Here is a 57,671-nt window from a genome sequence, read left to right as displayed (position 1 = left end):
CCCTGAATCTCGCTTTATTGGCTGGAATAATTTGTACCAGTCACCTGATCTATATTTGCCTAATCCTCCGCCTCTCTCATCCCCGCTATAAGGTGGGGTAGCCAAAAAGATTGCCCACCGCTAATGGTTTAATTTAGTGGGGCATTTTTATGTCAAAAGAAATACGTAATTTAGTACAAAAGCCTGTATTTGGTTTTAGGCCGTCTTTGCTCAGTGCACTGATGTTGAGTGTGATCTCATCTCTTAGTTGGGCAGACAACACATCTCAAGCATTAACCTTACAACAGGCAATTGCAAAAACTGAGCAATATCAGCAAACGCAGAATGTCTGGCAAACGCAGCAGCAAATTGCAACAGCGAACATTAAACAAGCAAAACTGTGGACAAATCCAGAGTTATCCGTATCGCAAACGGGTTTTGGTTCTAATCAAGATCAAGAGCTTTCAATTGGTGTTTCTCAACGATTGGATATTTTTGGTGAACGTAAGTCAGCACAGAGGTTGGCACAACTCTCAAAAGATCAAAGTGACTTAAATCAGCGAATTTATCAGGCTCAACTTGAATTGGCTGTGAAATACCAATGGTCACAGCTGGCGATTTTTGAGTTAGAACGCAACGTGGTCCAAGAACAGCTCAACGTCAGTGAAGAAAATCTGAATGCGATTCAGAAGCGCTATCAAGCGGGGAGTGTCGCTCAGGTTGATGTAGATCGTGCCAGACTGAGTCATGCAGAAAATGCTCGCTTATATCGTCAAGCCGATTTGCAGGTGCAAGTTGCCAAGCAGCAATTGTCCAACCTTTGGGGGGATGCTGATAAATCGATTCGTATCGGTTTAAATCCTCAATCTTTATGGCCGTCTTCGACACACCAACAGGTACAAGAATATCTCGCGGACAATCTTTTTGAAAAATCCCGTCAGTTACAGGTGTTGCAAGCAAAAGCGACAGTGGCGCAATTAAAAGCTTCGGCACGGCCTAATCCAACTGTGAATTTAGGCGTGAATCGTACTCGATCACCTGAAACCTCGACTGACAATGCTTTAGTTGTGGGGGTTTCTATCCCATTAAATATTTTCAACCGCCAGCAGTATGGTGTGCAAATTGCGCAGGCAAAGCAGGATTTACTTAGCAGACAACAGGAGTTTTATCTCCGTCAAAATGCTTTGCAGGTGGGAACTTTGTTGACTGAATTACAAGGACTGGAAGTGCAGTTTAAAGCAGTCGATGAGTCTCAGATTCCGCTTGCAGCTCAGGTTCAACGTAAAACTTTGCTGGGTTTTACTGTGGGTAAATTTGCCGTTACCGATGTGCAACAAGCAACTTTACAGTTGCAAGATGTGCGTTTGAGAAAAGTGCAATTATTAAAAGATGGTTGGCAACGTGCCATTGAAGCGGAAAGTCTGAGTCTCGGTATTGAACCAAGTCAAATCATGGCAAAAGACGCTTTAGCACAGATCAATCAAAGTTTATGGCAGGACACACAAGCTTTACCAATCGTGGGTGGGGGGAAATAATATGCTGAATCAATTTAAATCTTTTAAACTTCAGAAAGGCAAAATTTCTCAACGCCTACTGATCATCATTACGCTTGTGATGACTGCCCTGATTGCGATGGGTTTGTTCTTTTCAACCAAAAAAGGGAGTGGTAAAGAAGGCGGAGAAAAAGAAGCAGAACATGCTGAAGAAGGACATTCGCATGATGAAAATGCTAAGGGAACTACCAAAGACGGTGCGGAAGAAGCGAAGCACAGTGAAGAAGAGGGTGGCGAGAAAGAGAATGATGAAGCCATTAGTCTAACCGCTCAACAAATCACTGAACAAGGAATCAAACTTGCTAAAGTAGAGATGGGCACCGTTATAAAATCGGCTTCTTATCCTGCAAAAGTCATGGTCAATACCGATCGTCAAGCACATGTATCACCTGCATTTAGTGGACAGGTGGTTGCCGTCAATGTTGAGTTGGGACAGCGTGTGCAAAAAGGGCAGGCCTTGGCGACCTTGGTGGTGCCTGATCTGGTGGATCAGCAGGCAAATTTACAGGTTGCACAAACAAGCTTAGAGCTGGCACGTCAGGACTATGAACGAGAGCGCCAGTTATGGTCACAAGGTATTTCTGCCAAGCAGGATTATCAACGAACTTACAATGCCTACAAACAAGCACAGATTCAGGTGCAGGCGACCAGATCACGTTTATCTGCTTTTGGTGCCTCATCAAGCAGTAATGGCCGTTATGTTCTCACAGCACCAATTGCAGGCATCATCAGTAAAAAAGACTTGGTCATGGGTGAAAATGTTCAGCTTGCCAGCCAGTTATTTATTATTGATCAACTGGATCAGTTATGGCTTGAATTTATTGTACCAAGTTCTGAGTTTTCAGCGATTGCACCAAATCAACAGGTTGAATTTAAGTCACTGCAAACGGGGAATACCTTTAAAGCACAGATTCAAAGTTTAAATAGTGAAGCTGATGTACAGACAGGACGTTTACAAGTTCGTGCCAAAGTGTTGTCGAATGCAGCTGAATTACGTCCGAATTTGATGGCCAATGTTCAGCTACAACAGCAAGGTACTGCTCAAGCATTGCGTGTACTCAAAAGTGCCATACAGAAAGTTGAAGGAAAAGACGTTGTTTTCGTTTCCAGTGAACATGATAAGAAAATCGAGTTTACTGCGCAGCCTGTTGTGTTGGGTCAGGTGTCAGGAGATGGTCAGTGGGTTGAAGTGAAATCTGGTCTGACCCAAGGGCAACAATATGCAGGTCAGGGCAGCTTCTTGCTAAAATCTGAATTGGAAAAAGGAGAGGCAAGCCATGGGCATTAATGATTCTTCTGATTCTAAGTTAGATATAGATGCGGATTCAGCATTACCTCAACCTGAAGGACTATTTGATCGACTGATTCAATTTTCGATTAAAAATGCTATTTGGGTCATGCTGTTTATTGTGGCATGGATTGGCGTGGGGATTTATGGATATCAAAAATTACCGATTGATGCTGTACCCGATATTACCAATACCCAAGTGCAAGTGAATACACAAGCGGCTGGTTTTACTGCATTAGAAGTTGAACAAAGGATCACCTATCCCATCGAAACTGCGATGGCAGGTTTACCCAAGCTAGAGTTGACCCGTTCTATTTCCCGTTATGGTTTGTCGCAAGTGACCATTATTTTTAAAGATGGAACGGATATTTATTGGGCACGACAACAGATTAATCAGCGCTTACAAGAAGCCCAAACTGAACTGCCAGATGATATTGCACCAACAATGTCCCCTGTATCCACAGGGTTGGGTGAGATTTATCAGTGGGTGATCAAGGCTGAGCCGAATGCGAAAAAACCTGATGGTACGCCCTATACCGCGATGGATTTACGTGAAATTCAGGACTGGATTGTACGACCACAGTTACAACGTGTTCCGGGTGTTGCAGAGGTCAACTCGATTGGTGGGTTTAATAAAACCTATGTGGTCACGCCTGATTTAAATCGTTTGCAACAATTACAAATCCCTGTCAGTGACCTACAAAACGCTTTAACTGGAAACAATGAAAACCGTGGTGCTGGTTTTATCGAAACCAACGGGCAGCAATTGACAGTACGTGTTCCGGGAACCTTGAACAATATTGAAGATATTCAAAATGTGAGCATTGGCAATAAAAATGGTTTTCCGATCAGAGTTGCAGATGTCGCGACTGTTTCGATTGGGCATGATCTACGTACAGGTGGTGCGACTTACAATGGCGAGGAAACTGTACTCGGTATCGCCATGATGATGATGGGTGAAAATAGCCGTACTGTGGCGAAATCAGTGGATGCCAAAATCAAGGAAGTTCAGCAGTCTTTACCGAAAGGTATTGTGATTCAAACCGTATATGACCGGACAGCTTTGGTCGAACGTGCGATTAGTACAGTGCAGAAGAACCTTGTAGAAGGCGCGATTCTGGTTATTGTTATTCTGTTCCTATTTCTTGGTAATTTCCGTGCAGCGTTGATTACTGCATGTGTGATTCCATTATCGATGCTGTTTACTTTGGCGGGTATGGCTGAGCAAAAAATTAGTGCCAATCTGATGAGCTTAGGCGCACTGGATTTCGGGATTATTGTGGATGGTGCAGTCGTTATTGTTGAAAACTGTATTCGGCGACTGGCAGAGGCACAGCATGCAAAAGGCAGATTACTTTCACGAGCAGAACGCTTTAAAGAAGTTTTTCTTGCGGCTAAACAGGCACGTCGCCCTTTAATCTTTGGTCAATTAATTATTCTGGTGGTGTACTTACCTATTTTCGCCCTGTCTGGTGTTGAAGCCAAGCTCTTTCACCCGATGGCTATGACGGTAGTATTGGCACTGGTGGGTGCAATCATTCTCTCTGTTACTTTTGTCCCTGCTGCAGTGGCCTTATTTGTTAATGGTGAAGTTAAAGAAACAGAAAGTCGCTGGATGCTGTGGTTAAAGCAAAAATATGAAAAACTACTCAATTTAGCTTATAACTTCAGGATGTTAGTGATTACGCTTGCGGCGAGTATTCTGTTTTTAACGGGTGTGCTTGCCACTCAAATTGGTAGTGAATTTGCACCCACCTTGAGTGAGGGCGATTTTGCAGTACAACAAATGCGTTCGCCAAGTACCGGCCTAGAGCAGTCTTTACGTATGCAGGAGAATACTGAAAAGTTATTGCTCAAAGCGTTTCCAGAAATCAAAGCCATATTTGCCCGTACAGGTACGGCAGAAGTGGCAACAGATGTTATGCCGCCTAATATTTCGGATGCTGTGGTGCTGTTAAAGCCACGTGATGAATGGAAGAATCCAAAGCAAACCATTGATGAACTACGCCAACGTATGATTGCATTTCTTGGTACTTTACCCGGAAACAATAGTGAGTTTTCTCAGCCGATTGAGCTTCGTTTCAACGAATTGATTTCTGGTGTACGGAGTGATGTAGGGATCAAGATTTTTGGCGATGATATGGAGGTGTTGAATCAACAAGCCGCTAAGATTGCACAACAAATCAAAGGGATTACTGGTGCAACCGCCGTCAATGTGGAACAAACTTCTGGCCTACCACTTTTAAATGTTGAAGTGAACAAAGCTGCGGCAGCGCAATATGGTTTATCGGTCAGAGCGATTCAAGACTTGGTGGCGACTAGCGTTGGTGGTCAGAATGTTGGGCAAATTTTACAAGGTGACCGTCGTTTCGACTTTGTGATTCGTTTAGATGATGCTCAACGTACACCTGAACATTTGGCTGTTTTACCTATTCAAACACCAAACGGAGGTCTAATCCAACTTCAGGATGTGGCTAAAGTTGAAAATATTCTGGGTATTAATCAGGTCAGTCGTGAAAATGGTAAACGTCGTGTGGTTGTGACCGCCAATGTTGAAGGGCGTGATTTGGGGTCGTTTGTCACTGAATTACAATCGACTTTGGCGAAACTGGAAATGCCTGCAGGTTATTGGTTGAGTTATGGTGGGCAGTTTGAAAACCTAACCTCTGCGAAGGCGCGTATGCAACTGGTCGTTCCACTGGCACTGATAACTATTTTTGTGCTGTTGATGGCCGTTTTCCATAACTTTAAAGAGAGTTTACTGGTGTTTACCGGTGTGCCATTTGCGCTGTGTGGTGGTTTGATTGCACTGTGGCTTCGCGGTATACCGTTGTCGATGTCTGCTGGTGTGGGCTTTATCGCGCTCTCGGGTGTGGCGGTATTAAATGGTTTGGTGATGTTGACCTTCATTAAGGAATTACGTCAACAACTCGATGTTTATCAAGCCACATGGCAAGGTGCAATTTTACGTTTAAGACCCGTATTGATGACGGCTTGTGTGGCATCGTTAGGTTTTGTGCCGATGGCGTTGGCTACAGGGACAGGTGCGGAAGTTCAGCGTCCACTGGCAACCGTGGTGATTGGCGGCATCATGTCATCCACCTTACTGACTTTGGTGATTTTACCAGTGATTTATCGTTGGATGAATGAACGTAAAGTTAAAGCACAAACAGATGGTTGATCGTTAATTTAAAAATAACCTCACCGTTCTTAGCCAAGAAGGGTGAGGCATTGAAATTGTATAGACAGTTTATTATTGACTGACAGGCAATACACCTAAACTAATGATGGTGTAATTTTGATTTACAGGTTGAGTGGTTTTGTTAAATGCTTCACTGACTTCAAGCAAATATTGCCCTGAATAAGGAAAAGTGACTGTCGCTGAACCATCTTGAGCAACTGGAACTTTTTGTGCTTGTTTATCGGTTTGCCCTTGAGCACGGATGAGCAGTTCAGCATTTTTGAGTGCTTGTCCTGATTTTTTAATCAAGATTTGCACAGGTTGCTGCGCAGTAATGCTGTTGGGATGGGTTTTAAATTCGACTTGTATTGCAGCATCAGTGTTGTTTTGAATAGGTGACGTTTTTTCTTTAGAAATATAGCTTTGGATTGACCATTCTCGGTTAATGGTGATCGGTACAGGCGGTTTCTTAAAGTCAGCAGGGATCACATATTCGCGCTCAGCGATCTTACCTGCTTTCTCAGCAGGGACATCAAAAAGCATTTTCCATTCTTTATTATGTTGGACATATTTGAGTGGGAAAGACGCTTTACTGAACAGGTGATAGGTGCCTGCTTGTGGTAAGGCTAAGTCAAACACCGTAGCCGATTTTAAAGTGCTTGCAGCTTCAACTTGTAACTTGCTTTGATCAGGTTGAATCACATTGAGCGCGGTTTGTTTCATGGCATGTTCTGCATTCAGTGCTTCTTCAGCATAGGATGCAATCACTGGGATTTGTGTATTTGTGGTGTTATAGCCCAGAGGTGCAACATAGGGTTCATGTGCATAACTATAAGAGCAAAGAAGTACAGAAAGGTAGAGGTATTTTTTCATTGTCGATATTCCATTAACAGGGGTATTTTAACTGTGGAAAATATAGTCGCCATTATATAGAAGAAACCTTATTATTGATAATAATAATTATTATCAATAATAAATAGAAAAAATATTCAATATTTTGATAAAACAAAATCAGAGGTATCAACATGAGCGAGCAACAAGGGCATGACCATAGTCATGCTGTCGTCACAGTAGGAAATGTAAAAAAACTAACCTTTGCATTGGCATTAACCAGTACCTTTCTAATTGTTGAAGTGATTGCGGGTTTTATGACGCAAAGCTTGGCTTTATTGTCCGATGCCGCACATATGTTTACTGATGCCGCAGCATTGGCAATTGCATTGGTTGCGATCAAAATTGGTAAATTACCCGCAGATGATAAACGGACCTTTGGTTATCAGCGTTTTGAAATTTTAGCAGCGTTGTTTAATGCCATGATGTTGTTTGTGGTTGCAATTTATATTCTTTATGAGGCGTATCAGCGCTTTAGCCAACCTCCTGAAATTCAGAGTGTCGGTATGATGGTTGTGGCGGTTATTGGGTTGGTGATTAACCTTATTTCAATGAAGATTTTATTCTCCAGTTCAAAGGAAAGTCTCAATATAAAAGGTGCTTATCTGGAAGTATTGAGTGATGCACTCGGTTCAGTGGGTGTGGTTATTGGGGGGGCAATTATTTATTTCACTGGCTGGATGTGGGTGGATACGATTATTGCTGTACTCATCGGCTTCTGGGTTTTACCACGAACATGGGTTTTGCTAAAACAAAGTATCAATATCTTACTGGAAGGTGTGCCTGAGGAAATTGATATTGAAAAATTGCGTAATGATCTTTTATCCGTCAAAGGCGTAGAAAGTATTCATCAACTTAAGGTTTGGGCCATTACATCTAAAAATGTCCATCTGACAGTACATTTATTTGCACCAGCAGCGGATCGGAATCAATTGTACCAACAGGTCATGGAAATGCTCAGTCATCAACATGGGATTACTGAGATGACGCTACAAATTGAAGACAATGCGTGTGTGGTGCATTCGCATGAGTCAGATGGGCATGATCACAGTAATGCTGATGATGACACACATACAGATGAAGCAAAAAACCATTCACATTAAGGTGAATGGTTTGATTTGAACATCAGGCAAAGCTGAAGGATTAGATTTGCCACTCATGATTGCAGTCACGGCACTTCCAGCTTTTATTGGCTTGCATAAATGACTGCATTGAGATTTTAAAATCAGGCAGATCACGCCAAAACATTACCCCTGCAATCACAGCTGCAATGAAGACCACGACGGTTGCAATTTGCAATGTTTGACCTGCGCCGTTGCTGAAAATCCACATCACAATACTAATGACGACCAATAACAATAAAATAAACAGTAATGGAATCAAAAATACCAAGCTTTTTGGAACAACAGGACGTACAGCAGGTGTATTCCCATGGGTAACAGGCAAGATTTTTCGACTTTGGCACTTTGGACATTGGTATTGCATGGTGGCTCCACATTTATAATCTAAGCATATTCTAATCGTTCTATTTTAGAATGCAAAAAAGACTGAATAGCAGCTTAAAAGCAAAATTTAGGCAATAAAAAACCCAAGTCACTATGCTTGGGTTTTTTACAAAGATGTCGCCATCTTGAATATGGCGTCCCTACGGGGATTCGAACCCCGGTTACCGCCGTGAAAGGGCGATGTCCTAGGCCTCTAGACGATAGGGACAAGTGAGGCAACACAGGTAAAACTTTTGGTGGAGTCAAGGAGGATCGAACTCCTGACCTCTACAATGCCATTGTAGCGCTCTACCAACTGAGCTATAACCCCCAGTCTGTGTGAGCGCAATATTAGGGATATTGCGCTCACACGTCAACAGAAAATTTAATTAAGCTTCATCAACTGCATCATTTTTCGGCAATTTGATGCTTTCGTTCAGTTTTTCCCAAACTTTTGCTTCTTTTTTGCTCGGGCCACCCACAATTTCAAGTGCATGACGTAAACGGGCAAAGGTTAAATCAGGGCCAATGGTGACCATCGATTGCATCACAGGAGTAGATGATGTTGAACCAGCAATTGCGATAAAGAATGCTGGCATGAAATCACGGAGTTTGATTTCCATTTGATTCGCCAAATCCATCAAGGTTTGGCTTACAGTATCGTTGTTCCAAGTAAACAAGCTTTCTAAACGCCAAATTGCAAATTGCAAGCTTTGACGAACTTGCTCTTCAGTCAACTTTTTGCTGACAAATTGCTCTTTGGTCAATGTTGGGAATTGATTGAAGTAAAAACCAGCCCAATTTACCGCTTCAGACAGTAAGTTAATACGTGGTTGAATGGCCGCAGCAATATCTTCTAGAGTTTGGCGATCAGATTTCCAAGCCAAAAGTGTATTTAACAGTTCAGCAGGGGTAAGGGCTTTAATCCATTGTCCATTGAGCCAGTTTAGTTTTTCAACATCAAAAATTGGACCACCCAAAGACACACGCTGAATATCAAAGTGTTCAATCATTTCAGTCAAAGAGAATTTTTCTCTTTCATCTGGCATTGACCAACCCATACGGCCTAAATAGTTCAGTAAGGCTTCAGGTAACACACCGATGTCTTTGTAGTAGTTGATTGAGGTTGGATTTTTACGTTTAGACAATTTTGACTTGTCTGGGTTACGCAGCAATGGCATATGGCACAATGTTGGCATGTCCCAACCAAAATATTGGTAGAGCAACTGGTGTTTTGGCGCAGATGGAATCCATTCTTCACCACGAATCACATGGGTGATTTCCATTAAATGGTCATCGACCACATTGGCTAAATGATAAGTTGGCAAACCATCTGTTTTGAGTAGGATTTGCATGTCGACTTGTGCCCAAGGGATCTCCACTTCGCCACGAAGTAAGTCATTGAATTGGCAAACGCCTTCTTCAGGGACTTTCATACGGATCACATGGGCTTCACCCGCAGCCAAACGCTGTTGTACCTCTTCTGGGGAAAGTTTTAAGCCACGACCGTCATAACCAGGGGTTTCACCACGAGCTTGTTGTTCAGCACGCATTTGATCAAGCTCTTCCGCCGTTGCGAAACAGTAAAAGGCATGACCTTTTTCAACGAGTTCTAAAGCATATTGTTTATAGATTCCCATTCGCTCAGATTGGCGATAAGGAGCATGAGGTCCGCCGATATCAGGCCCTTCTGACCAATTTAAACCTAACCAACGCAGTGAATCTAAAATCATTTTTTCAGATTCAGGTGTTGAACGGAGTTGGTCGGTATCTTCAATACGAAGAATAAATTCGCCACCATGTTGTTGTGCAAAGCATAAATTAAACAAGGCGATATAGGCAGTGCCTACATGCGGAAAACCAGTTGGAGAGGGTGCAATACGAGTACGGACTTTCATAACTAAATATTATTCAGAATGTAAATTGAAACTATTATAACGAAAAAGCCCAACTGCTTAAGGGTTAATTCACCAATAAACGATTGGGCTTCTAAATTCTTTTGAGGAGCGTAGAATTTATTTTTCTAAATCAAATTTTTACAAAGTATGTGGTTGGAATAAAGCTTGTACAAAACAAGAAAATTTCTGATGTTGTTCAGCTAAAAAGTTTTGTGAGGCTGTGGTTTTAATCGACGTTAAAACTTTAAGCTGATCTTTGTCTGAGATCAGTTTATTTTCGCCACGCTTTTGTTGATTGAGCGCTTTTTCAATCGGTGATTGTTTATCTACCACAACAATTAACGATTGTATTGGTTTGGTCGTATCTTTAATTGCAGCAGTATGGCCTGTCTGTGCCATCACTGCGAGTCCTAGACTTAAGCCCAAGATCTTTAAATAAGAATCATTCATTCCATCGGCTCCCCTTGATGGTCAAATTTTTGTTCTTGAACATGGTTATTGTAGCAAAACAACTTACAAAAAGCATAACTACGTCACATTTTTTAATAATACTACACAAAAAATGTTTAAAAAACAATCATTGAAACGAAATGTAATATTTTAATTGATAACACATAAATGTGGATGAATCGTGAAGAATTCAAGTTTAGGTTAAATTGTGTAAAAAATATACCAAATAATTTACATGAGTAATACACATTTTTAGATATCTTAAATTATGAATAAGATAGTTTAAATATTTATAAGTAATTGATTGTTAAATTAAAATAATAAAAATATAGTGCTTCTAAATCATTAAAAACCGAGAAAGAAATGAAAAAACTACTGCTTTTAAGTGCGATCAGTTTAATCGTCACGGGAAATGCTTATGCAGCGAAAGAATTTTTAAATGTATCTTACGATCCTACCCGTGAATTTTATCAAGAATATAACAAGAGTTTTGGTCAATTTTGGAAATCAAAAACAGGCCAAGATATTGAATTTAAGCAGTCTCATGGTGGTTCTGGTAAGCAAGCACGTTCAGTGGTAGATGGTTTACAAGCAGATGTGGTGACACTGGCTTTGGCCAATGATATTGATGAAATTGTCAATGCGGGTTTGATTGAAAAAGGCTGGCAAAAAGAATTTCCAAATAATTCTGCACCCTACACATCTACCGTTGTTTTTTTAGTGCGTAAGGGCAATCCTAAAGCAATTAAAGATTGGAATGATTTGGTAAAACCTGGGGTTGAAATTATTACACCAAATCCGAAAACAGGCGGTGCACCGCGCTGGATTTATTTATCAGCGTGGGGCTATGCATTAAAACAACCGGGTGGCAACGATGCAAAAGCGCGTGAATTAGTCAAACAAATATATAAAAATGTCAAAGTATTAGATTCAGGCGCACGTGGCTCGCTTACAACATTTGCGGATCGTGGTATTGGCGATGTTTTGTTGTCTTGGGAAAATGAAGCGATTTTGGCGACGTCTGGTCCAGATAAAGATAAATATCAAATTATTTATCCATCTATTTCAATCCTAGCTGAGCCTTCAGTCGCAATTGTCGATAAAGTGGTTGATAAAGATGGTAATCGTAATTTAGCAAAAGGCTATTTAAATTATCTTTATTCACCTGTAGGGCAGGATCTGGCAGCAAAATACAATTTCCGTCCGCGTAATGCTAAAGCTGCAGCCAAATATGCGACAAAATTTCCAAAAATTAAACTCTTTACCATAGATCAAGTTTTTGGCGGCTGGGCAAAAGCGCAAAAGACCCATTTTGCCAATGGGGGAATTTACGATCAATTTACAGCTGAAAAGTAATTTGAATCAAATACAAACAAGTCCTCTTTGATCAAAGGGGGCTTTTTTAGCTTGATACATTTGTGATAAAAAAAATAAACCAGACAAAATATACGCCACAGCGATGTTGAGCGCTTTCATCAATTAAAACAATAGATTGTTTTTTAATCTGATCTATGTTTGTTGGTATTTCGCTTTTTGATTGAAGTTTATTCGCTTATTTCATATATTTAGAATAATTTTAGCGATGTTAGCACTCATAATATGAAAACTAATTTTAAAGCACTGATGAGTGCTGTGGTTATTGCGACGGGATTAAGCGTTGCAACGACAGCAAGTTATGCTGCTGACCGTGAATTTTTAAATGTGTCTTATGATGCAACGCGTGAGTTTTATGATGAGTTTAATAAATCATTTGGTGCTTACTGGAAATCTCGTACAGGCAAGACTGTTGATTTTAAACAATCGCATGGCGGTTCGGGAAAACAAGCGCGAGCAGTGGTTGATGGCTTAAAAGGTGATGTGGTGACCTTAGCTTTGGCCAATGATATCAATGAAATTGTGAAATCAGGTCAAATTAATGCGGGTTGGGAAAAAGAATTTCCAAATAACTCAGCACCTTATACGTCTACCGTTGTGTTTTTGGTACGCAAAGGTAATCCCAAAGGTATCAAAGATTGGACAGATTTGACCAAACCTGGTGTACAAATCATTACCCCTAACCCTAAAACAGGCGGTTTACCTCGCTGGATCTATCTCTCAGCTTGGGGCTATGCACTCAAACAACCGGGTGGTAATGATGCCAAAGCGCGTGAGTTTGTTTCTAAGATGTACCATAACGTAAAAGTCATGGACCCAGCTGCACGTGCATCGATGACCACATTTGCTGAGCGTGGGATTGGTGATGTTTTACTGACTTGGGAAAATGAAGCCATGGTGAGTAAGAAAGCATCTGGCAATAAATTTGATATTGTCTATCCATCGATGTCAATTTTGACTGAACCGTCAGTGGCAATTGTTGATAAAACAGTAGAGAAGAACGGCAATAAATGGTTAGCAACGGGTTATATAAACTATTTGTATTCTCCAATAGGTCAAGATATGGCGGCACGTCATTTCTATCGCCCGCGCAATGCAAAAATCTTAGCTAAATATTCCAATCAATTTCCTGAACTGAAAACTTTTACCATTGATGAAGTCTTTGGTGGCTGGGCAAAAGCACAGCAGACGCACTTTGCCAATGGCGGTGTTTTCGATCAGATTTATAATAGCAAGCGCTAAGCATCCACTATTTTGATTGAATCAATCTCCTTTTTAGGAGGTTTTTTCATTCTGTTATGAAGCAGTTAGACTAATATCAAAGTGAGTAATCAATTTAAACTATGGATATTACGCTAAGACTTGCGACTGAAGATGATATTGAGGTTATTTTTGATATACGAACATCAGTCAAAGAAAACCATTTGTCAAAACAACAACTGACTGAACTGGGTATCACTGAGTCGGTCATATTGGATTTAATTCAAAATACTTCGACTGTCTGGCTTGCAGAGCTGCAGCATCGAGTGTGTGGTTTTTCGATCGCAGATTTAACCGACGGTAGCGTATTTGCCATGTTTGTTCACCCTGATTTTGAAGCCAATGGTGTCGGAACTGCGCTTTTGAAAAAAGCAGAAGATTTATTATTTGAATATTTTCAAGAAATTTGCTTGGAAACCGATCAAAAAAGTCGTGCTTTTGAATTTTATCTGCGACAGGGTTGGCGTGTTTCAGCGTATTTTGATAATGGTGATGTGAAAATGCTCAAGACACGATAACGTTTTGTCGCAGGATGGATGAGCTATTTTTTGTACTGAACTTTTATAAAAAGCACTTTAAAACGGTTTTCTCTATAAAAAGTAATATTTCCCTACAAAAAGTCGTTTGGAGCTTTGGCAAAACAAGGTAATAATGTGCAGTTACTTTTTTTGCTTAAACTGAAATCATAATTATGTCTCATATTTCTGTATTACTACATGAAACTGTCGATGCTTTACTTGCAGATCGCAATACAGGAATTTACGTTGATGGGACATTTGGGCGTGGTGGACACACTCGTTTATTGTTGTCTAAGTTAGATGAACATTCAAAAGTTTATGCTTTTGATAAAGACCCACAAGCATTAGAAGTGGCATATCAGTTAGAAAAAGAAGATCCTCGTTTTAAAATTATTCATGCCAGTTTTGCAGATTTACAACAAGAATTAAATCAATTAGATATTTATCAAGTCGATGGAATTATGGCAGATTTAGGGGTGTCATCACCACAGCTAGATCAAGCAGACCGTGGTTTTAGTTTTATGAAAGATGGACCACTTGATATGCGTATGGATAATTCTCAAGGACAAACAGCCGCAGATTGGCTAGTGGATGTAGACGAAGAACATTTGGCCAATGTGATTTTTCAATATGGTGAGGAACGTTATAGTCGTCGTATTGCACGTGCGATTAAGCAAGCAGGTTATATTGAAACCACTGGAAAATTAGCGGAAATTGTGAAAGTTGCACATCCTAAGTGGGAAAAGAATAAACATGCTGCGACACGGACATTCCAAGCTATTCGTATTGAAATTAATAAAGAACTCGATGACGTACATACCTTTTTACCTCAAGCCGTAGATTTGTTAAAATCAAATGCACGTTTGGCCGTCATTAGTTTCCATTCACTTGAAGACCGAATTATTAAACAATTTATTCAAAAAGAATCAACGTTGCCAGAAGATAATGGCTGGGGATTACCTCAAAAAGTACAAGATACTCGTCGACTGAAAAAAGTTGACAGAGTCCGTGCCAGTGAGGAAGAAGTCAAAGCCAATCCTCGCTCACGTAGTGCTTGGCTTCGAGTTGCAGAACGCTTAGAACAAAAAGGCGCAGAATGAAACAAGAAATTATAGAAGAATCAAGTCATAAGCTGGCAATAAAAAAAGCGATTGTTTATGGCGTATTGGTTGTTGCAGTGTTGATCAGTGCCTTTATGGTGGTGTTGCAAGTCTTTGCTTATCGTCATGATTTTCGTGATTTAAATAGCTATATGCGTGAACGTGAAGATATCAATGCGGAATGGGGGCGTTTGCTCATTGAACAACAAACATTTGGTGCAACTGCGCAAATAGGAACACGTGCCGTAACACAATTGAGAATGTATTCACCGCCAGCTGCGCAAACAGTTGTCATTTCATTACCAACTGAATCAGAGCAGAAGAAGTAAGGCATCTGTATGGCAGATAAGCAAACTAAACCGACTCGGCAGCCACGTAAAAAGCAGCCTTCCATTACCCAGAAAAGTACTGTATCGATAGATATGTGGCGCTTCTATTTAATGTGGGGCGTGGTGCTTTTATGTTTTGTCGGCTTGGTCGGACGTGCATTTTATGTGCAAGTGATTAATAAAGACTTTTTACAAAATAAAGCCAATGCCAACATTCTACGTTCTGAAACATTAAAAGCCATGCGTGGTGTGATTAGTGATCGTCATGGCGTGCCCTTGGCAATCAGTTCTCCAATCATGAAAGTGGTGATTGATCCACGTGAATATTTTGAGACTAAAAAACAGTTTGATACCATCACGGCTGAATTACAGAAGACACCTAACAGTCGTAAACTCAAACGCCAATTGCCTGATGAGAATTTAAATTTAGATGAATTGGCAGATGCGGTCGGTCTTGATCGTGCAGACTTAAAAAAACGTTTAAATGAACGTCCACGTTCTCGTTATTTGGTACTTAAAAAAGAAGTTCCGCCACCACAAGCAGATTTTATTACCCAACATAAATTTGCTGGCGTTTATGCCGAGAAAACCTATAAACGTTACTATCCTCAGCCGCAACCCAATGCGCAAATTATTGGTCTCACCAATAGTGAAGGGACGGGGATTGAAGGTTTAGAGATGCAGTTAAACTCCCGTCTGGCTGGTGAAGATGGTGAGCAAAAGATTTCTCGTGATAAACATGGTAACCGTATTACCACCCCTGAAGTTGTAAAAGAAGTGAAAGCAGGGGAGAACATCACCTTAAGTATCGATTCACGTTTGCAATATATTATGTATCGTGAGTTGACTGCGGTGGGTGTTGCCAATAATGCACGTTCTGCTTCTGCAATTGCTGTGGATGTAAAAACGGGCGAAATTCTGGCTATGGCGAGTTGGCCTTCTTATAATCCCAACGATAAAAATGGCTTAAGTAATAAAGATGCCATGCGTAACCGTGGTGCAATTGACATGTTTGAACCTGGTTCAACCATGAAACCTTTTACCATTGCAGCGGGTTTAGAAAGTGGCAAATATACCCCAAACTCGGTGATTAGTACCAGCCCAGGTTCGATGCGTTTAGGTTCACATACCATTCGTGATACGCATAACTATGGTTCGTTGACCGTCACTGGTGTGATTATTAAATCCTCGAACGTCGGTTCGGCAAAAATTGCTTTGTCTTTACCAAAAGAAACCTTGCCAAGTTTCTTTAGAAAGGTCGGTTTTGGTCAGCGTTCAGCGGTTAAATTCCCGGGTGAGAGTGGAGGTTTAGTGCTTCCACCTGAAAAGTTAAATTCTTCGCAAATTGGTACAATGGCTTATGGCTATGGTCTAAATGCGACGATTTTACAGTTGGCGCAAGGCTATGCCATGTTGGCCAATCATGGTGTGGAATATCCTTTAAGTCTCTATAAATTAAATGATCAGCCCAAAGGTAAACAGGTTTTAGCGCCTAAAATTGCTGATGAAGTTTTGTTGATGTTAGAGCAAGTTACGATGCCTGGTGGTACTGCAAAACAAGCCAATATTCCTGGTTATCGCGTGGGTGGTAAAACAGGTACAGCACATAAGTTGCGTCCTGACCATAGAGGTTATTCCAATACTGAATACCGTGCTTTATTTGCCGGTGTGGCACCGATTAGTGATCCTCGATTGGCGGTTATTGTTGTTGTCGAAAATCCGCGTGGACAATACTACGGTGGTTTGGTTGCCGCTCCAGTGTTTGCCCGAATTATGCAAGAATCTTTACGTTTAATGAATGTGCCTTTAGATAAACCTCTTGAAACGGCTAAGGCCAAGCCATAGGTAAACTATAATGATTAATTTTCAAGATATTTATAAAGTTGATAATACAAAGGCTTGGATGTCTGAGTCATTTAATGGCTTTTCTCTAGATAGTCGTTATGTACAACAAGGGCAAATTTTTATTGCTTTGACCAGTTATTCGCAACCAGAAAAAACCGCACAATTTGCTCAAATCGCTTTAGACAAAGGCGCATTGGGCATTATTAGTGAAACAGATTTAGGCTTTGAATCTGCATTGATCTGCCCAGATGTGCGTCACTTGATGGGACAATGGCAAAAACAATATTTACAAGCGACATCCCCAGTAAAAGCTGCGCGAATTCTTGCAGTCACAGGAACCAATGGTAAAACCACGATTTCACGCCTCGTTGCTGAATTACTGGCATTACAAAATAAAAAATGTGCAGTGATGGGAACTACGGGGAATGGGATTCTGCCAAACCTAGAAGCATCTTCGCATACCACTTTAGATGCGTTGCATTTACAAAATCTTCTGCATGATTTTGCTATGCAAGGTGCTGAATTCGCTTCAATTGAAGCAAGTTCACATGGTTTGGAACAAGGTCGTTTAAATGGTTGTGATATTGAGATTGCTGCATATAGTAATCTAAGTCGAGATCATTTGGATTATCACGGGACGCTTGAAGCCTATGCTGAAGCGAAAGCGTTACTGTTTAAATTTGCTGCGTTAAAAGTTGCAGTAATTAACATAGACGATGCGCATGCCGACCTGATGATGAATGCGGCAAGCAGTAATCTGTCACATCCGAAAGTATTGACTTATTCAACCTCTAAAGCGGCTGATTACCAAGTATTTGGGATTAAATATAGCCTAGATGGGGCAATATTCCATCTCAAAACAGCCAAAGCTGAATTTACCGTGAATAGCCCATTGCTTGGGCATTTTAATATTGAAAATTTGGTGGCCAGTTTAATTGTTGCTGAACAAGCAGGTTTTGATTTAAAACAACTTATCGCAACTGTACCCAACTTAAAAGGTGCACCTGGACGTATGCAGGTGATTCGTGATCAGGATCGTCTGTTTGTGGTGGATTATGCACATACACCAGACGCTTTAACTCAGGTTTTAAAAACCTTGAAACGCCATGTTGAAAATCAGCTTTGGGCTGTCTTTGGTTGTGGTGGTGATCGAGATCGCGGTAAACGCCCATTGATGACCAAAGCAGCTTTGGAACAAGCCAATCCCGTGATGATCACATCAGATAATCCGCGTACAGAAAATCCTGAGCAAATTTTTGCCGATATGAAGCATGAAATTGATTTTAGCCAGCATGAGGTTCACGAAATTCGTGATCGCCGTGAAGCAATCAAATATGCAGTAAAGCATGCCCAATCAGGTGATATTGTTGTGATTGCCGGAAAAGGGCATGAAAATTATCAAGAAATTGATGGTGTTCGTCATTGGTTTGACGATGTCGTTGAAGTGCAATCGGCAATAGATGCACAACACCATAAACCCAATTCAGCTTATCCAGCTCATTAGGAATAAGAGATGCACACCTCTACCACCAGTACTGTGCCTTTGGAGCCATGGTCAGCAGCACAACTTGCTGAAGCAACTCAAGGTTATTGGTATTTAGATCAAGCACCACAAGGTGAAATTAAACGTATTTTGACTGATTCACGTCATGCTGAATTAGGTGATGCTTTTTTGGCGCTCAAAGGTGAGCGTTTTGATGCACATGATTTTGTTGCTCAAGTGGCTGCGAATGGCTGCCAAATTGCCATCGTGAGCCATCCTGTTGATGTAAATATCTGTCAACTTGTCGTGGCAGATACACGTTTGGCATTGGGGCATTTAGGCGCGTATCGTCGTGCTCAACATCCACAATTAAAAGTGATTGCACTTACAGGCAGTAGTGGCAAGACCACCACCAAAGAGATGTTGGGGAGTATTCTTTCACGTTTAGCGCCGACCTTGATTACACGTGGCAATTTAAATAATGATCTTGGTGTGCCAATGATGTTATTGGAGCTGCGTTCAGAGCATCAATATGCGGTGATGGAACTTGGTGCAAGCCATCAAGGTGAAATTGATTACACCTCAAATCTTGTGCAGCCACATGTTGCCGGTATTTTAAATATTGGAACTGCACATTTAGGCGAATTTGGTGGACGTGATGGAATTTGCCGTGCCAAATCTGAAATTTACCGTCATATTGATCAAGCTGGAACAGCAATTGTTCCTGCTCAGGATGATTTTACCGATACGATTCGTCAAGTGATAGACACTGAGCAAGTGTTAAGTTTTGGTCAGGGTGGTGAAGTCTTTGCGACAGATGTTCAGTTACACGCACAGTCTGCAATCTTTACCCTTAATACACCTCAAGGCGCAAGAACAGTCAATCTTCCTTTTGCAGGCGAACATAATGTCCATAATGCAGAAGCAGCGACTGCATTTGCCTTGGCGATTGGCGTTGATTTAGAAGATATTGTGATCGGCTTGGAGTCGGCACAAGGTGCAAAAGGGCGTTTGAATTTTATTCATAAGCATAAGCACTTATTTATTGATGATACCTATAATGCCAACCCGACTTCAATGCGTGCAGCAGCTGAGGTACTTGCGCAACAGCAAGGCATCAAAGTGATGGTGATTGGCGATATTGGCGAACTGGGTGATACTGCTGCGCAGCAACACTATATGTTGGGTCGTGATCTAGTTTCAGTGGATGGGATCCAATTTGTTGTCGCGGTAGGGGAGTTTGCTCCTGCTACACAAGAAGGTGCGCGAAGCACTCAATATGGTAAAAAATTACAAGCTTTTCTTAGCCAAGAACAAGCTTTACCTTTATTGTTAAGTTTAATTGCAACACATCAACCACAGTCCATGAGTTTCCTGTTTAAAGGTTCTCGCTATACCCATATGGAAACGTTGATGGCTGATTTGATGGAGAAAGTTTAATGCTGTATTGGTTATTTCAACACTTGGCGGGTTATGAGAACGCGTTCCAAGTTGTTCGATACTTATCGTTACGAGCATTGCTCAGTGTACTGACTGCACTTGCGATTGGTTGGGCCTTGGGACCAGTCATGATCCGTAAATTACAAGCGCTCAAATATGGTCAGGCTGTCAGTTCATATGCACCCGAAAATCACGCCAAAAAAATGGGTACGCCAACAATGGGCGGGATTTTAATTCTGCTTTCAATCGGGATCAGTACCTTGCTTTGGGCAGATTTATCCAATCCTTATGTATGGATCGTCTTGGCTGTTATGGTGATCTTTGGTGCTGTAGGTTGGGCGGATGATTGGATTAAAGTCCGTTATAAAGACAATGCGGGTTTACCTGCCAAGAAGAAATTCTTTTGGACTTCGGTTGGCTCTTTGGGGGCGGGTATTGCGTTGTATATCATTGCAACTCAGCAAGACAGCCCTGTACATACAGCGAATATGCTGGATTTATTGATACCATTTTTTAAAAATCTGAGTATTCCATTGTCCTCAATTCCATTGGGTATTGGCTTCATTATTTTTACCTATCTGGTAATTAATGGTGGATCAAATGCAGTGAATTTGACAGACGGTTTAGACGGTCTGGCGATCATGCCGATTGTTTTGGTTGCTGCAGGTTTAGGTGTTTTTGCATATTTGGCAGGTGATATACGCTTTGCCAATTATTTACATATTCCCTATGTAAAATATACCTCTGAGCTGGTGATTATTTGTGCTGCAATGATTGGAGCAGGCTTAGCATTTCTTTGGTATAACGCGCATCCTGCCCAAGTCTTTATGGGAGATGTCGGTGCATTATCATTGGGTGCAATGCTGGGTACTATCGCGGTAATGGTTCGTCAAGAGATCGTCTTTGCAATTATGGGCGGGGTCTTTGTGGTAGAAGCAATCTCGGTATTCTTACAAATCGGATCATTACGTATGCGCAATAAACGTGTATTTCTTATGGCACCATTGCATCATCATTATGAGAAAAAAGGCTGGCGTGAGACTCAAGTGGTGATCCGTTTTTGGATTATCACAATTATGCTGGTAGTTTTAGGTCTAATGACATTAAAATTACGCTAAGCCAAAGTGATTTGAAAAGTCGGCATTTGCCGGCTTTTTTATGGCCTAAAAATATCTTTTGGAGAATACAATGAATTTGTTGATGTGCCCTGTATGTCGTGAGGCATTGAGCCTATCGGATCGGACTTGGCGCTGTGTAAATAATCATAGTTATGATGTGGCAAAACAAGGCTATGTAAATTTACATGTAGTACAACATAAGCATAGTAAAAATCCAGGAGATACGCCTGAATCTGTACAAGCACGACGTGGATTTTTAAGTGGTGGATTTTATGCACCTTTACAGCAAGCCGTTGTTGAGAAAATTCGTGGGTTAGGTGTTGAAAACCTATTAGATATTGGCTGTGGTGAAGGCTATTATACCGATGCAATGCAGCATGAAGTGATGCAATGTATAGGGGTTGATATTGCAAAAAATGCGGTTCAGGTTGCTGCAAAACTCAATAAAGATGTGACATGGATTGTGGGGACAGGTGCGACTCTACCAGTGTTGGATCATTCGATTGATTTGTGTACCAGCTTATTTAGCCCGATCCCAGAAGAAGAAATACTCCGAGTACTTAAGCCAAAGGCTTATTTGATGGTGGTAACACCAGCCCCTGAGCATTTATATGCCATGCGTGAGGGCTTGTTTGACGAAGTCAAAGCCCATGAACCAGAAAAGTTTGTCACGCAATTACAAGCATCTTTTGAGTTAATAGAGCAGCCGATTATCGAAACAACGTTTGAGTTGGACCAAGCGCAACTCAAAAATCTGATTGCGATGACCCCTTATGCTTATAAAGCAAAACCTGAAAAGCGTTTAGTTTTGGAAGCACAAGTTAAAACGACGTTAAAGGCAGCCTTTCAAATTTATATTTTTCAGAAAAAATAATAAAAATCTAAGCCATAAAAAATGCCATCAATCGATGGCATTTTTTATTTGAGAAACTAATTATTGAACTTCATTAATCAAATTCTCAAGAGAATCACTTTCTCGTTTCGCACTGCCTTGATTCATTGCAGGCGGTGTTACTTTGTTCGGTTTGAGCGGTTGATCTGTACCTTCATCAGGTAAGTCTTCAAAGTCATTTGATGAATTACGTGATGGTGTAACAGGCGCAGGTTTAAAGATTGGACGTGCTAAAGGTGGTGATGAACCATAGCCTTCGTTTTGAGTCGCACCTTCAACTTGTGTTTGATTACGTTCTTCACGAGAAATTGGTGCTTTGGCATTTTTGTCAAAATGTACCCAAGCAGATGGTGTATCTTTTAAGGCTTTACCCATAAAACCAGTCCAAACTGGCAGTGCTGCGATCCCACCATATTCGCGACGGCCGAGAGTGGAAGGCTGGTCAAAACCGACCCAAGCAATCGCAACTAATTTGCCGTTGAAGCCAGCAAACCACGCATCTTTAGCATCGTTGGTTGTTCCTGTTTTACCGCCAATGTCATCGCGACCAATTTTAAGTGCTGCACGACCAGTACCATGCACAATCACATCACGAAGAATATTTGCCATATCAAAAGCAGATTGTGATTTTAAAATCCGTTGTGCTTGACGATATTTACTTTGTTCTTCTTTGCTTAATGGGGTTTGAACCTCATCCACTGTAAGGTTTGTACTTTCAATGGCTTCGTCATCAGGGGTGGTTGCAGTATTGGCTACAGTTTCTTTTTGATTGATACATGGAATACACGCATATTCAGGCGCTGCTTCATAAATGGTTTTGCCATAAGCATCCTCAATACGACTGATGAAATGTGGTTGAATGCGATATCCACCATTGGCAATTGCGGCATAGCCTGTCGCCATTTGAACAGGAAGTACTTGTGGAGTACCCAGCGCAATCGTGAAATTACGCGGAATTTGATCTTCTTGTAGGCCAAAATCCATCAATAATTGGCGCGCACGTTCTACACCTACGCTTTGTAATAAACGCACAGAAACGGTATTACGAGATAAGTACAACGCACGACGCAAAGGAATCATGCCTAAATAACGGCCATCAGAGTTTTTAGGTGTCCAGCGACCAATAGTGATTGGACTGTCATTAACCATGGTGTAAGGGGTCATACCGCGTTCAAGCGCCAGTGCATAGATAAATGGCTTAATGGTTGAACCCGGTTGGCGCCAGCCTTGTATTGCGCGGTTAAATTTAGATTGGTAAAAGTTGTATCCACCCACCACTGCTTCAATTGAACCATCATTGGGGTTGATTGCAATCAGTTGGCCTTGTGCTTTCGGGGTTTGAACCAATGACCACGCAGTTTTATTTTCATTGGGACGTAAACGGATAATATCTTTAACAGTTACAATCTGCGAAGCACGGCTTGGTGCTCCTCCAACGGCATTGGCATTGATATATTTTCTTGCCCAAGACATACCGGACCAAGGCACAGTCACTGTTGAACCATCTTGCATTTTGGCATCAAAACTATTGCTGCCTACTTTGATGACTTCTGCAGGGTAGGTATTGGCATAAGGGATGAATTGTTTTAAAGGTTTATCATGTGCTTCAGCACCACGCCATCCATGACGACGATCATAATCTTCCAAGCCTTTTTGTACTGCATCTTCTGCATATTGTTGGCGTTGGCTGTTTACGGTTGTATAAACTTTATAACCTGAATCAATTGCTTGTTCACCAAACTTTTCAACCAATTCTGAACGAACCATTTCGCCTACATAGGGAAATCGATTACTTAAGCCGCGATCTGGCATACTCAGGTTAATTGGTTCAGCGACAGCTTTTTCGTATTCTGCTTGTTTAAGATAGCCGAGTTGTAACATACGACCTAGAATCCAGTTGCGGCGTTCTAAGGCGCGTTCAGGATTCACTACAGGATTGTATTTTGACGGTGCTTTAGGTAAGCCTGCAATCATCGCCATTTGTGCGACACTGAGTTGATCTAAGCTTTTGTCATAATAAATTTTTGCAGCAGCAGCAATACCATAGGCATTTTTACCCAAAAAGATCTTATTGACATATAAAGATAAAATTTCTTCTTTGGAAAGATTTTGTTCTATTTTACGTGCCAAAAAAACTTCAGTAAGTTTGCGCTTAAGTGTTCGTTCAGGGGATAGATAATAATTTTTAGCCACCTGCATGGTAATTGTTGAGCCGCCTGTTTGTACATTTGACCCAGTAACACTTTCACTCACGGCACGCCCTAAGCCTTTAAAGCTAATCCCGCTATGTTCGAAGAATGATGAATCTTCAGCAGCAAGGAAGGCATGAATGAAATGCGGCGGGATCTGATTGTACTCAACAGGCACCGAAAGCTTGCCACCATATTCAGCGATCAGCTGATTATCTGCTGAATAAACTTGCAAAGGTTTAAGCAATGGCGCCTTTTTTAAAGAGCTCATTTCTGGTAGTGATGGGGCAATATATAGATACATTCCATAAAAGCCCATCGGAATTGCGACTAAAATAATGATAATCAGCAAAAAAAAGGGATGAATATAACCTGAACAAGATAGCTTTTTCATAACAAGTAAGTTTTAATAATAGCTAATGGCAAACTAATTGCGTTCAGTATAGCTTCTCATGTGATGGATTGTTAGATGGGATATTGTATCTGTAAAAAATTAAGACCAAATGCAGTCGGTTTGTGTTATTTATTGGGGATAAAAAAATAATAGGAAATCAATCGTGCTTAGACTATATCGTAAGCCAAATAAGGGGTTAATAGGAGTAGATATTAGTTCTACTACTGTAAAGATTTTAGAGCTCTCTGTTAAGAACGGTCGTTACTGGGTTGAAAGTTATGGATTAAGTCCACTGCTGGATGGGAGTGTTGTTGAGAAAAACATTCTTAATCCTGAAGCAGTTGCTGATGCGTTGGAAAGAGCAGTCAATATTGGCAATCCTCAATCGCAAAATGTCGCGGTTGCTGTACCTACATCTATGGTGATTCACAAAATCATCGAAATGGATGCAGATATGTCAGATGAGGAAAGAGAAGTTCAGATTCGAATGGATGCTGAACAATATATCCCTTTCCCACTGGATGAAGTCAGTCTAGATTTTGAAGTGTTAAAAGATAAGCTGGCAAATCCAAATCGAGTCAATGTGTTACTTGTTGCAACACGTGCAGAGAATATCGATTCTCGTGTTGAAGTTTTAGAAATCGCGGGCTTATCACCTAAAATCGCAGATGTAGAAAGTTATGCAATTGAGCGTGCTTTTGATGTCTTTTCCGATACCTTGCCAATTGGTGTAAATCTTGTGGGTATCCTAGATATTGGTCATACCATGACCACTTTATCTGTGATGCAAAATGGCAAGATCATTTATACCCGAGAGCAAGTTTTTGGTGGCAAGCAGCTGACTCAAGATGTACAGAACCGTTATGGTTTGTCTTATGACGAAGCTGGTCGTGCCAAAAAAGATCGGACTTTACCTGACGATTTTGAAACAGAAGTCTTGATGCCGTTTTTAGAAGCAGTTGTACAACAAGCTGCTCGCTCATTACAGTTCTTCTTTTCATCTTCTCAGTTTAACGAGATCGACCATATTTTATTGGCGGGTGGTAATGCCAATATTCCTGGTTTGGCAAAATTATTACAACAAAAACTCGGTTATCGCGTCACGATTGCAAATCCTTTCTTGCAAATGGGGTTTTCACCACAAATTGACTTAAAAAAAATAGAAAATGATGCACCTTCTTTAATGGTTGCATGTGGTTTAGCTTTGAGGAGTTTTGATTAATGGCAAAGATTAACTTACTCCCTTGGCGTGATGAGCTAAGAGAACAGAAGAAGAAGCAATTCGTTGCGATATGTGTTGGGGTTGCACTGATTGGTTTAGTGACAGTGTTATTGGCGTGGTTCTATTTCGACCATAAGTTGCAAGATCAGGAGCAAGCCAATCAATTGGTGACCAGTACCAATCAAAATTTAGATACCCAATTAAAAACTTTAGATGGTTTACAAGAACGTCGTAATGCCATTATTGAACGTATGAAACTGATCCAAGGCTTACAAGGTCAGCGTCCTGTGATTGTTCGCCTCGTTGATGAGTTGGTTCGAATTGTCCCTGCACAAATGTACATCACAAAATTTAGTCGTGTGGGTGATAAATTTACCATTGAGGGCAAAGCTGAAAGTCCAAATACAGTTGCTGAATTGTTGCGTGGATTAGAGGCGTCTGAATGGTATCGAAATGCATTTATGAATTCATTCTTAGCTGCAGATGAAAATAAAAATAAAGTGCAGACTTCGGTGATCCCTCGTGTAGAAGAATCATATGGAAGTTTTGTTGTGACTGTAGATATCGGTGAAATAGCAGCGACTACAGATGGGGATACAACGAAAGCTGGACAAGTTCCAGCTGCTGGGGGTGCAAAATGAGCCGTGAAGATTTTGAGCAATTAGAATCATCTGTAAATGATGCTCCAAAAAAGAACAAGATGACTGTTGAGAAGTTTTTTCAACAGTTCAATACCTTGGATATGAATAACTATGGCAGTTGGCCTTTATCCGTTAAAGTCACCTGTTGGGTATTCTTGTTTTTTTTGGTGTGTGCAATTGGCTATTTTTTAGCAATTAGACCTAAATTAGATGCAATTGATCAAGCACGTACAGTTGAACAAAACTTATTAAATGAGTTTAAAGAAAAAGACTCTAAATTAAGAAACTTGCAGCAATATCAAGCACAACTGCAACAAATGGAAGCAAATTTTAATCAGCAATTAGAGCAACTTCCTAAAGAAACTGAAATTCCGAGTCTGGTTGAAGATATTAACGTGACAGGGGTAAGTTCTGGTTTGAAATTTAAAAATATCAAATTAGAACCAGAAGTGAAGCAGGAGTTCTTTATTGAGCAGCCGATCTCTATTGATGCAACAGGGGATTATCATTCATTTGGCAGTTTTGTAAGTAGTTTGGCTGCTTTACCACGTATTGTCACTTTGCATGATTTCACAATTACAGGAACACCTAGTCAAGACAATAAATCTGATGTGCCAGTGATTGACTATACAATTAAAGCAAAAACCTATCGTTATATCGGTGCTGATGAACAGAAGATAAATAAATCTGCGAATGCTGTAGCACAGAAAACAACGACACCTCAGCAAGGAGGGAAGCCACAATGAACCAGCTCAGTAAAATAGTTTGTGGAATCTCATTTGCAATGCTGTTGGTGGGGTGCGATTCTCGTATTGATGCCGTTAACCAAGAAATGGCAAATATTAGAAATCAGCAACCATTGCCGATTGAACCTGCACCAGTATTTAATCCTGTACCAAGCTTTAATTATTCAGCTCAACAATTACGCAGCCCATTTTTGCCAAGCTCATTGGCAAATGAATTGAAAATCATGTCAGGCAAGCGTGTCTACCCGAATTTTTCAAGACAACCACAGCCGCTTGAAAGCTATCCTTTAGAGTCGTTAACACTGAAAGGAAGTATGAAAGGAGCTGTTGGGCAAACAGTGGGGTTGATTCAAACACCTGATGGTGAGATTGAGCGGGTACAACTTGGCAACTACATGGGTATGAATCAAGGGCGAATTATTGAAATTACGCCGACCCGTATTGATTTATTGGAAATTGTTCCAGATGGTCGAGACGGTTATATAGAAAGACCACGGAGTCTAGTTCTAATCGGTCCAATAGATTAAAACGGAATAAAGGAATAAAAATGAAAAAGAGTTTGAAAAATATCTTTAACGGGGATGGTAAGTTTATGAATAGTCAACTTCGTCAATTTACTATGGCGGCAGTGTCAATTGCGATTATGCAGGTTGCAGCAGCGCAAACAACCATGACCAATATTGTACCGATGAAAATACCGGGGCAAGGTACAGAAATTCGTGTGATGTTTAATGGCTTACCGCCACAGCCTCAAGCCTATCAATTGGATAATCCATCGCGACTGATTTTGGATTTTGATCAGGCGAAGCAAACGATCAATCAGTCGTCTATTGCTGTGGCGAGTGAAGAAGCGTCGACTGTGGATATTGCGGCCGATGATCAACGTTCACGCTTAACAGTAAATTTAAAAAATAGTGGTTCTTTTACAACGCGTGTTGAAGGGAATACCTTTATTTTAAAGATTAACAATGCCAATCAAGCTGCTGCTTTACCGACTTATGCAGCATCTGCATCTATACTGAATAAGCAAAATCAAGGCATCGCAGATATCGGTTTTCAGCGTGGCAATGCGGGTGAGGGGCAGGTTATTGTAAATCTGTCTGGTGCAAATACACCTGTAGATGTGCAACAACAGGGCAGTAAAGTTGTTATTCGAACCTTAGGGAATAAAATTCCAGCACATTTAATTCGTCGTTTAAATGTCAATGATTTTGCGACCCCAGTTTCTTCTGTGGATGCTTATAATGATGGTTCCAATGGTGTAATCACCATTCAATCTTCGGGGAGCTATGAATATATGGCTTTCCAAGCGGAAAATAAATTGACCGTGAGTTTAAAGCGCCCTGTAGAAAATAAAGCAAATCGTCCCAATGTGAGTCAATCTTATACGGGTAAGAAAATCTCACTGGATTTTCAAGATATTGAAGTACGCCGTGTGCTACAGCTGCTTGCTGATTTTACCAGTATTAATATGGTGGCTGCGGATTCAGTTCAAGGTAATATCACTTTACGTTTAAAAGATGTACCTTGGGATCAGGCCTTAGATATTATTTTAAAAACCAAAAATTTAGATAAGCGCCGTAATGGGAGTGTGATTTGGATTGCGCCTGTCACCGAGCTGATTAAAGCAGAAGAAGATGAAGCCAAAGCAATAGCACAAAGTGTAAAATTAGCACCAATTCAAACTGAATATATTCAGCTTAATTATGCAAAAGTTGCAGAAGTTCTTAAATTGTTACAGGACTCTAGAAACCCTAAAGGTGCGCAGACAAATAATACCAATAATACAGATTCTTTAGCTTTAGAAAGTCTACTGAGCTTAAGAGGAAGTGCGGTTGCAGATACAAGAACAAATACATTAATTATTAATGATACTGCAAATAATATTGATAAAATCCGTAAAATGATTGATCTATTGGATATTTCGGTAAAACAAGTCATGGTTGAAGCACGTATTGTTCGTGCTACGACAGATTTTACCAAAGAAATGGGGGTAAAGTGGGGCATTTTATCTCAAGGGATTACCAAGAATAATGATTTGCTGGTTGGTGGAAGTGATCAAACACTTTGGGATTTAAAAACCCCAGATAGTAATGGCAAATATACCATTACTCGCCCTGATAATTTAAATGTCGATCTTGGTGTGACGACTGCGGGTGCAAGTAAGATTGCATTTGGTTTAATTAGTATGTCTGATTTTATGTTAGACCTAGAATTATCTGCATTACAAGCTGATGGTTATGGGGAAGTGATTTCAACACCAAAAGTAATGACTGCCGATAAACAAAAAGCCAAAGTTGCTTCGGGTCAACAAATTCCATATCAGTCAACGCAAACTGCAGGAGGCAGTGCCGTTGCAACAACTGAATTTAAAGATGCTTTGCTCAGTTTGGATGTTACACCAAGCATTACTCCAGAAGGGAAAGTACAAATGCAGCTAAATGTCACAAGTGACTCAGCTGGTCAAATAGTGAATGGAAATGTGGCGATTAACAAGAATGAAATCAATACCAATGTCTTAGTCGATGATGGAGAAACCGTGGTATTAGGTGGCATTTTTGAACAAGAAACTAAAAACAGTCAGACCAAAGTTCCATTTTTAGGTGATATCCCGTATCTAGGACGATTATTTAGAAAGGATGTAAAGTCTGATAATAAACGAGAGTTACTAATCTTTGTGACACCAAGAATTGTTAATGACAGTCGTACCAGAAATCATTAATATACTTTCAATGAAAGCAATTCGATAGGTGACTCCTTGCCAAGCAAAGAGTTGGAAACCCTACCAAATATTTATTTGGTAGGGCCCATGGGAGCAGGAAAAACAACAGTTGGTCGGCATCTAGCGGAACTGTTAAGTCGTGAGTTTTTAGACAGCGATCATGAAATAGAAAGAAAAACTGGGGCATCTATTCCTTGGATTTTTGAAAAAGAAGGCGAACAAGGTTTCCGTACAAGAGAAACAATCGTGATTGATGAGCTCACATCAAAAAAAAATTTAGTGGTTGCAACAGGTGGTGGTGCTGTCACTCAAGCCATGAATCGAGAATATCTCAAGCATAGAGGTATTGTGATTTATTTATATACCCCTGTAGAAATCCAATTATTACGTACACATCGAGATAAAAATCGTCCTTTATTACAAGTCGAGAATCCTGAGCAAAAGTTAAAGGATCTACTTAAAGCACGAGATCCACTTTATAGAGATGTTGCACATTATATTATTGAAACCAATCAGGGTGCTGCGCGAGATTTAGCGCTGAGAATATTGCAACTGATCGTTTCAAAAGAAATTATTTAGTCAGTAAATTATCATTCATTGTTATTTGGCAGAATCATGCAAACTTTACATGTTGAACTGGGTGAACGTCGTTATCCAATCTTTATTGGTAGTCATTTGAACCCTCAAGAATTACTTGAACCTTATATTCAGGGACATCAAGTGATGATTGTTACAAATACCACAGTTCAACCTTTGTATTTGTCGCACTATGTTGAGGCGATTCAACAATTGGGTAAGCAGGTTAAAACATGTATTTTACCTGATGGTGAAAAATATAAAGATATTCAGCACCTCAATTTGATTTTCGATGCTTTGCTCCAAGCTGGTTTTAATCGTGATTGTACGGTTTTGGCTTTAGGTGGTGGAGTGATTGGTGACATGGCAGGTTTTGCCTCCGCCTGTTTCCAGCGAGGCGTGTATTTTATCCAAGTTCCGACCACATTGTTGTCTCAAGTGGATTCGAGTGTTGGTGGGAAAACTGGAATTAATCACCCTTTAGGCAAAAATATGATTGGTGCATTTCAGCAACCTCAAGTGGTTTTGGCTGATATGGCACAACTCAAAACCTTGCCTGAACGTGAGCTTTCAGCAGGTTTGGCTGAGGTGATTAAATATGCGTTACTGGGTGATGTAGACTTTTTAGCATGGTTAGAAGAGCATATGGATGGGCTGATTGCCCAAAATCCAGAATTATTGGCTGAAGCTGTTTATCGTTCTTGTGCGCATAAAGCAAGAATTGTGGCCAATGATGAGAAAGAGCAAGGTGAACGTGCTTTATTGAATTTAGGCCATACTTTTGGTCATGCCATTGAATCGTATCTCGGTTATGGGGTGTGGTTGCATGGGGAAGCAATTGCAACGGGTATGGTGATGGCTGCTGATTTGTCTCAGCGTATGGGATGGATTTCATCCGATGATCTGGAACGTACAAAAAAAATCATACAACGTGCCCAATTACCTGTAGCATGTCCTAAAATTCCGCTCGATGAATTTTTGGCATATATGTCACATGATAAAAAAGTATTAAATGGTCAACTTCGTTTAATATTGATAAAACAACTCGGCCAAGCCATCATCACTAAAGATTTTGATGTTGAGTTGATGAAACAAGCGATTCTCGCGAATCAGATATAGAAAAGGTTAGTTCCAAATGGCAGCAATTCGTACAAATTGGCAAAATATTCGACAATATATTTGGTTGGTTGGTGGATTAATCTGTCTTTTGGTGGCACTGATTTTTTGGGCAGTGACCGACACCAAAGATCTGGTCACTGTAGTCAATCCGATTGAAGAGTCCCAAGTTCAAATTCAACCTGAAAAAGTTGCGGCAACATCGCATTTAGGCGCTTTGATGGATGAAGTACGTCCACTTGAAATGACCACACGTATTGTGACTGCGGGTAGCCATGATGCAGAATTTCGTGGTACAAAATTTTTTCAAGAAAATAAGAAAGCTTGGACCATAGAGCTATTTAAGACCTCAGATGAAGATGTCATCTTGGGCTTTTTACAGAAACAAGCGGATCGGAAAAATTTTATTTATTTCCGTTTAAGCGGTGAAGATCAAGCAGAGCAATATGTTTTAGCCTATGGTCTATTTAAAAGTGATGATCAGGCCAAAAGCCAGTTACAACAATTAAATTTAAAACTGCCTGCATCTATCCATCCACAAGCGATCCAGTTTGAAAAATATAGTGCTTTAGTCAATGATCTGGGCTCAGATGAAATGGCAAGTGCAAATAAACTCTATCAAGTGAAATTAAAATCTGCACCTTTACCTGTAGTTGATGAAACGCTATTGGCTCAAGCAAAATCAGCATTGTCTTCTTTAACAGGTTCAACTCCTGCAAACCAGACCACCAAAACCACAATTACCCGTCGTGATTCATCTGGCAATGTGGTAGATGTACAAAAGTCGCAATCTCGTGCTCAGCCTTCAGGCAACAGCAAAGAGCCAACAGGTGCTACTGCTGATAAAAAACCAGCTGAACATGAAGTCAGTGATCCATTTAATTAAAATTAGCTCTAAAATGAAGCAGAATTAATTATTTAATTTTATATTTGCACAAAAATGGTGCTATAAATGCCTTTATAAGACGCTTAGAATTTTAAAGAATATCTTTATTTCACTATCTTTTAGTGATTTGGTGAACAAAAATAAAATTTGGCATATTTTTTGCTTTATTGTTGCGCTAATTGAGTTGATTGTCCCTGTTTTGGAGCGAAATGATTCAGTTGGTGTGCGATTTAAGTCTGATTGAGTGCTTTATTTCAGTGCGGAAGTTGTAAAACAATCTTGCAATTAAAGTAAAAACAGACTGGTATTCGATTCTGACTCAGTGGTTTACTTGAGCTAAGAAAATACTTAAAAATCGTAATTGAGTGTTCGAATGTTTTTCGCCCTTTCATGGGCCTATGTAGAAAGAAGGGTACGCTATGCACATGCCATCGCCTAACACTGTAGCTCCCGCTCAAGGTTTATACCAACCGGATGAGTTTAAAGATAACTGTGGTTTCGGCTTGATTGCCCATATGCAGGGTGATGCGAGTCATGATTTAGTCAAGACCGCGATTCATAGTCTAAGCTGTATGACGCACCGTGGTGGTATTGCCGCAGATGGTAAGACCGGTGATGGTTGTGGCTTGCTCTTGGCTATGCCTAAAGCATTCTTCCGTGAAGAAGCAAAAAAGATCAGTGACATTACACTGAGTGAAATTTTTGCGGTCGGGACGATATTTTTAAATTTAGATCCAGCACTTGCGGCCCATGCAAAGCAAATTCTAACCCATGAAATTGAAGAAGAAGGTTGCCGAGTCATTGGTTGGCGTGTCGTTCCAACCAATAATGATGCCTTGGGTTCAATCGCAATGCAGTCTTTACCTGCATTTGAACAAATTTTTGTCAATTGCCCAATGGGTGTGACTGAGGTTGAATTTAACCGTAAGTTACTTATGGCACGTCGTCGTGCAGAACAAAAATTAACAGCAGATCCATATTTTTATGTGACCACACTGTGTTCTACAGTGATCACCTATAAAGGTTTGATGATGCCTGCATATATTGCAGAATTCTATACAGACCTTGCCGATGAACGTTTGGATTCACACATTGTTGTGTTCCATCAGCGTTTCTCAACCAATACTTTACCACGTTGGCCATTGGCACAACCGTTCCGTTATTTGGCACATAATGGTGAAATCAACACCATTACTGCAAACCGTAACTGGGCAGTGGCACGTACACCAAAATTTGAAAACCCATTATTGCCAGGTATTACTGAGCTAAATCCAATTGTAAACCGCACAGGCTCAGACTCATCAAGTATGGACAATATGCTTGAGTTGCTTGTGGGTGGTGGTATGGATTTATTCCGTGCATTACGCATGCTTGTTCCACCAGCGTGGCAAAACGTTGAAACATTAGATGCGGATTTACGTGCATTTTATGAATTCAACTCTAAGCATATGGAAGCTTGGGATGGTCCTGCAGGTCTGGTGATCCAAGATGGTCGTCATGCAATTTGTATGCTAGATCGTAATGGCTTACGTCCTGCCCGTTGGGTGATCACTAAAAATGGTTATATCACTTTGGCATCAGAAATTGGTGTGTGGGGTTATGAGCCTGAAGATGTGATTTCTAAAGGCCGTGTAGGTCCTGGTCAAATTCTGGTAATTGATACCTTGACTGGAAAATTGCTCGATACTAAAGATGTGAGCAATCATCTGAAAAAAATGCGTCCATACCGTGAATGGTTACGTGAAAACTCAGTTCGCTTGCAAGGTAGTCCAGAGCTTGAAGAGTATTTGTGTGATCAAGGCTTAAAAGGTGACGACCTTAAAGCGGCTCAAAAAATGTTTATGGTGACATTTGAAGAGCGTGATCAACTGCTTCGTCCAATCGCTGAAAGTGGACAGGAAGCTGTCGGTTCAATGGGTGATGATACACCAATGGCGGTATTGTCTCGTCAAGTACGTCATGTGACAGACTATTTCCGTCAGCAATTTGCGCAAGTGACCAATCCACCGATTGATCCATTACGTGAATCAATCGTTATGTCATTGGAAACCTGCTTTGGTCGTGAGCAAAATGTATTTGAACAAGGTCCAGAGCATGCAGATCGTTTAATTGTATCGAGCCCTGTACTGTCAAACTCTAAAATGCATCAGATTCGTACCCTTGGTCGTAAAGGTTACGAAATTGCAGATATTGATTTGAATTATCCTGTAGCTGAAGGTCTTGAAGCCGCGATTTCACGTATTTGTGAAGAAGCTGCACAGGCGATTCGTGATGGTAAAACCTTATTGGTCATTTCAGATCGTAAAATCCGTGAAGGCTTTTTACCTGCAAATGCAGCAATGGTGACGGGTGCAATTCATCACTTCTTGATTAATGCAGGTTTACGTACCGATGCAAACATCATTGTTGAAACGGCACTTGCACGTGATGCGCATCAATTTGCCGTGATCTTAGGTTTTGGTGCAACTGCGATTTACCCTTATTTGGCTTATGATGTGATCAATGATTTGATTGCAAAAGGCGAATTATTGGGTGATCCAATTCACGCACAAGCGAATTTCCGCAAAGGTATTGATAAAGGTTTACTCAAAGTCCTCTCAAAAATGGGGATTTCAACAGTCGCATCTTATCGTGGTGGGCAGTTATTTGAAGCAGTCGGCTTATCTGAAGAAGTTGTCAGTAAGTGCTTTACAGGTGTGCCAAGCCGTATTAAAGGTGCAACATTCATTGACCTTGAAAATGACTTAAAAAAACTAGCAGATATTGCTTGGAAAGCACGTAAGCCAATTGAACAAGGTGGTTTGCTCAAGTTTGTCTTTGATAAGGAATACCACGCATTTAACCCTGATGTGATCAATGCGTTGCATAAATCAGTGCGTTCAGGGAATTATGCTGACTTTAAAGAATATGCAGAGTTGGTGAACACCCGTCCAATTGCGACGATTCGTGACTTATTAAAACTCAAAACTGATCATTCTATTCCATTAGAAGCAGTTGAATCCGTAGAAGAAATTCTGCCACGTTTTGACTCCGCTGGTATGTCTTTAGGTGCATTGTCACCAGAGGCACATGAAGCCATTGCGATCGCAATGAATACGATCGGTGGTCGTTCAAACTCGGGTGAGGGCGGTGAAGATCCTGCACGTTATGGCACCATCCGTAACTCTAAAATTAAGCAAATTGCTTCAGGTCGTTTTGGTGTAACACCTGCATATTTAACATCTGCTGAAGTGTTACAAATCAAAGTAGCGCAAGGTGCAAAACCAGGTGAAGGCGGTCAGTTACCGGGCGGTAAAGTGAATGGCTTAATTGCGCGTTTACGTTACTCGGTTCCAGGGGTGACTTTGATTTCACCACCACCACACCATGATATTTATTCTATTGAAGATTTATCACAGCTAATCTTTGACTTGAAGCAAGTCAATCCACAAGCCATGGTGTCTGTGAAACTAGTATCAGAGCCTGGGGTGGGAACAATTGCAGCGGGTGTAGCAAAAGCCTATGCAGATTTCATTACCATTTCTGGATATGACGGCGGTACAGCGGCTTCACCTTTATCCTCTATTCATCATGCGGGTTCGCCATGGGAATTGGGTCTTTCAGAAGCGCATCAAGCACTTCGTGTCAATGACCTGCGTGGTAAAGTACGTGTACAAACTGATGGTGGCTTAAAAACAGGCTTAGATGTGGTTAAAGCTGCGATTTTAGGTGCGGAGAGCTTTGGTTTTGGTTCTACACCAATGATCGCGCTTGGGTGTAAATACTTGCGTATTTGTCACTTAAATAACTGTGCAACAGGTGTGGCAACTCAGCAAGATCATTTACGTCAAGAGCATTATATTGGCGAGCCAGAAATGCTGATTAATTTCTTCCACTTTATTGCGGAAGAAACACGTGAATGGTTGGCTGCTTTAGGTGTTGCATCATTGAAAGATTTGATTGGTCGTACTGATCTACTTGAGATGTTGCCCGGTGAAACGGATAAACATGCACATTTAGATTTAAGTGCATTGTTAGAATCACATCCATCTGCGGAAGGCAAAGCGCAATATTGCCAAGTACAAGGCAATGAACCATTTGATAAAGGTATTCTTGCTGAGAAAATGGTGGCAGAAATGTTACCTGCGATTGAAGCAAGTACTGGTGGTGAGTTCCATTTTACTGTGGGTAACTGTGACCGTTCAATTGGTGCACGTCTCTCAGGTGAAATTGCCAAACGTTATGGCAACCTCAGTATGGAAGCACATCCTGTTAAAGTGAATTTAAAAGGAACTGCGGGTCAGTCATTGGGTGTTTGGAATGCGGGTGGTTTGCATATCAGCCTTGAAGGTGATGCAAACGACTATGTGGGCAAAGGTATGGCAGGTGGTCGAGTATCGATCTTCCCACCAAAAGGTTCACCATTCCAAACTCAAGAAACGGCAATTATCGGCAATACCTGTTTGTACGGTGCGACAGGCGGTAAATTATTTGCTGCGGGTACAGCGGGCGAGCGTTTTGCTGTACGTAACTCTGGCGCGTTTGCGGTCATTGAAGGTGCAGGCGACCATTGCTGTGAATATATGACAGGCGGTATCGTGACTGTACTGGGTAAAGTTGGACACAACTTTGGTGCAGGTATGACTGGTGGTTTTGCTTATGTGCTTGACTTAGATAACGACTTTGTTGATTACTACAACCACGAATTGATTGAATTAAACCGTATTTCTACAGAAGCGATGGAAGAACATCAAGAATTCTTACTTCGTATCTTAGATGAACACATTGCTGAAACAGGTAGTGCTTGGGCGTACAAGATTCGCAACGAGTTTGATTTCTATAGCCGTAAATTCTGGCTGGTGAAACCAAAAGCGGCTAATTTACAAACGCTTTTGAAAACAACTCAAGCAGATCCACAATAATTCCACTACTCAAATTTTAGGTAGGTGTGGATAACTTCGCAGATATACACAAGCGAATGAAGTTATCCACGCTCACCCACGGAGAGAGACATGGCTGAACGCCTGAATAATGACTTTCAATTTCTGGATGTAGCACGCCAAGATCCAGAGAAAAAAGATATTAATGTCCGCAAAGCAGAGTTTGTGGAAATTTATAAACCTTTTACAGCGGAAGTTGCAGCAAACCAAACCCACCGTTGTTTAGGCTGTGGTAACCCGTATTGTGAATGGAAATGTCCCGTACATAACTATATTCCAAACTGGTTAAAATTGATTGCAGAAGGACGTATTTTCCAAGCAGCTGAGCTTTGCCATCAAACCAACACTTTACCTGAAGTATGTGGTCGGGTATGTCCACAAGACCGTTTATGTGAGGGTGCTTGTACCCTGAATGATGGTTTTGGTGCTGTGACCATTGGTAATGCAGAAAAATATATCAACGATACCGCCTTTGCTTTGGGCTGGCGTCCAGATATGTCATCGGTAAAATGGACCAACAAAAAAGTTGCCATTATTGGTGCAGGTCCTGCAGGTTTAGGTTGTGCAGATATTTTAGTCCGTAATGGAGTAAAACCTGTTGTATTTGACAAGCGTCCTGAAATTGGTGGATTGCTTACATTTGGTATTCCAGAATTTAAAATGGAAAAAGATGTGATGAAACGCCGCCGTGAAATTTTCACAGGCATGGGTGTTGAATTCCGCTTAAATACTGAAATTGGTACAGATATCACCATCGATCAATTGCTTGCAGACTATGATGCTGTATTCATGGGTATGGGAACCTATACCTATATGAAAGGCGGCTTTGCAGGTGAAGATTTTGATGGTGTTTATGATGCATTAGATTTCTTGATTGCAAATGTTAACCGTACACAAGGCTGGGAAAAAGATCCATCTGAATACATCAGTGTTCAGGGCAAAAAAGTCATCGTTTTAGGCGGTGGTGATACTGCAATGGACTGTAACCGTACTTCAATCCGTCAGGGTGCAGAGTCAGTAACTTGTGCTTACCGTCGTGATGAAGAAAATATGCCAGGTTCACGTCGTGAAGTGAAGAATGCGCGTGAAGAAGGGGTGGACTTCCAGTTCAACCGTCAGCCAATCGAAATCGTCGGTGAAAACGGTAAAGTGACGGGTGTAAAAGTTGTGACTACTCAGCTGGGTGACCCAGATAGCCGTGGTCGTCGTAGTCCTGAGCCGATTCCAGGCTCTGAAGAAGTTTTACCTGCAGATGCGGTATTACTGGCTTTTGGTTTCCGTACCAGCCCAGCAGAATGGTTTGCAGGTGCAAATATTGGGCTAGATGGTTCTGGTCGAGTCATTGCTGCTGAAAAACAACAATTTAAATTCCAGACCTCTAACCCAAAAATCTTTGCGGGCGGAGATATGGTCCGTGGTTCTGATTTGGTGGTGACTGCAATCTGGGAAGGCCGTGAAGCTGCTGAAGGAATTTTGGATTATCTTGATGTTTAATTTTAGACATTAAATAATATCTATTTTAGAGCCCGCAGTCATGCGGGCTTTTTAATGCAGCAAACTCAAAAATTTAATCTGTACGAATTGCTTGCAGATAATGATTTAACTTTAAACTATGTTGTTTTGCTCGAGTTCTGATTTCAGCATGTGTATGTCCTAAAACAGTTGAAATATCATATAAGAACACGGGTTTTAAATATTCCATTCCGGTATAAAGTGCTGATTTTTGAATTGGAGATAAAAAGCCCTCCAATAATGAATGTTGTTGTTCCGTATTAAAATTCTGCTCAGGTTGACCAATGGTCATACTCAGCAACAGCTTTTTATGTTTAAGCTTGTCTCCTTTGGAACCATAGGCGAATTGATAGGTAAATACCTGTTCAAACCAAATTTTTAAAATGGCAGGTATACTGAACCAGTACATAGGGCATTGTAAAATGATCAGCTCATGTCTTAATAGTGCACTTTGCTCTGCCGCAATATCGATTTGATAATCTGGATATAAATCATGAATATGGCGAATTTCTAAATCAGTTTGAGTGCTTGATAATTCATCGACAATGGTTTTATTTGCGACAGATTCAGTAAAACTGGGATGCGCTAAAATCAGTAATGCCATCTTGGTTTTTCCCACTATAAAAATTATAGTGAATATAAATATTATAGTTTTTATGTACAATAACTATCCATTTTGATAGCTGGCAGAAAAATGAATATTGAGCAAAACACTTGTGAAGTGACGTTTCACGATAAGACTTATCATTGCCCGATTAGTATGGTGATGGATTTAATCGGTGGGAAATGGAAAACCGTGATTCTTTATTATCTAAAGGAGGAGTCAAAACGCTTTAATCAACTTAAGCGTGATATGCCAGATATCACAGAAATGACCTTAAGTTTGCAACTCAAGCAATTGGAAAAGAATGGTTTTATTTCCAGAACCGTATTTGGTGACAAGCCTCCAGTCAAAGTGGTGTATGAGTTAACTGCATTTGGTCAAACATTTATTCCTGTATTAGACGCTTTATCTACTTGGGCACATGGTTTTTCAGCGCAAAACTGATTCAAAGTGATGGCGTTGAAAGAAGCAGTTTTAAGGCTTAAATCAGTTATGGAAAAGCGATGAAAAGTGCAATTTAGCAATAAAATTTGCCAATCACACTAAAGCAATAGTTTGTTTTTTTAATACAAAAAAAGTTCCTAGACGAATTCTGTTTGTTTGGGTTCTATAAAACCCATGCTTTTTTTGTTGAATGTTTATATGACGTTGCAAGCATAAATATTTATAAATTGAGTTCTAATTTTGAATGGATCCTATGTGATTGTTTTAAAAATTAAAACACAACTCAACCTGATCAAAAAATGTCATTTAAGTCAATAAAAGCATGCTTATAAATCTCAATTTTAGGCTTTGTGTAAACGATAAAGCACTTTTTTGTGAAGATAAGAAATATATTTATTTTTAATAAGTTTAATTTTATCAATATCTTATATTTTTAATTTTTTTGGATTTTCAATTGAGCCATGTGTTTTTTTGAAAATGATATTTTAGGTCAACTGTGTGGATGATTCTGCAATATACAAATATTGAGATTGTGCCAATATAGCTTAAATTCAGACAAATGTAGGATTATCCTTATGTCAACAGTTCAAGCGACGGCAGAAAAATCATATTTAAATCGTCCTAAAGCTATTGGTATTAAAGTCCGTAAACCAAGCTTTAACCCAAAAGCAATTCGCAGACATTTTTTTGCCAATTCTCCTGTGATGTCACATTTATTGACTGCGCTTTCTTCAACATTTCCAATTGGTGAGCAGTTCTTTGTACATAGTGTGCGTAATGTACGTGACAAAATCACGGATGAAAAATTGCAAGCGCAAATTGCAGCATTTATTGGTCAAGAGGCCATGCACTCCAAAGCCCATACTGAATTCAATGATGCATGGCGCCGTGATGATTATAACTTAGACAGTTTTCAAGCATGGTTAGCACGTCGAGATGCACTAATTAAAAGTGTACATCCAAAATTACAACTCGCTGTTACCGCAGCTTTTGAGCATTTTACTGCATTATTGGGTGGCTATATTCTTCGTCATCCTGAAGTTTTAAGCACTCTGGATGATGATGCGGTTAAACTTTGGGTATGGCATGCAATCGAAGAAATTGAGCATCGTGCAGTGGCATTTGATGTATATCAGGCGATTTATAAAGATGATCGGACGCGTCGTACAGTGATGCGTAATGTGACTACGGGTTTTGCAAGTTTAACGTTTTATTCGGCTACCCGTTTGTTTATGCAAGACTGGAGAAAAAGTTTACCTAAGGTGCCACAAAATATCTTTGGGGTATATATGATTTCTAAAATGTTGATTTCATTGATTCCTGAATATTTATCTTATTACAAATCTGACTTTCATCCGGATGAAATTGATTATTCGAAGATTGTGGCGTACTGGAAAGAAAAGCTGGCAGATGATTATGGAATGGAAAGTTTCCAAGAAGAAGTGCACCTGCCGTTATATAGTTAAGACAATGCTTTAGATCAAAGGGCTAATCTATATGATTGGCTCTTTTAGTTTTCTTGCTGACGTTGATGGATACTTTCTAAAGTATCGACCATAGTGCGGGTCATTTGGTCAATTTCATAATTGAGTTTGCCACCAATTTGGACATGTTTAAATGTCGTCAAACGTAAGGTTTCTGGGATTAAATCCACTGAAATTTCATTGGTTTTTCGATCCACACGATTGACTGTTAAACTACAACCTTGCAGTCCAATAAAGCCTTTTTTAAAGAAGTATTTGATATTGTCATCTGGAATAACGATATCAATGTGTAGTGTTTCACCGGTATGAACCACATCTTTAATGGTTGCCATACCTTCGATATGCCCAAAAATATTATGCCCACCGTTTTCCATGCCAGCTTTGATGGATCTTTCAATATTGACTTCATCACCAATTTTTAAAAATTGTAATGTGGTGAGAGAAGTGGTCAATGCTGAAACATCAAATGAGGCTATATTTGCAATAGTATCAAAACTTGTTGCGGTTAGGCATGTACCATCGATTGCGACACTGGCGCCAATAAAAACATCATTTAAAAAGCCATTTTCATTGGAAATATAAAGGGTTGTAAAATTATTACCTTGTTGGATGTTTACAATTTTTTCTAAGCCTTGAACGATACCTGTATACATCGCTGATCTCTTTTATTTAGCTGATTTTTATTGTACAGATTTCATTGAAGAGGACTAGGGCTGAATTTTAGATTTATGTTGTATAGAAGAGTCTAACATCATACTTAGATGATTTTTTAAAAGAGAATGAATATAGCAGTAAGGTTTGCCAAAGCTTATTTTATAGGGAAAAGTTTAAACCCATTGATTATAGTTTGATGATAATGTATTTCAGACGATCTAAGCTTGATTATGGCTTAAATTGGACTAAGTCAGTATGTACCTAGACTCAGTCCAATTTAATTTAGCCAACCAATCAACCAGTCAACAATCAGTCAGAAAATGAATTAAATCTTATCTTTAAACTGTTTTATGATCTTTTGACGTTGCCATGGTAAAGGACGATTAATTGCTTCAGGTACATCACCAGACGTTGAACGCAGACGTAAATGAATTGCTGCCTGAGCAATCAAGTTTGCAGATACTGGGGCTGTAATAAAGGCAAGCAGTGTGATCAATAACTCTGCAAAACCTAAACGACTGTTAAATGCTGCGTAAATCATTCCCGCGATTAAAAAGCTGCCTAAACCCAAGGTACTGGATTTTGTCGGTGCATGTAGACGCATAAATAAGTCTGGTAATTTGACCATACCTATGCCACCCACCAAAGTAAAAAACGCACCAACAATCAAGAAGAATGAAACGATGATTTCCATGACAATTTGCATATTATTTTCCATGTACTTTCTCCTTAATCAACCACATGACCCGTTGTAAAATAACGAGCCAGTGCAGCAGTTGAAACAAAGCCCAGCATTGCAACCAATAATGCGCCTTCAAACATTGAGGTACTTGCCCAATAAATGCCAAGAATGACAACTAAGCAGGTTGCATTTAAAAACAATGTATCCAGTGCCAATAATCGATCTACGATAGAAGGGCCCATCACCAAACGGACCAAACATAACAACATGGAGATGGTCACTGCGAGCAGGCAAATACCAAGTGCATAAGGTAAAATACTCATGAACGTGCTCCTCGTTGCAGGTCAAAAATTTCGATTAAAGGAACTTCATAGCGGGTTTTAATGGCTTGAATTTCTGCATCTACATCATCACAACTGAGTGCATGAACCAAAATATCGCCACGTTCTTGATCAATTCCAGCACTGACTGTACCTGGTGTGGTGGTAATGATCATCGCCAGTAAAGTATTGACATGTTCATGGTCAGTTTCCAATGGAACTCGAAACCATTTTGGGGTGAGATTTTTGGTTGGGCCTAAGACTTGTTTAGCAACTTTAATATTGCTGACGATGATGTCCCATAGCACCACAAAAAATAATTGAATGGCGCTTTTCCAATGAATATTGGGTGTATGAATGATAAAGGGTTGAATCAGTTTAGGAATGATTAATCCCAAACTGATTGCCACAACAAAATCAAAGCTTTCAGCACTATGGTTCAACATAAGCCAACTCATTGCCACAATCACCGACACAAAAGGATGCGGTAAAATACGAGCGAATAATGATTTATTTTGCATTTATTGCTCCATAGGCTTGAGTTGAGCATTTTCAACATGTTGTTGCTGTTCTTGCCCCTGAATTTGGCGTTGCTTAAATTCAGAGATATGTTCGCCTTTTAGGGTTTCTGGGCTAATGATATAGGGAATATAGTGTGCATTTGGATCAACCATTTCACCATTGTATTTTGTTTCAGGTACATAGTGCGGATCGAAAGGTTGTACACTGATAGTTTCACCATGCCCATCCAATTTTAAAATACGCTGTTGATAAAGTGATGCATCAGAAACTTGCAGCGCTGTTTTTTCAACATAATTTAAAATTGGAGCAGCACAAACGACATAGACAATCAGTCCTACCAATAGCAGGTAAACGCTTTTGTCATTGCGTGCAGGAGCTTGCTCGGGTAAGTCCTGATAGGCTATATAAGCCTCTTCTTTCGGGTTGTCCTCAGGTGTCGTCGCTCGCCAAAACAGGATAAATCCGACTCGTGTAAATGCCAGAATACTTAAAAAACTCACAATCAAGATAATCGCAATAATCCAGCCTTGTGCAGCCAAGTTTGCAGTTGCCTGTAAGATTAAGACTTTGCCTAAAAAACCACTAAATGGCGGCAAACCTGCCATCATCAAAGCAATAAGAAAGAACGTCATGGCAATGACTTTGTCTTGCTTCATCTTTGGTGCGACTTTGAGATGATCTTTCATTGCACCACGTTGTGAGGTAATCCAGCCACAGAGCAAATAGAACGAAGCGGCTATGATGGTACTGTGAACGAGGTAGTACAACCCAGCAGCCCATGCTGGTGTGTTAAACATGGCAATGGCAACTAAAATCGTTCCGACTGAGGATAACACCATAAAGCCAACGAAGCGGCGTAAGCGTTCAGCTGCGAGTGCACCGATCACACCATATAATGATGTGATTAAACCAATTGGCAATAAGTAGTTGCTAAAGATCGTTTGTCCAAGCTGATCATTAAAGACAGTACCATTGACCCGTAAAATTGCATACACACCGACTTTGGTCATGATGGTGAAAATAGCAGCAACAGGTGTCGCGGCAACAGCATAGGTTTTTGGCAACCAGAAACCCACAGGTAACATGGCTGCTTTGATACCAAATACAACAAATAGAAGCAAACCACCTGCTATAGCAAGTCGATGTTGATCGTTTTCCAAGGTCGGTAATAAACGGCCGACATCGGCCATATTCAAACTGCCCACACTGCCATAAATCATACCTAAACCGATGAGGAATAGGGCAGAAGCCAGTAAGTTGATGGTGACGTAGTGAATGCCTAATTGGAAACGGGCTTTGCCTTGACCATGTAACAGCAAGACATAAGACGCCATCAGTAATATTTCAAAGAATACAAACAGGTTAAATAAGTCACCTGTTAAGAATGCACCAGTCAGACCCATTAAAAGAAGATGGAACATGGCATGAAAATAACGCCCACGTTCATCCCATTCTTTGCTGGCAAACCACAATACAGGCGCGGCAAGTGTATAGGTGAGAACCAGCATTAATGCGGATAAACGATCCAGTACCAAGACAATCCCAAATGGTGCAGACCATTCAGCAAGTTGATAAACAAAGATTTTCCCTGTATTGGCTTGAATCAAGTAAGCAATCGCAGTGGCGAGTCCAAGCATAACCGAGATTAAGCTAATGCCACGGCGCCAAGGTTGTCGCCAATCATGTTTTAAAGCGCCTGAACCAGGATTGCCTAATAAAATCAGCATAAAGCCTGTAAATGCAGGAATTAAAATACTCAGGATTGGAGAATGAGCATACCAAAAATCTAAAAAGCTGGTCATTATGGCTCATCCTCACGTGGGTCAAAATTACTCGGTTCCTCTTTGGTGTCTACATGGTCTGTCCCAGACTCATAACGACTGCGTAATGCCAATTGAACGATAAAAGCAGTCGTTGCAAAGCCAATGACAATTGCGGTTAGCACTAAAGCTTGAGGCAAAGGGTCAGTGACTTTGCTGGCTTGGGTTAAAATCGCAGGTGAACTGATTTGTATTCTTCCCATCGAAAACAGGAAGATATTGACTGCATAGCCAATCATGGCTAATCCAAGAACGACTGGAAAGGTACGTGCACGAAGAATCAGATAAATTCCTGAGGCAACCAATAATCCAATCGCAGATGCAATTAAAAATTCTAAACTGATCATGCATTACTCCTTGGGTACTGGACCAGACATGCTTGAATGTCTAGAGTCGCCTAAAACAGAAATGAGTAACATTGCTGCACCAACAACCGTGACGTATACGCCAAGGTCAAATCCGGCAGCAGAGGCCAGATGGAATTTGCCAAACAGCCCTGATTCCACATAAACATGTGCGCTGGTGAGAAATGGACGTGCCCAGAACCATGAAGCCAGACCTGAAAGCCCAGCAATGATCAGCCCTAAACCAATCCAGATTTCGTATAAACGACCAGATTGAGCACGCAGCATTTTTTCAGCCTGATCTTGTCCAATCGCGATATATTGAATCACCAATGCCATAGAAGTAATTAAGCCTGCAATAAAGCCACCACCTGGATAATTATGTCCTCGTAGGAAAATATACAGACTTACCACAAGTGCGATCGGCAGTACCCATGAAGCTGTCATACGGAACATCAGCGGCGATGGATTGAAACGATAGCTCAGACCTTGAGTGATCGTGGTACCATGTGCACGCATCCCATCCATCATGCACAGCGCACCAATGGCTGCAATGCCCAATACGGCAATTTCACCAAAGGTATCGAAACCACGGAAATCAACCAGAATGACATTGACAATGTTTGAGCCACCGCCTAACGGAATCGACTGCTGAACAAAGAACCATGAAATCGAATTATGATCACGTGTCATGATTAACCAAGTAATCCAACCAATACCAATACCGCCACCAATTGCAATGACTGCATCACGCCAACGACGGGTTTGGCTGGACTCATAAGGGGTTAATTGAGGAAGCAGTGATAAACTCATCAACAACAGCACTGTTGTGACAACATCCACAGTAATTTGTGTCAGTGCTAAGTCTGGCGCAGAGAGTGTGATGAAAATCATTGTCACGACCAAACCAATTGCACCACTAATCAGAACTGCTTTGATACGTTCATGGTGAAACCACAGCATCATCCAGCAGGCGGAGAACAATAACAGCCATAACACGATTGCAGTAAAGGGTGCATGTGTGAGTTCACGTGTTCCTGTAGTTAAATTTTGGTTGATCAATGGCGTGGCAACCACGGCAATACTTAAGGCCAAAATCCACAATAAATAATTTTGTAATGAGCCAGTTTCAGTTTTTTTCTTAATTTTGCGTGAAATCAGCAGGAGATTTTTAAGGAAATCTTCAAATAATAATTTGCCTTGGAAACGGCCTAAGTGTGGATCAAGATCAATTTCACGAATTCGCCCACCTTTGGCCAATGCGAAATAAAAAATCACACCACCAATTAAGGCAATTGCACTCATCAGTAACGGTAAATTAAAACCATGCCAGATGGCTAAATGAACCCCTTCAAAACTGGCAATTTGTGTTGATGCGCGTGTTCCGGCATTGACAATATTTTCAACCAGCAGCGCAGGAATGATACCGACTAAAATACATAAAGTTGCCAATATGATTGCTGGGACTCGCATACCCATTGGTGGCTCATGGGCATTTTTATTGGGAACGTGACGACCCACATCACCATCAAAAAATACACCATGTATCAAGCGAACCGAGTAAGCAACCGCAAATAAACCTGCCAATGTCGCAACAATCGCTGCCAACACAACATAGCCACCAGATAAGTTTGCCAACAGCTCAGTAAAGAACATTTCTTTCGAGATAAAGCCATTGGTCAAAGGTACACCCGCCATACTTGCAGCGGTAATCATGGTTAATGTTGCTGTAAATGGAAGAAGTTGCCAAAGCCCACTTAACTTTCTTAAATCCCGTGTACCAGATTCATGGTCAATAATCCCAGCGAGCATAAATAATGCCGCTTTAAAGGTTGCATGATTGATAATATGGAAAACTGCAGCAGCCACGGCTAAAGGTGAGCCTATACCCAAAAGGCACATGATCAAGCCTAAATGACTGATGGTTGAATAGGCCAGTAAACCTTTTAAATCTTCTTTAAATATGGCAAAAAATGCCGCCATACATAAGGTCAGCAGACCAATTGTGGTGACAAGATTATGGAACAGTGCCGAGCCAACAAAGATTGGCAATAAGCGCGCAACCAGAAAAATCCCTGCTTTTACCATAGTTGCTGAATGCAGATAGGCTGAGACAGGGGTTGGCGCTGCCATGGCATTGGGCAGCCAAAAATGGAAGGGAAATTGCGCACTTTTAGTAAACGCACCCAATAAAATCAACAATAAAGCGGGAACAAATAAACCACTATTTTGAATTGTACTCGCCATCATGGTGAGTTGGTCAATTTGATAGGTTCCTGCGATTTGACCAATCAGAATAAATCCACCCAGCATGGCTAAGCCACCCATACCAGTGATGGTCAGTGCCATCCGTGCACCACGTTGCGCGGCGTCGTAGTTACTCCAATAGCCTACTAACAAGAACGATGAAATACTGGTTAGTTCCCAAAAAACCAATAAAATAATTAAGTTATTCGACAAGGAAATACCCAGCATTGCGGCCATAAACAGCATCAACAATGCATAGAGCTTACTCAGCGAATTTTTCGGGTTTAGATAATAATAGGCATAGATATAAATCAGTGTGCCAATCCCCGTGATCAGCAATGAAAAAATTAAACTTAAAGCATCTAATCGGAAACTAAAATCAATACCAATTTGAGGTAGCCATTGCCACTGCTCTAAAACGGCTTGTCCACTTAATACTGTTTTCGCTTGAGTCAGCAGCAGGATAAAACTGCTTAAACTGACCCCGATTGCCCCTAAGGCTGTTACCCCGCGAGAGAATTGCTTCAGCCACAGAACAACGATAGTGCCAAGTATTAATGGTAAAAGAATAATAATCGGAAGCACACGCGTATCCATTGTCGTGAATAGGTCGTGAAACCTATGTGAATCTTATCTTTCAAGGATTTGAGGAATGCAAGGAACAGTCCAATAACTTAAATCTTGAAAGCCGAATTAAATTAGTAATTAAAAAATGAGTTGTGTTGCGCAACTTGAGAAAGCGATTAGAAAATCAATTTGCATTGAAAAATCTAATTTAAATTGATTTTTTCATCTTATTACATGAGTAGAATAACATCAATTTATTTTGTCGTTTTTTACGCAAACATTTGTAATTATACGCTTCATATGACTTTTTGCTGCTTGAAAATCATGCGGTAACCATCAATCTAGTGCGTTTGGAATTTTATAGAACAATGAATATGAATGTGAATATATTCATGATTTGAGAATGGAGTATAAAAGACAGTGTCATACGATTGATGATCATTCACTGTCTGCTATTGACGGGTGTAGGCTGAGGTATTTCTATAATAAGAACTTATGTGACGTTTGGTCATCACCAGACTGCATTAAACGTTTTAATTCGGTCTTTTGTTCTTCACTGAGGTGTTTAAACTGCTCAAAAAGCTGTTGAACATTTACTGGTAGATTGGGTTCGGGTTCAAGCAAATCCTGTTCAGCGCTTTTGGGAACTTCTTTGAGCAAGTTTGCATAAATATCTTGGTATTCTTGCCATACTTTATTGTTCTGAATTTCATAAAGCTTTTTATTGTCCAGTTTAAAACATTGATATTCGTCGGCTTGCTCAAGCAGCTCTTCATGACTGGCTGTAGCAATGATCTGTAAACGAGGAAAGGCCTGATTTAAACGATCGAGAATTAACTGTAGGCCAAATTGGTCTAAATCAACATCAATTTGATCAATCAGTAAGATGCCTTCACCTTCTTTACAAGGATAAAGGCTTAAAGGATTGAGTATGCACATACGACGCACCAAATCACCGACCAAGGCCAGCCAATTTTTGACTGTATTCGACAGTTGTGAGTAAGTCAGACTTTGATTTTTATAAGTGACCATCAGTTGTAATTTGGGCTGATACTCTAAATAGAGATCTGTGACTTCAGGAAGGACGATACTCAAGCTTTGCTTTAAGGCTTTTAAGCTGGGGGCATGTAATTGAGCACGGGCTTGAAATAAAATACTTTGAAAATTCTCATCACTTTGATTTGACGATTCTTTTTGCGCTAACACACTTTGAAAAAGTTGCGCGATTTGTGCATTTTCGATATCACTGATTTCGCGAAACCATTCGAAAAATCGTGCAAAGGTAGTATATGGAATTGGCACTAATTCATAGGCATTGTGCGCTTGTAAAATAATAGGATTATTTTTATTGAGAATATTCACTTCATTTACAAATCGTTCAGCAGGGTAGTAGGCAATTAAAGGTAAGCCTTGTACAGGATCTTTTTTGAGCACCAGATTATAACGTTCTACCAATTGTTCGAGTTGTACTAAGTCAACTTTACTGATGCCGACACCAGAACTATTTAAGGTTTTATATAATTGCCAATGACAACTTTGCGGATCTTGTTCTGCTGTTGCTGTGCTTTCTACGAGTTGACCAAACTCTATTGGGAAACTGATTTTAACATCTATTTTGGATTGCACTCGATCTTGCATAATGTCTTGGTCAAGCATCACCACACCAGGTGTGCGCAAATCTTTTAGACGTGCAGGAAACCAAGTCAAAGCTTGGTAAATATTTTTAATAATTGCCGTTTTTCCACTGGCTTGTTCGCCAACAATTAAACTGATTGGTTTGTTTTTATAATTAAAGTCTATTTTTAAATCAGCAAAATGGTATGTATGGCGAAAATGAATTGCTGCTAGTTTCATAGGATACCTGAACATTGACGGACAGCATAAAAGCTGTTGATATTTTCACCTTGCGATTTTTTCGCTAATACAGATGAACTGCTCAAAACCCTTATGCTGTTGCTTTATTTTTAAATGGCGCTTTTACTTTCAATTGTTGCACGAGATCATAGATGTGATGAATATTTAAGCTAACCTTCGCCCGTGTACAGGCAACATATAACAGTCTTAATTCTTCATCGCTGATTTTATGTTCTAAACCGTTTATTTTAAATTGGTAATCATCTTCGATATGTACACGATTCCATTCTAGCCCTTTGGCCTTATGTGCAGTTGAAATCACATAATCAGCTTGCTCTATTGGGGTTATTTTAGCAAGTGCTTTTTTGAGTGGTTCCGTACCGTGATCGTCAACCAATTTGACTAAGGGTTTGATATCACTACCGTCATTGGTTTCACAGTATTCATGTACATCATGCCAAGAGTTAAACCAAGCCAGTTCAGGCACATCCACAACACGTTTGCCTTGTTTAAGCAAACTTGCCGCATCAACAAAACGGTTGAGTTTTGCATGATCGGCTTGTAGTCCAACCTTATCGCCTTGCACGAGACCAGAAAGAAGCAACTCCATCGCACGTGCATTGGTACGACATAAAATCGCATCACGCATTTTAGTATGTGGTTTATTGACCACACTCGATTTCATTTCAGGATTGCCCAATAAAGGCACAGTTTCATCCAATGCACCGAGCAAATGATTGGCCACATCTGCAATCGCATCACCAAAACGGAATGAAGTGGTTAAACGAGATTCAGGGAGTGGCATTTGTTGCATGGCATTGACCGCACCACGCCATGCATAAATTTGTTGATGGGCATCACCGACATAAATCACTTGGGTATTACGCTGACGCAATAAAATACCAAGCATTAATGGATCAGCATCTTGTGCTTCATCAAAGAGTACATAATCTGCTGGAATAAATGGATCTGATAATGCCCAGAGTTTTAAATAAATATCATGACCTATGCCTGCTTGATGATTGGTATCAATCGACTCTAACCAACGTCTTTCTACTGCAGGGTAAAGATGTTTTTGTAAAGACTCAATATCATCTGCATGCAGCCAACTCGGTGCTTGGATATGACGTGGTGCTGGATATTGTGAGCTGGTCGAGCAGAAATAGCTTACAGCATTGGCAACTAAACTCGCCAAACGACTGGGCATTAGCACATACTTTTCATAACGCCCGCCCATTAAACGTCTAAGCGTAATTGGTTCGAGACGATACTCTTTGGCAATAAAACTGGGACTTAAACGTGGTAGACGTAATTTATCGGTGACTCCACGCGACACACTACGAAACGCCAAAGAGTGGAAGGTTCGGCAATCTACATTTTGATGAAATTTATTCTGTGCTTCAGTGGCAATTGCCTTATTAAAGGCCAAATACATCCCACGGCGCTCCGTCATCGCATCACTGATTAACTGCAAAGTCGTGGTTTTACCTGTGCCAGCATAGGCAATCACTTTAAATGATTGTCCTTTTTTCGCTTCTGCGATTGCAAAGCTTTGCTCAGATGTGGGTGTAAAAGAATAAGGCACAGTATTTATAAAATCTTATTAGCTTGAAAATTCAATATGGGACAGAGTATAGCAAAAATTGCTCAGCACTAGGGTGAAATCTAACAAGATGTTATTTAAACGACTGTGCTAAGAATCTGCTGGGCCGTATCCTGATCATTTTTATCATAATATGAGGTATTGGGGTGTTTGTCTTTAAAATGACTTAAAAGTGAAACTAGATTGTCATAACTGCTTTCTAAACTGAGCACGGGAAAATTCTAAAACATATTCGGATAAAGTTATGACAAATTCAGCCAGCCGACACACACGCCGTGAAGTGCTTACTTGGTTAGCCAGCATTCCATTTCTTCCACTTGGGGCAATGGCAACTTCAGCCACACTTGCAGGTTGTAATGATGATGATAAAAATACTGCAGTTAAACCACCGATCAATCCAGCTAAATTAAAATCTGCAACATTTATACCAATGGATGCACCGACAGTTGTTGCAGCAATGGCTACTACAACATGTACTTCAAAACTTTCGATTAATTGGGATGATGGTAGCTCAACTACTTATCAACTGGGATATAAGCCATTCTTCTTAACAGGTACTGAAGTTCCAGATGGTAAAGGTGGTAAAGTTATAGCAGGTGGTTATTATGATATTAAAAACCAACCTATTATCGATAGATCTGTAGCAGGCAAAGAGCGCCAATTTTTCTCTGACTGTCCAGATGGTAGTTCTCTAATCAGTTTTAAACAAGCAACTGGCAAAGACTTTACCGATGCCGATAAAAAAGCTTTGGGTGTAACAGGAAATCCAGTATTCCATGTGGTTCAATTTGAATACCTTACTAAAGATCAAGCAGGCGGAGATACTTATGGTAAGTTGTCATCACCAATTGCAGTCCTTACTCTAGATCAAGATCCTAAAACAGGTCATTTAACTTTAATTAAATACCACAATGTAGATACGTCTAGTGCACATGGTCTATGGATTACGTGTGGTGCGAGTTTATCACCTTGGGGAACACATCTTTCAAGTGAAGAATACGAGCCAGATGCATTTAATCAGGGATTAGGTCAATCAGCAGCGACACTTAAAGCATTCAGTAAAAATATATATGGTGATGAGACCTCTGCAAATCCATATAACTATGGGCATTTGCCTGAAATTACAGTAAAAGCTGATGGTACAGGTTCAGTGAAAAAGCATTACTGCCTAGGTCGTATTTCACATGAGTTGGTACAAGTATTTGCGGATAATCGTACAGTACTTATGGGTGATGACTATACCAATGGTGGTTTGTTTATGTTTGTTGCAGATAAGGAAAAAGATTTATCTGCGGGAACACTGTATGTTGCAAAATACACAACGCAATTAACCGATACAACATCGGGTAAAATTTCTTGGATTAAACTCGGTCACGCAACCAGTGCAGAGATTGAAAACTTGATTAAAAGTGGTATTAAATCCACTGATATTTTTGATTCAAAATTACAGATTGCAAAATATCCAACAGATGCTACGGCTGATGAAAAACAAGCAATTGATGCTTCAAAACCAACTGCTGACCAAAAATTATTGGCAGATGCAGCAAAAGCCCGTTTGAAAACGCAACAGACCAACCAAAAAGCAGAATTGGAAGCTCAAGGTTTTAAATTTACTTATTTAAGTAAAACAGGTGTTTATCTGAAATTGAAAGATAACTCTGATAAAACTAAACTTGCAGCAGCATTCCTTGAAACACATCGCTATGCTGCTTTTGTTGGTGCATCGATGGCATTGACGAAAAATGAAGGAACAACAGTAAATACCACAGATAAAAAAGCTTACTCTGCTTTAGCAAACATTGTTGACTCAATGGTTGAAGGCGGTAGTGGTTATCTTGCTGAGCACAATGTGAAGTTTCCTAAAATTACCGCTGGTGGTATTTTAGAGCATAAATTGTCTGGCGGACAAATCGACAGCACAAATGTAGCAATTAATAGTGAATGGGTTCCAAGTGAATCAAGCGTATTGCTTAAAGGAAAAGACATCAGTTTTGATAGTTTCGGGAATACTGCAGATCCATCACAAATTGCTAGTCCTGATAACTTGAAGTTCTCTGAAAAGTTACGCGTGTTATTTATTGGTGAAGACTCAGGTAATCATTTGAATAATTACTTGTGGGCTTATAATGTAGATACGAAGAAATTGGATCGTGTTTTATCTGCACCAGCAGGTGCGGAATCAACAGGTTTACATGCTGTTGATGAAGTAAATGGCTGGACATATATCATGAGTAACTTCCAGCATCCAGGTGATGAATGGTATCGCTTCTATAAAGATAATGAAGATGGTTCACGTAACGGTTTAAGTAAAGACATGCTTGCTCAACTTGATGCAGCGATTAACACCAACTATAACAACAAGTTCGCAGCGGCTGTTGGTTATATTACGGCTGACCCAATTGCACCTTCGGTTGAGAAAAAATCTTCTTAATTTCGATTTTGAATAAAAAAGCAGCGATATTTCGCTGCTTTTTTTATAAATCCCAAATTAATGATCTCGATTGGCTTTTTCAACTAAGCCAGAAAGCCCTTGACGGCGTGCAAGCTCGTTAAGTACCAATTGCACATCCAACTCAAAATAACCAAGCATCACAATGGTATGGAACCATAAATCTGCAACTTCATAGATCAGATCATTTTTATGATCGTCACACGCTTCAGATTTAAAATCTTTTGCGGCAATGATGGTTTCAATACTTTCTTCACCAATTTTCTCTAAGATTTTATTTAAACCTTTGTGGTAAAGCTTTGCCACATAAGAAGAATCTGGATCAGCTGCTTTACGTTCAGCCATCATTTTGCCTAAATAACCCAAGACTTCGACTTGTTCAGCCTGCGCATTGGAGCTATTCATGGCAATAGTATGTGGATTCGATGAAGGTTTTTCACCGTATATTGCATTTGGATCTTTTAATTGTGCATCGACAATTTCCCAACCCGTTGCAGTGAGCTTGCGATAGAAGCAAGACTCTCGACCTGTATGGCAGGCGATTCCACCATGCTGTTCAATTTGTAAAACGATAACATCTGCATCACAGTCTAAACGGATTTCATAAACAGTTTGAAAATGGCCAGACTCTTCGCCTTTAAACCATAATTTATTTCGTGAACGAGAAAAGTAAACGCCCTGCATTTTTTCAGCAGTCAGTTGTAATGCTTCACGGTTCATCCATGCCACCATCAAAATACGACCAGTTTGATGATGTTGTGCAATAGCAGGAATAAGTCCTTGTTCGTTAAATTTTACTTCATCGAGCCATTGCAGATTGTTCATAGGATTTCACCAAGTTATAAAAAGAAAGAGCGCTACGTTGACATGGTAGCGGTTGCATAGTGTACGTTATTTCCAGCATTTTAGGAAAATATTGATTATGGATTGAGTCGAGATTAAAACGTTTGCTCATACTTTAAAATTACTGAATCAGCAACTTGAGTGCACATTATTTTTCCCTTGCCAAAGACGATCGAGCAATATCTTCATACTTCATTTGACTAAACATACCCGATTTTAATCCCGACACAGTGATTGCCATTTCTTTACGAAAATAAGGGATACGGTACATCCAAGAGAAGCTTAGATCCCGTAAACCACCTGCCCACCAAAGATCAGACTGGTATAGGGGCGTCAGTAAACGGCTTAAAAATTGATAGAATGCAGATGAGCTTTTACGATGTTGGTGATAGCACTGCCATAGCTTTGCATAATCGATCGTTTGATTGTTTCGGGCAACTTGAACTGCTTGTCCCAAAGCCCATGCATCTAAAAGCGCCATATTGGCACCTTGTCCAAGCTGTGGACTCATGGCATGTGCAGCGTCTCCGATGATACCGATACGTCCTTGACCAAATTTAGACAGCACCACATCACGATAATGGGCGGAAAGCCATTGTTGCTTCTCTTCAGGATTGGCGATCACTTGCTCTAACCATTCAGCAGCGGGCTTCCAGCGTTTGGATAGCGCTTTTAACCACTCAGCACGGGCTTGTTGATGAGGTAAAAAATTTCCAAGCTGATCGGTTGGAAGACTCCAGAAGATACTGGAAAGTCGTTGCTTGGGCTGAGAGGGAATTGCGCCTGTAGGTAAGATTCCCATCATGATCTTGGAGCGATCATAAAATTGGTGCAAAATTTGAGTATCAAGCTGCAAACATTCAGGCACAATGGTCCATTTCGCGCCCCAAGGGTAGGCTTGATCGATTTTAACCCATTCGATTGGTCTTAATTGGCTTCGCGCACCATTGGCAACAATAACGCTATCAAAGACTTTATCAAAAGATTCACCATTGATCCTACCCAAAACTTGGATTTCATCTGCTGATTCTTTAAGTTTTTCAATATCGGCATTCATGTGCCAAGTGATCAGTTCAGGAAATTCATGGCATTTGTTTTGCAAGACATGACATAGGCTTGCTCGATGAATGCCTAAACCATAAAAATCGGGATGGGCTTGGGCGTAATGGATATCTACCAGTTTAAAACCATTGGCGAGTTGTCCCTCTAAGCCTGTGACCATTGCACCGAGTTTAACCGCATCATCAAGCACACCTAAGTGCTCAAAAACTGCAAGTCCAGACGGTTGAAGCAATAAGCCTGCACCGACAGGTTCAAGCTCAGATACTTTCTCAAAAATAGTAACCTGAATATTTTGTTGTGCGAGTAAAATTGCTGCAGCAAGCCCTGCTGTTCCTGCACCGACGATGGCAAATTTTGGCGTTTTAGTTTGATTCATTATTAGAGTAAGTGCTTTGAATGATTTAAATTTAACAAAAAGCAGGGAATTAACAAGCAGTAATTTGAATCAAGCTCTTTATTTACTAGGGTCTGTTGACAATTCGTCTACGTTTGCGACGACGTGTGTTTTTTAGGCGATACTAGGCGCGAAATACGAAATTTAGTTATTCTAAATAAGTAGTTCGTAACGACGTAGCGGCAAAAAACACGCTAGTCCCGAAGGGTTGTGGCTAAAATTATCTCAGCACGTTATGAAACTCGAAAATAGTCTCGCTATTCTCTTCGTTTCCTGCTTTACGACGTATACGTCTCATGCTCAATTTTAACCTACAACCCAAACCATTTATGAAATGTCAACAGACCCTAATGGATCTTAGCCAAAAATCAACGCCTATAGACGAGGCCAGATACGGATTAAATTCAATGCAAAATACATGATTTAAAGCTTGAGCCATGACTCATGTCTCAGGCTGATATCTCAAGTCATCGAGAATGCAGGTATGATGTATTTAAGCTATTGAAAATCATATTTATTCACCGCTAGATGAGGTGGTCAATGGGGTGTAATAATTATAAATCTAGCATCACTTCAGCAAAATTTTGTTTCTCCAGCATTTCTAAAAATTCATCACCTAGCCGCTGACTTTCTGCCACAGACTGCTTCCACAACTGTTTTCGCTTCTGATCATCCAGACCTTTCATCACAAAATCTTTACGATCCGGTAACCGTCCTAAAGGCAAAGATTTTAGATAGTCTTGAGAAGGCGAGATCAGTAAAGTCCGTGCTT

Annotated in this window: 46 protein-coding genes and 2 tRNA genes (2 of these 48 cut by a window edge); 28 read left to right on the top strand and 20 right to left on the bottom strand. The window is 40.4% G+C overall.

Annotated features, from left to right (window positions below; genetic code table 11):
* The 4 genes in view from AS4_RS20135 to AS4_RS20120 are tightly spaced (at most 58 nt apart) and all read left to right on the top strand, a layout consistent with a single transcriptional unit that may run on beyond the window.
* A protein-coding gene (locus AS4_RS20135) for a cation transporter (RefSeq protein WP_096735298.1) crosses the window boundary here: on the top strand, positions 1–91 show its end. It extends 386 nt beyond the left edge of the window; the window shows 91 of its 477 coding nt (coding positions 387–477); its start codon lies off the left edge, out of view; its stop codon occupies positions 89–91.
* 58 nt (positions 92–149) lie between these two features.
* Entirely contained in the window at positions 150–1,514 is a 1,365-nt protein-coding gene (locus tag AS4_RS20130) for a TolC family protein (protein WP_096735297.1), read from the top strand.
* Between the two features lies 1 nt (position 1,515).
* A complete protein-coding gene (locus AS4_RS20125) occupies positions 1,516–2,820 on the top strand; it encodes an efflux RND transporter periplasmic adaptor subunit (RefSeq protein ID WP_096735296.1) in 1,305 nt (434 codons plus the stop codon).
* On the top strand, positions 2,810–6,001 hold the full coding sequence (locus AS4_RS20120; RefSeq protein WP_096735295.1) for an efflux RND transporter permease subunit: 3,192 nt from the start codon (positions 2,810–2,812) through the stop codon (positions 5,999–6,001). The genes AS4_RS20125 and AS4_RS20120 overlap by 11 nt, the downstream gene beginning before the upstream one ends.
* 72 nt (positions 6,002–6,073) lie before the next feature.
* On the opposite strand, the gene AS4_RS20115 is transcribed toward AS4_RS20120, so the two are convergent.
* Positions 6,074–6,874 carry a DUF4198 domain-containing protein gene (locus tag AS4_RS20115; RefSeq protein ID WP_096735294.1) on the bottom strand — a complete coding sequence of 267 codons (801 nt, stop codon included), beginning with the start codon at positions 6,872–6,874 and terminating at the stop codon, positions 6,074–6,076.
* Between the two features lie 152 nt (positions 6,875–7,026).
* On the opposite strand from AS4_RS20115, the gene AS4_RS20110 reads away from it, so the two are divergent.
* Complete coding sequence (locus tag AS4_RS20110) at positions 7,027–7,995, top strand: cation diffusion facilitator family transporter (protein ID WP_096735293.1); 969 nt, start codon at positions 7,027–7,029, stop codon at positions 7,993–7,995.
* Positions 7,996–8,035: 40 nt separating this feature from the next.
* Here AS4_RS20110 and AS4_RS20105 read toward each other — a convergent pair whose 3' ends face one another.
* The 5 genes from AS4_RS20105 to AS4_RS20085 all read right to left on the bottom strand — a co-directional run bounded on the left by AS4_RS20105 (position 8,036) and on the right by AS4_RS20085 (position 10,724).
* A complete protein-coding gene (locus tag AS4_RS20105) occupies positions 8,036–8,377 on the bottom strand; it encodes a hypothetical protein (RefSeq protein ID WP_004725393.1) in 342 nt (113 codons plus the stop codon).
* A 152-nt stretch (positions 8,378–8,529) separates the two neighbouring features.
* Positions 8,530–8,605 (bottom strand) — tRNA-Glu (locus tag AS4_RS20100).
* 26 nt (positions 8,606–8,631) lie between these two features.
* Positions 8,632–8,707: transfer RNA gene (locus AS4_RS20095), tRNA-Ala, on the bottom strand.
* Between the two features lie 58 nt (positions 8,708–8,765).
* Positions 8,766–10,274: a glutamate--tRNA ligase gene (gltX, locus tag AS4_RS20090; protein WP_096735292.1), complete on the bottom strand. Its 1,509-nt coding sequence runs from the start codon at positions 10,272–10,274 to the stop codon at positions 8,766–8,768.
* Between the two features lie 138 nt (positions 10,275–10,412).
* Complete coding sequence (locus AS4_RS20085) at positions 10,413–10,724, bottom strand: hypothetical protein (protein WP_004725398.1); 312 nt, start codon at positions 10,722–10,724, stop codon at positions 10,413–10,415.
* 363 nt (positions 10,725–11,087) lie between these two features.
* Between AS4_RS20085 and AS4_RS20080 the strand changes: the two genes are divergently transcribed.
* The 10 genes from AS4_RS20080 (at position 11,088) to AS4_RS20035 (ending at position 22,065) form a co-directional block, all read left to right on the top strand.
* Positions 11,088–12,080, top strand: coding sequence for a sulfate ABC transporter substrate-binding protein (locus AS4_RS20080; protein WP_096735291.1), 993 nt, complete (start codon positions 11,088–11,090; stop codon positions 12,078–12,080).
* 243 nt (positions 12,081–12,323) lie between these two features.
* A complete protein-coding gene (locus AS4_RS20075; RefSeq protein WP_096735290.1) occupies positions 12,324–13,340 on the top strand; it encodes a sulfate ABC transporter substrate-binding protein in 1,017 nt (338 codons plus the stop codon).
* A 101-nt stretch (positions 13,341–13,441) separates the two neighbouring features.
* A complete protein-coding gene (locus AS4_RS20070; protein WP_096735289.1) occupies positions 13,442–13,876 on the top strand; it encodes a GNAT family N-acetyltransferase in 435 nt (144 codons plus the stop codon).
* A 173-nt stretch (positions 13,877–14,049) separates the two neighbouring features.
* Positions 14,050–14,976, top strand: a complete 927-nt coding sequence (rsmH, locus tag AS4_RS20065; RefSeq protein WP_034615067.1) for a 16S rRNA (cytosine(1402)-N(4))-methyltransferase RsmH — start codon at positions 14,050–14,052, stop codon at positions 14,974–14,976.
* Positions 14,973–15,305 carry a cell division protein FtsL gene (gene ftsL, locus AS4_RS20060; protein WP_004725407.1) on the top strand — a complete coding sequence of 111 codons (333 nt, stop codon included), beginning with the start codon at positions 14,973–14,975 and terminating at the stop codon, positions 15,303–15,305. The genes rsmH and ftsL overlap by 4 nt, the downstream gene beginning before the upstream one ends.
* A gap of 9 nt (positions 15,306–15,314) precedes the next feature.
* On the top strand, positions 15,315–17,150 hold the full coding sequence (gene ftsI / locus AS4_RS20055) for a penicillin-binding protein PBP3 (protein ID WP_004816649.1): 1,836 nt from the start codon (positions 15,315–15,317) through the stop codon (positions 17,148–17,150).
* 7 nt (positions 17,151–17,157) lie between these two features.
* On the top strand, positions 17,158–18,654 hold the full coding sequence (locus AS4_RS20050) for a UDP-N-acetylmuramoyl-L-alanyl-D-glutamate--2,6-diaminopimelate ligase (protein WP_096735288.1): 1,497 nt from the start codon (positions 17,158–17,160) through the stop codon (positions 18,652–18,654).
* 9 nt (positions 18,655–18,663) lie between these two features.
* Complete coding sequence (locus tag AS4_RS20045) at positions 18,664–20,073, top strand: UDP-N-acetylmuramoyl-tripeptide--D-alanyl-D-alanine ligase (RefSeq protein ID WP_096735287.1); 1,410 nt, start codon at positions 18,664–18,666, stop codon at positions 20,071–20,073.
* On the top strand, positions 20,073–21,191 hold the full coding sequence (gene mraY, locus AS4_RS20040) for a phospho-N-acetylmuramoyl-pentapeptide-transferase (RefSeq protein ID WP_004725416.1): 1,119 nt from the start codon (positions 20,073–20,075) through the stop codon (positions 21,189–21,191). The genes AS4_RS20045 and mraY overlap by 1 nt, the downstream gene beginning before the upstream one ends.
* A gap of 70 nt (positions 21,192–21,261) precedes the next feature.
* Positions 21,262–22,065, top strand: coding sequence for a putative RNA methyltransferase (locus AS4_RS20035; RefSeq protein WP_096735286.1), 804 nt, complete (start codon positions 21,262–21,264; stop codon positions 22,063–22,065).
* A 60-nt stretch (positions 22,066–22,125) separates the two neighbouring features.
* On the opposite strand, the gene ponA is transcribed toward AS4_RS20035, so the two are convergent.
* Positions 22,126–24,666 (bottom strand): penicillin-binding protein PBP1a, encoded by a 2,541-nt coding sequence (ponA, locus tag AS4_RS20030; RefSeq protein ID WP_096735285.1) that lies wholly within the window; start codon positions 24,664–24,666, stop codon positions 22,126–22,128.
* Between the two features lie 163 nt (positions 24,667–24,829).
* On the opposite strand from ponA, the gene AS4_RS20025 reads away from it, so the two are divergent.
* The 10 genes from AS4_RS20025 (at position 24,830) to AS4_RS19980 (ending at position 38,988) form a co-directional block, all read left to right on the top strand.
* On the top strand, positions 24,830–25,888 hold the full coding sequence (locus AS4_RS20025) for a pilus assembly protein PilM (protein ID WP_004816660.1): 1,059 nt from the start codon (positions 24,830–24,832) through the stop codon (positions 25,886–25,888).
* A complete protein-coding gene (locus tag AS4_RS20020) occupies positions 25,888–26,529 on the top strand; it encodes a PilN domain-containing protein (RefSeq protein ID WP_034615056.1) in 642 nt (213 codons plus the stop codon). The genes AS4_RS20025 and AS4_RS20020 overlap by 1 nt, the downstream gene beginning before the upstream one ends.
* Positions 26,526–27,275 (top strand): type IV pilus inner membrane component PilO, encoded by a 750-nt coding sequence (gene pilO, locus AS4_RS20015; protein ID WP_096735284.1) that lies wholly within the window; start codon positions 26,526–26,528, stop codon positions 27,273–27,275. Before AS4_RS20020 ends, pilO begins: the two co-directional genes overlap by 4 nt.
* Entirely contained in the window at positions 27,272–27,802 is a 531-nt protein-coding gene (locus AS4_RS20010; protein WP_096735283.1) for a pilus assembly protein PilP, read from the top strand. Before pilO ends, AS4_RS20010 begins: the two co-directional genes overlap by 4 nt.
* Before the next feature lie 20 nt (positions 27,803–27,822).
* Positions 27,823–29,997, top strand: a complete 2,175-nt coding sequence (pilQ, locus tag AS4_RS20005; RefSeq protein WP_096735282.1) for a type IV pilus secretin PilQ family protein — start codon at positions 27,823–27,825, stop codon at positions 29,995–29,997.
* 36 nt (positions 29,998–30,033) lie between these two features.
* On the top strand, positions 30,034–30,576 hold the full coding sequence (aroK, locus tag AS4_RS20000; RefSeq protein WP_004725433.1) for a shikimate kinase AroK: 543 nt from the start codon (positions 30,034–30,036) through the stop codon (positions 30,574–30,576).
* A 36-nt stretch (positions 30,577–30,612) separates the two neighbouring features.
* Entirely contained in the window at positions 30,613–31,692 is a 1,080-nt protein-coding gene (gene aroB / locus AS4_RS19995; protein ID WP_096735281.1) for a 3-dehydroquinate synthase, read from the top strand.
* A 16-nt stretch (positions 31,693–31,708) separates the two neighbouring features.
* Positions 31,709–32,575 (top strand): hypothetical protein, encoded by an 867-nt coding sequence (locus AS4_RS19990; RefSeq protein WP_096735280.1) that lies wholly within the window; start codon positions 31,709–31,711, stop codon positions 32,573–32,575.
* A 425-nt stretch (positions 32,576–33,000) separates the two neighbouring features.
* Positions 33,001–37,476, top strand: a complete 4,476-nt coding sequence (gltB, locus tag AS4_RS19985) for a glutamate synthase large subunit (protein WP_171478428.1) — start codon at positions 33,001–33,003, stop codon at positions 37,474–37,476.
* A gap of 90 nt (positions 37,477–37,566) precedes the next feature.
* Positions 37,567–38,988, top strand: a complete 1,422-nt coding sequence (locus AS4_RS19980; RefSeq protein ID WP_004725441.1) for an FAD-dependent oxidoreductase — start codon at positions 37,567–37,569, stop codon at positions 38,986–38,988.
* A 73-nt stretch (positions 38,989–39,061) separates the two neighbouring features.
* On the opposite strand, the gene AS4_RS19975 is transcribed toward AS4_RS19980, so the two are convergent.
* The gene (locus AS4_RS19975) at positions 39,062–39,610 is read right to left on the bottom strand and encodes an NAD(P)H-dependent oxidoreductase (protein WP_096735278.1); all 549 of its coding nucleotides are present in this window, start codon (positions 39,608–39,610) and stop codon (positions 39,062–39,064) included.
* 90 nt (positions 39,611–39,700) lie between these two features.
* Between AS4_RS19975 and AS4_RS19970 the strand changes: the two genes are divergently transcribed.
* Together AS4_RS19970 and AS4_RS19965 are read left to right on the top strand one after the other, a co-directional pair.
* Positions 39,701–40,054: a winged helix-turn-helix transcriptional regulator gene (locus AS4_RS19970; protein ID WP_096735277.1), complete on the top strand. Its 354-nt coding sequence runs from the start codon at positions 39,701–39,703 to the stop codon at positions 40,052–40,054.
* A 575-nt stretch (positions 40,055–40,629) separates the two neighbouring features.
* Positions 40,630–41,520 (top strand): metal-dependent hydrolase, encoded by an 891-nt coding sequence (locus tag AS4_RS19965; RefSeq protein ID WP_004725446.1) that lies wholly within the window; start codon positions 40,630–40,632, stop codon positions 41,518–41,520.
* A gap of 44 nt (positions 41,521–41,564) precedes the next feature.
* Here AS4_RS19965 and AS4_RS19960 read toward each other — a convergent pair whose 3' ends face one another.
* The 9 genes from AS4_RS19960 to AS4_RS19920 form a co-directional block, all read right to left on the bottom strand.
* Positions 41,565–42,191: a riboflavin synthase subunit alpha gene (locus AS4_RS19960; protein WP_096735276.1), complete on the bottom strand. Its 627-nt coding sequence runs from the start codon at positions 42,189–42,191 to the stop codon at positions 41,565–41,567.
* A 326-nt stretch (positions 42,192–42,517) separates the two neighbouring features.
* The gene (locus AS4_RS19955) at positions 42,518–42,898 is read right to left on the bottom strand and encodes a Na+/H+ antiporter subunit G (protein WP_034615073.1); all 381 of its coding nucleotides are present in this window, start codon (positions 42,896–42,898) and stop codon (positions 42,518–42,520) included.
* Between the two features lie 23 nt (positions 42,899–42,921).
* On the bottom strand, positions 42,922–43,197 hold the full coding sequence (locus tag AS4_RS19950) for a monovalent cation/H+ antiporter subunit F (RefSeq protein ID WP_004816687.1): 276 nt from the start codon (positions 43,195–43,197) through the stop codon (positions 42,922–42,924).
* Positions 43,194–43,715 (bottom strand): Na+/H+ antiporter subunit E, encoded by a 522-nt coding sequence (locus AS4_RS19945; protein WP_004725454.1) that lies wholly within the window; start codon positions 43,713–43,715, stop codon positions 43,194–43,196. Before AS4_RS19945 ends, AS4_RS19950 begins: the two co-directional genes overlap by 4 nt.
* Positions 43,716–45,518 carry a monovalent cation/H+ antiporter subunit D gene (locus AS4_RS19940; RefSeq protein ID WP_096735275.1) on the bottom strand — a complete coding sequence of 601 codons (1,803 nt, stop codon included), beginning with the start codon at positions 45,516–45,518 and terminating at the stop codon, positions 43,716–43,718.
* The gene (locus AS4_RS19935) at positions 45,518–45,883 is read right to left on the bottom strand and encodes a Na+/H+ antiporter subunit C (RefSeq protein ID WP_004725457.1); all 366 of its coding nucleotides are present in this window, start codon (positions 45,881–45,883) and stop codon (positions 45,518–45,520) included. The genes AS4_RS19940 and AS4_RS19935 overlap by 1 nt, the downstream gene beginning before the upstream one ends.
* Before the next feature lie 3 nt (positions 45,884–45,886).
* On the bottom strand, positions 45,887–48,724 hold the full coding sequence (locus tag AS4_RS19930; protein ID WP_096735274.1) for a monovalent cation/H+ antiporter subunit A: 2,838 nt from the start codon (positions 48,722–48,724) through the stop codon (positions 45,887–45,889).
* 450 nt (positions 48,725–49,174) lie between these two features.
* A complete protein-coding gene (locus AS4_RS19925; RefSeq protein ID WP_096735273.1) occupies positions 49,175–50,548 on the bottom strand; it encodes an ATP-binding protein in 1,374 nt (457 codons plus the stop codon).
* A 91-nt stretch (positions 50,549–50,639) separates the two neighbouring features.
* Positions 50,640–52,133, bottom strand: a complete 1,494-nt coding sequence (locus tag AS4_RS19920; protein ID WP_004725463.1) for a UvrD-helicase domain-containing protein — start codon at positions 52,131–52,133, stop codon at positions 50,640–50,642.
* A 262-nt stretch (positions 52,134–52,395) separates the two neighbouring features.
* Here AS4_RS19920 and AS4_RS19915 point away from each other — a divergent pair, with 262 nt between their 5' ends.
* The gene (locus tag AS4_RS19915; protein ID WP_004816697.1) at positions 52,396–54,582 is read left to right on the top strand and encodes a PhoX family protein; all 2,187 of its coding nucleotides are present in this window, start codon (positions 52,396–52,398) and stop codon (positions 54,580–54,582) included.
* A 57-nt stretch (positions 54,583–54,639) separates the two neighbouring features.
* Here AS4_RS19915 and hisIE read toward each other — a convergent pair whose 3' ends face one another.
* From hisIE to AS4_RS19900, 3 genes are all read right to left on the bottom strand, one after another.
* Positions 54,640–55,425 (bottom strand): bifunctional phosphoribosyl-AMP cyclohydrolase/phosphoribosyl-ATP diphosphatase HisIE, encoded by a 786-nt coding sequence (gene hisIE, locus AS4_RS19910; protein WP_096735272.1) that lies wholly within the window; start codon positions 55,423–55,425, stop codon positions 54,640–54,642.
* A gap of 166 nt (positions 55,426–55,591) precedes the next feature.
* The gene (locus AS4_RS19905) at positions 55,592–56,881 is read right to left on the bottom strand and encodes an FAD-dependent oxidoreductase (protein WP_096735271.1); all 1,290 of its coding nucleotides are present in this window, start codon (positions 56,879–56,881) and stop codon (positions 55,592–55,594) included.
* Between the two features lie 572 nt (positions 56,882–57,453).
* A protein-coding gene (locus AS4_RS19900) for a patatin-like phospholipase domain-containing protein (protein WP_096735270.1) crosses the window boundary here: on the bottom strand, positions 57,454–57,671 show its 3' end. Its footprint extends 865 nt past the window's final position; 218 of the gene's 1,083 nt are visible here — the last part of the coding sequence; its start codon lies beyond the right edge, outside the window; it ends in the stop codon at positions 57,454–57,456.

This window comes from Acinetobacter guillouiae (assembly GCF_002370525.2).
Taxonomy (GTDB): domain Bacteria; phylum Pseudomonadota; class Gammaproteobacteria; order Pseudomonadales; family Moraxellaceae; genus Acinetobacter; species Acinetobacter guillouiae.
This window is presented reverse-complemented; position numbering and strand designations above follow the sequence as displayed.

Excerpts from the sequence above, each read along its gene's own strand:
- AS4_RS20130 (WP_096735297.1), top strand. The coding sequence starts at position 150 with ATGTCAAAAGAAATACGTAATTTAGTACAAAAGCCTGTATTTGGTTTT.
- AS4_RS20125 (WP_096735296.1), top strand. The coding sequence starts at position 1,516 with ATGCTGAATCAATTTAAATCTTTTAAACTTCAGAAAGGCAAAATTTCT.
- AS4_RS20120 (WP_096735295.1), top strand. The coding sequence starts at position 2,810 with ATGGGCATTAATGATTCTTCTGATTCTAAGTTAGATATAGATGCGGAT.
- AS4_RS20115 (WP_096735294.1), bottom strand. The coding sequence starts at position 6,874 with ATGAAAAAATACCTCTACCTTTCTGTACTTCTTTGCTCTTATAGTTAT.
- AS4_RS20110 (WP_096735293.1), top strand. The coding sequence starts at position 7,027 with ATGAGCGAGCAACAAGGGCATGACCATAGTCATGCTGTCGTCACAGTA.
- AS4_RS20105 (WP_004725393.1), bottom strand. The coding sequence starts at position 8,377 with ATGCAATACCAATGTCCAAAGTGCCAAAGTCGAAAAATCTTGCCTGTT.
- gltX (WP_096735292.1), bottom strand. The coding sequence starts at position 10,274 with ATGAAAGTCCGTACTCGTATTGCACCCTCTCCAACTGGTTTTCCGCAT.
- AS4_RS20085 (WP_004725398.1), bottom strand. The coding sequence starts at position 10,724 with ATGAATGATTCTTATTTAAAGATCTTGGGCTTAAGTCTAGGACTCGCA.
- AS4_RS20080 (WP_096735291.1), top strand. The coding sequence starts at position 11,088 with ATGAAAAAACTACTGCTTTTAAGTGCGATCAGTTTAATCGTCACGGGA.
- AS4_RS20075 (WP_096735290.1), top strand. The coding sequence starts at position 12,324 with ATGAAAACTAATTTTAAAGCACTGATGAGTGCTGTGGTTATTGCGACG.
- AS4_RS20070 (WP_096735289.1), top strand. The coding sequence starts at position 13,442 with ATGGATATTACGCTAAGACTTGCGACTGAAGATGATATTGAGGTTATT.
- rsmH (WP_034615067.1), top strand. The coding sequence starts at position 14,050 with ATGTCTCATATTTCTGTATTACTACATGAAACTGTCGATGCTTTACTT.
- ftsL (WP_004725407.1), top strand. The coding sequence starts at position 14,973 with ATGAAACAAGAAATTATAGAAGAATCAAGTCATAAGCTGGCAATAAAA.
- ftsI (WP_004816649.1), top strand. The coding sequence starts at position 15,315 with ATGGCAGATAAGCAAACTAAACCGACTCGGCAGCCACGTAAAAAGCAG.
- AS4_RS20045 (WP_096735287.1), top strand. The coding sequence starts at position 18,664 with ATGCACACCTCTACCACCAGTACTGTGCCTTTGGAGCCATGGTCAGCA.
- mraY (WP_004725416.1), top strand. The coding sequence starts at position 20,073 with ATGCTGTATTGGTTATTTCAACACTTGGCGGGTTATGAGAACGCGTTC.
- AS4_RS20035 (WP_096735286.1), top strand. The coding sequence starts at position 21,262 with ATGAATTTGTTGATGTGCCCTGTATGTCGTGAGGCATTGAGCCTATCG.
- ponA (WP_096735285.1), bottom strand. The coding sequence starts at position 24,666 with ATGAAAAAGCTATCTTGTTCAGGTTATATTCATCCCTTTTTTTTGCTG.
- AS4_RS20020 (WP_034615056.1), top strand. The coding sequence starts at position 25,888 with ATGGCAAAGATTAACTTACTCCCTTGGCGTGATGAGCTAAGAGAACAG.
- pilO (WP_096735284.1), top strand. The coding sequence starts at position 26,526 with ATGAGCCGTGAAGATTTTGAGCAATTAGAATCATCTGTAAATGATGCT.
- AS4_RS20010 (WP_096735283.1), top strand. The coding sequence starts at position 27,272 with ATGAACCAGCTCAGTAAAATAGTTTGTGGAATCTCATTTGCAATGCTG.
- pilQ (WP_096735282.1), top strand. The coding sequence starts at position 27,823 with ATGAAAAAGAGTTTGAAAAATATCTTTAACGGGGATGGTAAGTTTATG.
- aroB (WP_096735281.1), top strand. The coding sequence starts at position 30,613 with ATGCAAACTTTACATGTTGAACTGGGTGAACGTCGTTATCCAATCTTT.
- AS4_RS19990 (WP_096735280.1), top strand. The coding sequence starts at position 31,709 with ATGGCAGCAATTCGTACAAATTGGCAAAATATTCGACAATATATTTGG.
- gltB (WP_171478428.1), top strand. The coding sequence starts at position 33,001 with ATGCCATCGCCTAACACTGTAGCTCCCGCTCAAGGTTTATACCAACCG.
- AS4_RS19980 (WP_004725441.1), top strand. The coding sequence starts at position 37,567 with ATGGCTGAACGCCTGAATAATGACTTTCAATTTCTGGATGTAGCACGC.
- AS4_RS19975 (WP_096735278.1), bottom strand. The coding sequence starts at position 39,610 with ATGGCATTACTGATTTTAGCGCATCCCAGTTTTACTGAATCTGTCGCA.
- AS4_RS19970 (WP_096735277.1), top strand. The coding sequence starts at position 39,701 with ATGAATATTGAGCAAAACACTTGTGAAGTGACGTTTCACGATAAGACT.
- AS4_RS19965 (WP_004725446.1), top strand. The coding sequence starts at position 40,630 with ATGTCAACAGTTCAAGCGACGGCAGAAAAATCATATTTAAATCGTCCT.
- AS4_RS19960 (WP_096735276.1), bottom strand. The coding sequence starts at position 42,191 with ATGTATACAGGTATCGTTCAAGGCTTAGAAAAAATTGTAAACATCCAA.
- AS4_RS19955 (WP_034615073.1), bottom strand. The coding sequence starts at position 42,898 with ATGCAAATTGTCATGGAAATCATCGTTTCATTCTTCTTGATTGTTGGT.
- AS4_RS19950 (WP_004816687.1), bottom strand. The coding sequence starts at position 43,197 with ATGAGTATTTTACCTTATGCACTTGGTATTTGCCTGCTCGCAGTGACC.
- AS4_RS19945 (WP_004725454.1), bottom strand. The coding sequence starts at position 43,715 with ATGCAAAATAAATCATTATTCGCTCGTATTTTACCGCATCCTTTTGTG.
- AS4_RS19940 (WP_096735275.1), bottom strand. The coding sequence starts at position 45,518 with ATGACCAGCTTTTTAGATTTTTGGTATGCTCATTCTCCAATCCTGAGT.
- AS4_RS19935 (WP_004725457.1), bottom strand. The coding sequence starts at position 45,883 with ATGATCAGTTTAGAATTTTTAATTGCATCTGCGATTGGATTATTGGTT.
- AS4_RS19930 (WP_096735274.1), bottom strand. The coding sequence starts at position 48,724 with ATGGATACGCGTGTGCTTCCGATTATTATTCTTTTACCATTAATACTT.
- AS4_RS19925 (WP_096735273.1), bottom strand. The coding sequence starts at position 50,548 with ATGAAACTAGCAGCAATTCATTTTCGCCATACATACCATTTTGCTGAT.
- AS4_RS19915 (WP_004816697.1), top strand. The coding sequence starts at position 52,396 with ATGACAAATTCAGCCAGCCGACACACACGCCGTGAAGTGCTTACTTGG.
- hisIE (WP_096735272.1), bottom strand. The coding sequence starts at position 55,425 with ATGAACAATCTGCAATGGCTCGATGAAGTAAAATTTAACGAACAAGGA.
- AS4_RS19905 (WP_096735271.1), bottom strand. The coding sequence starts at position 56,881 with ATGAATCAAACTAAAACGCCAAAATTTGCCATCGTCGGTGCAGGAACA.